The organism is Ferdinandcohnia salidurans (assembly GCF_042680725.1).
GTDB classification, from domain to species: domain Bacteria; phylum Bacillota; class Bacilli; order Bacillales; family Bacillaceae_L; genus Ferdinandcohnia; species Ferdinandcohnia salidurans.
In genome coordinates this window covers 1-57,671 of the sequence record NZ_JBHUEK010000018.1, presented here as the reverse complement: position 1 = coordinate 57,671, position 57,671 = coordinate 1, and the positions used below count along the sequence as shown (strand labels likewise).

General features: G+C 38.3%; 48 protein-coding genes and 1 riboswitch (1 of these 49 running past the window's edge). Of the genes, 5 read left to right on the top strand and 43 right to left on the bottom strand.

From position 1 onward, the window contains the following. From ACFSFW_RS11440 to ACFSFW_RS11420, 5 genes are all read right to left on the bottom strand, one after another. Positions 1-504: the beginning of a UxaA family hydrolase gene (locus tag ACFSFW_RS11440; RefSeq protein ID WP_304215442.1), read on the bottom strand. It extends 645 nt beyond the left edge of the window; the window shows 504 of its 1,149 coding nt (coding positions 1-504); the start codon lies at positions 502-504; its stop codon lies beyond the left edge, outside the window. 13 nt (positions 505-517) lie between these two features. After that, positions 518-817 carry a UxaA family hydrolase gene (locus ACFSFW_RS11435; RefSeq protein ID WP_304214985.1) on the bottom strand — a complete coding sequence of 100 codons (300 nt, stop codon included), beginning with the start codon at positions 815-817 and terminating at the stop codon, positions 518-520. Between the two features lie 48 nt (positions 818-865). Next, on the bottom strand, positions 866-2,134 hold the full coding sequence (gene larA / locus ACFSFW_RS11430) for a nickel-dependent lactate racemase (protein ID WP_304214987.1): 1,269 nt from the start codon (positions 2,132-2,134) through the stop codon (positions 866-868). A 79-nt stretch (positions 2,135-2,213) separates the two neighbouring features. Further along, positions 2,214-3,323: a 2-keto-3-deoxygluconate permease gene (locus tag ACFSFW_RS11425; RefSeq protein WP_304214989.1), complete on the bottom strand. Its 1,110-nt coding sequence runs from the start codon at positions 3,321-3,323 to the stop codon at positions 2,214-2,216. Next, positions 3,301-4,470 (bottom strand): glycerate kinase, encoded by a 1,170-nt coding sequence (locus ACFSFW_RS11420; RefSeq protein WP_304215444.1) that lies wholly within the window; start codon positions 4,468-4,470, stop codon positions 3,301-3,303. Before ACFSFW_RS11420 ends, ACFSFW_RS11425 begins: the two co-directional genes overlap by 23 nt. Positions 4,471-4,618: 148 nt before the next feature. Between ACFSFW_RS11420 and ACFSFW_RS11415 the strand changes: the two genes are divergently transcribed. The 3 genes from ACFSFW_RS11415 to ACFSFW_RS11405 all read left to right on the top strand — a co-directional run bounded on the left by ACFSFW_RS11415 (position 4,619) and on the right by ACFSFW_RS11405 (position 8,390). Continuing rightward, positions 4,619-5,725 carry a CdaR family transcriptional regulator gene (locus tag ACFSFW_RS11415; RefSeq protein WP_304214991.1) on the top strand — a complete coding sequence of 369 codons (1,107 nt, stop codon included), beginning with the start codon at positions 4,619-4,621 and terminating at the stop codon, positions 5,723-5,725. A gap of 114 nt (positions 5,726-5,839) precedes the next feature. Further along, positions 5,840-7,231 carry a branched-chain amino acid transporter BcaP gene (gene bcaP, locus ACFSFW_RS11410; protein ID WP_304214993.1) on the top strand — a complete coding sequence of 464 codons (1,392 nt, stop codon included), beginning with the start codon at positions 5,840-5,842 and terminating at the stop codon, positions 7,229-7,231. A gap of 265 nt (positions 7,232-7,496) precedes the next feature. After that, a complete protein-coding gene (locus ACFSFW_RS11405) occupies positions 7,497-8,390 on the top strand; it encodes a cation diffusion facilitator family transporter (RefSeq protein ID WP_388038286.1) in 894 nt (297 codons plus the stop codon). A 75-nt stretch (positions 8,391-8,465) separates the two neighbouring features. On the opposite strand, the gene ACFSFW_RS11400 is transcribed toward ACFSFW_RS11405, so the two are convergent. Next, the gene (locus ACFSFW_RS11400) at positions 8,466-10,223 is read right to left on the bottom strand and encodes a putative bifunctional diguanylate cyclase/phosphodiesterase (protein ID WP_388038284.1); all 1,758 of its coding nucleotides are present in this window, start codon (positions 10,221-10,223) and stop codon (positions 8,466-8,468) included. 298 nt (positions 10,224-10,521) lie between these two features. Beyond that, positions 10,522-12,801: an ATP-binding cassette domain-containing protein gene (locus tag ACFSFW_RS11395; RefSeq protein WP_388038282.1), complete on the bottom strand. Its 2,280-nt coding sequence runs from the start codon at positions 12,799-12,801 to the stop codon at positions 10,522-10,524. Between the two features lie 606 nt (positions 12,802-13,407). Here ACFSFW_RS11395 and ACFSFW_RS11390 point away from each other — a divergent pair. Next, positions 13,408-13,923 (top strand): gamma carbonic anhydrase family protein, encoded by a 516-nt coding sequence (locus ACFSFW_RS11390; protein ID WP_388038279.1) that lies wholly within the window; start codon positions 13,408-13,410, stop codon positions 13,921-13,923. A 56-nt stretch (positions 13,924-13,979) separates the two neighbouring features. Here ACFSFW_RS11390 and ACFSFW_RS11385 read toward each other — a convergent pair whose 3' ends face one another. From ACFSFW_RS11385 to ACFSFW_RS11240, 30 genes are all read right to left on the bottom strand, one after another. Further along, positions 13,980-15,104: an aldo/keto reductase gene (locus tag ACFSFW_RS11385; RefSeq protein ID WP_388038277.1), complete on the bottom strand. Its 1,125-nt coding sequence runs from the start codon at positions 15,102-15,104 to the stop codon at positions 13,980-13,982. Between the two features lie 100 nt (positions 15,105-15,204). Then, positions 15,205-16,590: an LLM class flavin-dependent oxidoreductase gene (locus ACFSFW_RS11380; protein WP_388038274.1), complete on the bottom strand. Its 1,386-nt coding sequence runs from the start codon at positions 16,588-16,590 to the stop codon at positions 15,205-15,207. A gap of 58 nt (positions 16,591-16,648) precedes the next feature. Then, a complete protein-coding gene (locus ACFSFW_RS11375; RefSeq protein WP_388038271.1) occupies positions 16,649-17,524 on the bottom strand; it encodes a MetQ/NlpA family ABC transporter substrate-binding protein in 876 nt (291 codons plus the stop codon). A 24-nt stretch (positions 17,525-17,548) separates the two neighbouring features. Beyond that, on the bottom strand, positions 17,549-18,211 hold the full coding sequence (locus ACFSFW_RS11370) for a methionine ABC transporter permease (protein WP_099364428.1): 663 nt from the start codon (positions 18,209-18,211) through the stop codon (positions 17,549-17,551). Then, positions 18,201-19,226, bottom strand: coding sequence for a methionine ABC transporter ATP-binding protein (locus ACFSFW_RS11365; RefSeq protein ID WP_388038268.1), 1,026 nt, complete (start codon positions 19,224-19,226; stop codon positions 18,201-18,203). The genes ACFSFW_RS11370 and ACFSFW_RS11365 overlap by 11 nt, the downstream gene beginning before the upstream one ends. A 227-nt stretch (positions 19,227-19,453) precedes the next feature. After that, positions 19,454-19,555, bottom strand: a riboswitch (SAM riboswitch). Between the two features lie 143 nt (positions 19,556-19,698). Then, positions 19,699-21,024: a 6-phospho-alpha-glucosidase gene (locus tag ACFSFW_RS11360; RefSeq protein WP_388038265.1), complete on the bottom strand. Its 1,326-nt coding sequence runs from the start codon at positions 21,022-21,024 to the stop codon at positions 19,699-19,701. Between the two features lie 47 nt (positions 21,025-21,071). After that, positions 21,072-22,673 carry a PTS transporter subunit EIIC gene (locus ACFSFW_RS11355; RefSeq protein ID WP_099364431.1) on the bottom strand — a complete coding sequence of 534 codons (1,602 nt, stop codon included), beginning with the start codon at positions 22,671-22,673 and terminating at the stop codon, positions 21,072-21,074. Between the two features lie 119 nt (positions 22,674-22,792). After that, positions 22,793-23,566 (bottom strand): MurR/RpiR family transcriptional regulator, encoded by a 774-nt coding sequence (locus ACFSFW_RS11350; protein ID WP_388038261.1) that lies wholly within the window; start codon positions 23,564-23,566, stop codon positions 22,793-22,795. Positions 23,567-23,763: 197 nt separating this feature from the next. Continuing rightward, the gene (locus tag ACFSFW_RS11345) at positions 23,764-24,732 is read right to left on the bottom strand and encodes an agmatinase family protein (protein ID WP_388038259.1); all 969 of its coding nucleotides are present in this window, start codon (positions 24,730-24,732) and stop codon (positions 23,764-23,766) included. Between the two features lies 1 nt (position 24,733). Further along, positions 24,734-25,993 (bottom strand): imidazolonepropionase, encoded by a 1,260-nt coding sequence (hutI, locus tag ACFSFW_RS11340; RefSeq protein WP_388038256.1) that lies wholly within the window; start codon positions 25,991-25,993, stop codon positions 24,734-24,736. Then, a complete protein-coding gene (gene hutU / locus ACFSFW_RS11335) occupies positions 25,990-27,672 on the bottom strand; it encodes a urocanate hydratase (protein ID WP_388038253.1) in 1,683 nt (560 codons plus the stop codon). The genes hutI and hutU overlap by 4 nt, the downstream gene beginning before the upstream one ends. 82 nt (positions 27,673-27,754) lie before the next feature. Further along, entirely contained in the window at positions 27,755-29,275 is a 1,521-nt protein-coding gene (gene hutH, locus ACFSFW_RS11330; protein WP_388038250.1) for a histidine ammonia-lyase, read from the bottom strand. A 283-nt stretch (positions 29,276-29,558) separates the two neighbouring features. Further along, positions 29,559-29,966: a hypothetical protein gene (locus ACFSFW_RS11325; protein WP_388038247.1), complete on the bottom strand. Its 408-nt coding sequence runs from the start codon at positions 29,964-29,966 to the stop codon at positions 29,559-29,561. Between the two features lie 3 nt (positions 29,967-29,969). Beyond that, positions 29,970-31,367 carry a HAMP domain-containing sensor histidine kinase gene (locus ACFSFW_RS11320; RefSeq protein WP_388038244.1) on the bottom strand — a complete coding sequence of 466 codons (1,398 nt, stop codon included), beginning with the start codon at positions 31,365-31,367 and terminating at the stop codon, positions 29,970-29,972. Then, a complete protein-coding gene (locus ACFSFW_RS11315) occupies positions 31,364-32,035 on the bottom strand; it encodes a response regulator transcription factor (protein ID WP_304215025.1) in 672 nt (223 codons plus the stop codon). The genes ACFSFW_RS11320 and ACFSFW_RS11315 overlap by 4 nt, the downstream gene beginning before the upstream one ends. 53 nt (positions 32,036-32,088) lie before the next feature. Continuing rightward, positions 32,089-34,209 carry an MMPL family transporter gene (locus ACFSFW_RS11310; RefSeq protein WP_388038241.1) on the bottom strand — a complete coding sequence of 707 codons (2,121 nt, stop codon included), beginning with the start codon at positions 34,207-34,209 and terminating at the stop codon, positions 32,089-32,091. A 699-nt stretch (positions 34,210-34,908) separates the two neighbouring features. Then, entirely contained in the window at positions 34,909-36,288 is a 1,380-nt protein-coding gene (locus ACFSFW_RS11305; protein WP_388038238.1) for a dihydrolipoamide acetyltransferase family protein, read from the bottom strand. Positions 36,289-36,313: 25 nt separating this feature from the next. Next, positions 36,314-37,333 carry an alpha-ketoacid dehydrogenase subunit beta gene (locus tag ACFSFW_RS11300; protein ID WP_388038872.1) on the bottom strand — a complete coding sequence of 340 codons (1,020 nt, stop codon included), beginning with the start codon at positions 37,331-37,333 and terminating at the stop codon, positions 36,314-36,316. A gap of 27 nt (positions 37,334-37,360) precedes the next feature. Beyond that, on the bottom strand, positions 37,361-38,347 hold the full coding sequence (locus ACFSFW_RS11295) for a thiamine pyrophosphate-dependent dehydrogenase E1 component subunit alpha (protein WP_388038235.1): 987 nt from the start codon (positions 38,345-38,347) through the stop codon (positions 37,361-37,363). A 224-nt stretch (positions 38,348-38,571) separates the two neighbouring features. Beyond that, positions 38,572-40,497, bottom strand: coding sequence for a sigma-54-dependent Fis family transcriptional regulator (locus ACFSFW_RS11290; RefSeq protein ID WP_388038233.1), 1,926 nt, complete (start codon positions 40,495-40,497; stop codon positions 38,572-38,574). Positions 40,498-40,652: 155 nt separating this feature from the next. Next, positions 40,653-41,432 carry an aspartate dehydrogenase gene (gene nadX / locus ACFSFW_RS11285; RefSeq protein ID WP_388038230.1) on the bottom strand — a complete coding sequence of 260 codons (780 nt, stop codon included), beginning with the start codon at positions 41,430-41,432 and terminating at the stop codon, positions 40,653-40,655. A gap of 219 nt (positions 41,433-41,651) precedes the next feature. Further along, on the bottom strand, positions 41,652-42,620 hold the full coding sequence (locus tag ACFSFW_RS11280) for a tRNA dihydrouridine synthase (protein ID WP_388038869.1): 969 nt from the start codon (positions 42,618-42,620) through the stop codon (positions 41,652-41,654). Between the two features lie 364 nt (positions 42,621-42,984). Continuing rightward, positions 42,985-43,404 (bottom strand): arsenate reductase (thioredoxin), encoded by a 420-nt coding sequence (arsC, locus tag ACFSFW_RS11275; protein WP_388038227.1) that lies wholly within the window; start codon positions 43,402-43,404, stop codon positions 42,985-42,987. Between the two features lie 21 nt (positions 43,405-43,425). Then, positions 43,426-44,724, bottom strand: coding sequence for an arsenic transporter (locus ACFSFW_RS11270; RefSeq protein WP_304215040.1), 1,299 nt, complete (start codon positions 44,722-44,724; stop codon positions 43,426-43,428). 56 nt (positions 44,725-44,780) lie between these two features. Beyond that, positions 44,781-45,077, bottom strand: a complete 297-nt coding sequence (locus tag ACFSFW_RS11265) for an ArsR/SmtB family transcription factor (RefSeq protein WP_304215041.1) — start codon at positions 45,075-45,077, stop codon at positions 44,781-44,783. Between the two features lie 170 nt (positions 45,078-45,247). Then, positions 45,248-45,745 carry an arsinothricin resistance N-acetyltransferase ArsN1 family A gene (locus ACFSFW_RS11260; RefSeq protein WP_388038223.1) on the bottom strand — a complete coding sequence of 166 codons (498 nt, stop codon included), beginning with the start codon at positions 45,743-45,745 and terminating at the stop codon, positions 45,248-45,250. Between the two features lie 186 nt (positions 45,746-45,931). Further along, positions 45,932-46,777 carry a creatininase family protein gene (locus tag ACFSFW_RS11255; protein ID WP_388038220.1) on the bottom strand — a complete coding sequence of 282 codons (846 nt, stop codon included), beginning with the start codon at positions 46,775-46,777 and terminating at the stop codon, positions 45,932-45,934. A gap of 47 nt (positions 46,778-46,824) precedes the next feature. Further along, complete coding sequence (locus tag ACFSFW_RS11250; RefSeq protein WP_388038217.1) at positions 46,825-48,207, bottom strand: MFS transporter; 1,383 nt, start codon at positions 48,205-48,207, stop codon at positions 46,825-46,827. Positions 48,208-48,415: 208 nt separating this feature from the next. Beyond that, entirely contained in the window at positions 48,416-49,174 is a 759-nt protein-coding gene (locus ACFSFW_RS11245) for a helix-turn-helix domain-containing protein (protein WP_388038214.1), read from the bottom strand. 66 nt (positions 49,175-49,240) lie between these two features. After that, positions 49,241-50,506, bottom strand: coding sequence for an amidohydrolase family protein (locus tag ACFSFW_RS11240; protein WP_388038211.1), 1,266 nt, complete (start codon positions 50,504-50,506; stop codon positions 49,241-49,243). A 359-nt stretch (positions 50,507-50,865) separates the two neighbouring features. On the opposite strand from ACFSFW_RS11240, the gene ACFSFW_RS11235 reads away from it, so the two are divergent. Further along, positions 50,866-51,219 (top strand): hypothetical protein, encoded by a 354-nt coding sequence (locus tag ACFSFW_RS11235; protein ID WP_388038209.1) that lies wholly within the window; start codon positions 50,866-50,868, stop codon positions 51,217-51,219. A 135-nt stretch (positions 51,220-51,354) separates the two neighbouring features. Here ACFSFW_RS11235 and speG read toward each other — a convergent pair whose 3' ends face one another. From speG to ACFSFW_RS11205, 6 genes are all read right to left on the bottom strand, one after another. Further along, complete coding sequence (speG, locus tag ACFSFW_RS11230; protein ID WP_121446981.1) at positions 51,355-51,870, bottom strand: spermidine N1-acetyltransferase; 516 nt, start codon at positions 51,868-51,870, stop codon at positions 51,355-51,357. Between the two features lie 281 nt (positions 51,871-52,151). Then, on the bottom strand, positions 52,152-53,006 hold the full coding sequence (locus tag ACFSFW_RS11225; protein ID WP_388038206.1) for a malate synthase: 855 nt from the start codon (positions 53,004-53,006) through the stop codon (positions 52,152-52,154). A gap of 363 nt (positions 53,007-53,369) precedes the next feature. After that, positions 53,370-53,870, bottom strand: coding sequence for a YehS family protein (locus ACFSFW_RS11220; protein ID WP_388038203.1), 501 nt, complete (start codon positions 53,868-53,870; stop codon positions 53,370-53,372). An 18-nt stretch (positions 53,871-53,888) separates the two neighbouring features. After that, positions 53,889-54,821, bottom strand: coding sequence for a Gfo/Idh/MocA family protein (locus ACFSFW_RS11215; RefSeq protein ID WP_388038200.1), 933 nt, complete (start codon positions 54,819-54,821; stop codon positions 53,889-53,891). A 293-nt stretch (positions 54,822-55,114) separates the two neighbouring features. After that, complete coding sequence (locus ACFSFW_RS11210) at positions 55,115-56,335, bottom strand: amidohydrolase (protein ID WP_388038197.1); 1,221 nt, start codon at positions 56,333-56,335, stop codon at positions 55,115-55,117. A gap of 31 nt (positions 56,336-56,366) precedes the next feature. Beyond that, positions 56,367-57,587: an amidohydrolase family protein gene (locus ACFSFW_RS11205; protein WP_388038194.1), complete on the bottom strand. Its 1,221-nt coding sequence runs from the start codon at positions 57,585-57,587 to the stop codon at positions 56,367-56,369. Between the last annotated feature and the right edge of the window lie 84 nt (positions 57,588-57,671).

Sequence of the window (57,671 nt, the reverse complement as noted above, 5' to 3'; positions counted from 1 at the left end):
ATCACTCACATGGCCAACTGCTGGGTTTGCAGATAGACCTGAGCATGCATCTGAACCACCGCATTCCGTTCCAATGATCAATTCACTGACATGACAAGGCTCTCTCATAATTGCAGAGGCATCCTGAACCATCTGTGCAGCAATTTTGGCTGCGTTAGCGATTGTTTGCAAGGTACCTCCATTTTCTTGTATGGAAACAGTCTCAACCGGCTTTCCACTTTTAGCAATCTCTTCTGCGACACTTCTTGCTTGATGTGTTTCACAGCCTAAACCTAACACGACTACACCATACACATTTGGATTAAGGCCTACACCTACATAGGTTCGGAAGGTTTGATCATAATCCACTCCAACCTGTGTACAGCCATGTTGATGAATAAAACTAACTGTCCCATGCACAAGCTGGGTAACTTGGTATGCAGCTTGTGTCGCACAGGTGATAGTTGGAAGAATCAATACATGATTACGAACCCCAACTTTTCCATCTGGACGTCTATACCCCATAAAATATTCTTGATTATCCACTTATATCCCCCCTACCACGTGTTCCTTCAAGATTGTGTACATGGACATGCTCTCCTATCTCAATATCACATGAAGCAACACCTATGATTTCACCATATTTATAAATCTTTTCACCCTTTTTAATAGAATCAACGGCAAATTTGTGCCCAAAGGGAATTGAGTGTAAGAGTTTTACATCAATTTTCCTATCACCATACGAAGCAGTAACAATGATTTTAGCCTCTAAATCTACTAAAACGGTCGCAACATTATCTCTCTCATTCATTAATACAGCTGAAAAACTTTGAGACATGACTCAGCCCTCCTCTATTTTGAAAGGTGTTAAATCGCATTAGGTTTTTTAATCCTCAGAATCGACATACGGAATCGTTAATGGCCCTAACGGTAGTACCGCTATAGACATGTCTTCTCCATACTTCTCTTTAAGCTGTTCTAACGTTTGTTCAATATTATGTGTTGGCTTCAACATTGCCTGTGTCACTTGTTCATCTGTAAGTAGTGAATACACATACACATCCGCCCATACTTGAATAACAGCCTGCTTTTGCACTTGCCACTGGTCAAATGTTTTAAACTCTGGGTCATTGATCATGTCTAGGATTTCTTGTGGAGACTTGGCCATTTTTAAGATATCTCCGTAATTCCCATGGCTTGGAAGCCCATCTGAACATTCTGAAGCGACAATGATCGCTCCCCCTTTTTTCACAATTTTATGAGCAGCACTCATACCTTTTACAGCCTGGTACAGATTCTGATCGAGTGGATAACCAGAATTTGAAGTTATGACGACATCAAAGCGCTGTTCACATTTCGTCATTGCGTGTTCTTTTGCATACTCACAACCTTTGTCATGGGCGGCAATTAATTCCCCAGCAAACACATTTGTAATCTGCTTATCACGATTCAAAGTGACATTCAGCATAAAATGCGGTTTACACATCATGTTAATTTCCCTTGTCATCTCCTGAAGAGGGTTATTCACCATATTTCCCCATGTTGCTAGCGGATCACCAATCATCCGTGCATTATGAAAAGTCATGATGGTTTCAATCCCTGCAATCCCTGGCATGATTCCTTTTGGTCCACCTGAAAAGCCAGCAAAAAAGTGAGGCTCGATAAAACCGGTTACGATTCGAAAATCTGCTTCAACATATTCTTTATTTAAATAAACGTCACAACCAAATTTACTATGCCCTACTTTGACAAGTGTTTCCTTATCATGACAACGATTATTAATAATCCGAACGTTGTCAACAACCCATTGCCCTAGCATTTGAACGAACTCTTCCTCCGTTTGATCACGATGCGTTCCCGTTCCATTAATAATCACAAAGTTTTCAAGCGGAACATGGTTTAATTCCTTAATTAAAGCCGGAACAAGTTTTTCATTAGGCGTTGGCCGTGTAATGTCACTAATGACGATAGCAACTTTATCGGTTGCTTTCACCATTTCTGCTAGAGGAGGTGATCCAATTGGATTTTTGAGAGCCTCTTGTAATGCTCCCATTTCATCCTCAAGACCTGAGGGGTTTTGTGGTTCTAAAATAAGAGCATCATCCGGTACATTAATTGTTAAATTGTCTTTTCCGTAAAGTAATGTTGTTTGCATGTTTTTCTCCTTTTTAACTCATGATGTATTTAATAAATAACCACCCCTAGCCTCAATTGGCCAGGGGTGGAGCTTGTTTTTATACTGGGACTCCAGGATCTTTTGGCGCTCCGGGATTTTCCAGTTTTGCATCAATGCCTTTACTTCTTTGGTATTTATCCATTAGTATAACAGCGATTGGACACAGAATGGCTGTCGTTAATGTAGAAATTGAAATTTGCATCGTAGCCACGTTCGCAATATCCTGATAGGCCTGGGCTTCAGCAGCGGTCATCATACCAGCACCAGATGCAACAACAGCTGCAGCTGCAATAGCTGCCGGTGTTCCTACAGCATTACCCGCTGTAGACGCTTCAGCCACTGGGGCAATTTGACTTTTTTCTTTAAACAACTTAAACACGAGAATACCCGTAAATGCTGTTAATACGGTCGTCATAATTCCTAGCAGCAATCCAGCGCCAACAACGCTAGGGTTGAAGAATGTCATAAAGTTCATTCCTGCACCAAGTGCAAATGCAAAGAATGGAACTGGTAAGATTTCTCCTGGTGCCAAAAATTCACGAATCTCTGGGTCAAGATTTCCAAGAATCATTCCTAAAGCGATTGGTAATAAAACAGCGATAAAAGCAATAATCGGGAATTTAGAACCTAATAGACCTAATGACATTAATGTGAAAAACGGTCCATCATTCAATGATAAGACAGATACTGCACCAACATCAGACCTGTTTCCATATTGACCTGTCAAGGCAGCGTACATACCGCCATTTCCATTAGTCATAGCCGCAATAATTGCCAATGTCGATAAACCAAGAAAACCATTCATTGGATCAAAAAAGAATCCAAACAATAATCCAACAGCAAGCCCAGTTAAATATTTTGATGTTGTCAGCAATACACCTTTTTTCAAGGCAATCCCACCGACTCGAAGATTCATCTGGCTACCTGCGCAAAAAAGGAATAATGCAATTAATGTTAATGCACCATTTTTAAATAATTGTTCAGAGAATCCGCCAATACGTAGAAACTCATAATAACCATCAGCAGTTGGAGCAACTCCTAAAGATTTTAAAGCACTCATAACTGCTGGGATGTGCATTTGATCGACTGTATTAAATAACGCCCCTAACATTAAAGGTACAACCATCAATCCACCTGGTACTTTCTCAATTGTTTGCTTGATTTTCATTCCCATTTACCCCCTCTTTATTGAAAAAATAAGTTCGGCTTACTTGCTCAGCTGTAAGTTCTAACAATTTTTTTGATTCTTTCATCGCTTCGTCTAAGTTTATTGGACGATTTATTATGCTAAATACCCCTATAATTCCGTATTGATATAATGTTTGAATTCTTTCACCAATGGAACCCGCGATAATGATCGTTGGAATATTAAGCTTCTTTGCTGTTTGGGCAACCCCCATGGGAGTTTTTCCATAAGCTGTTTGAAAATCTACCTGCCCTTCCCCTGTAATGACAAGGTCAGCCCCTTTAAGATGTTCTTCGAGCTTGGAGTATTCAATAACGACATCTACCCCTCTTTTCATAGTGGATGGGAAAAATGCTTGAAAGGCTCCGCCTATTCCTCCTGCAGCCCCAGCTCCCGGTCTTTCATGCAACCGGATCCCCGTTACTTGTTCCACTACATTGCCCCAATGAGTAAGATTTTCGTCTAGAACTCTAACCATCTCATCTGTAGCTCCTTTTTGTGGTCCAAACACATGAGAAGCTCCCTTTTCACCCACGAGTGGATTTTCCACATCAGAGGCAATTAAAAAATGACTTTCTTGGATCCGTTTATCAAATTGATCTATAAGTACTTCATGAATTTGATTTAATGCACCTCCACCAAAGTCAATTTCCTTTCCTGACTTGTCTAGAATTTGCATACCAAGAGCCTGTAGCATCCCAACACCACCATCATTTGTGGCAGACCCACCAATGGCTAAGACAAAATTTCGATACCCATCATCAAGCGCTTTCTTAATTAATTCCCCTGTACCAAACGTCGTTGCAGTAAGAGGGTCACGCTCAGAACGACTAATTAAATCCAAACCAGATGCACTAGCCATTTCTATAATGCATGTCTCGTTATCACCTAGCACCCCGAAAGATGCTTCGATTGGTTTACCAAGGGGACCTGTTACAGTCACTGAAACTTTATGTCCTTTCGTCGAAGAAACGAGATTCTCCATCGTTCCTTCTCCCCCATCCGCCACAGGTATTAACTTTGTTTCTGCATTCGGATAGGCATTTTTTATTCCCTTTTCAATTGATAAGGCCGCTTCCATTGCAGTTACACTGCCCTTAAAGGAATCTGGCGCAATTATGATCTTTATCTTATATCCCTCCCCTTTAGGAAACGCTTACAATATTCTGTTTATTTAATTATAATGTACTTGCTTCAATTCTTCTTTATATGTAGAATACAAATAATTATATAAATTCGAATGATTTTTTGTTTTCAATAACCAAAAGGAGAATTAAATGATTACTAGGGAAATTGCTGAGATGTTAGTAAAAGAAACTTCGAAGGTCATGAACCTGAATATTAATATCATGAATGAAGAAGGAGTTATTATTGCAACGAGTGACCCCTCTCGTCTAGATTGGATCCACGAAGGTGCATTAGAAGTTGTTAAAACTGGAAAGGCACTTGAAATTACATCTGAAAATCAAGGCCAACTTCGTGGAACACAGCAAGGAACTAACTTACCCATTCATTTTCATGATGAGGTTGTCGGAGTCATCGGAATTACGGGGGAGCCCCACATAATAGGAGACCGTGGAGGCCTTGTTAAAATGATGGCCGAATTAATGATTAAGCAAGCTTACATGGCTTCCCAAACGGAATGGCGCCAAAAAACAAAAGAAACAATTATCGAAGAACTTTTGAAGGAGAAACCGAACACAATTAATATTGAACGCTGGCTTAGCCTACTTAATATGAAGCTTACTGGTCCTTTCGTCGTTAGCTTAATTGAGATATTTGATTATTCTCTTTCGAGTCACTTGCTTATTAAAAACACAGAAGAAGTGGTTGAAAAAGGAGAGGTGTTGGCAGGATTTGTTCATGGAAATAAATTACTGGTGCTATTAACTGGGGTAACACACGAAGGTGCAAAAAAGAAATTAACATCCCTTTGTAAAGAATTTGAAAAAATGAAGGTTCACGTTCGATTAGCATTTTCTCCACTCATTCACGACCTTCTACACATTAATCAGGGTTATCATGAATGTGAAATTGCCTTAGCCATCAGTAAACCTGAACAAAAGATCATTTCCTATACCGACATTGAACCGAAGGCACTCGTTCACCAAATTAATCCAAAGCTAGCAAAACAGTTTTCCGATAGAATACTAGAAAGTAAGGGTGACCTTATTAATCATTTAGAAACGCTTCAGGCATTCTTTGACTCTAATTTAAATATAAAGGAAACTGCGAAAAAACTTTACATTCATCGCAACACTCTCATTTACCGTCTCAACAAAATAAAAACAGAAAGCGGCTATGACCCACAAAACTTTCATGATGCCTTTCTATTGCAAATGGTCATTTGGCTACATAATGGAACTAGCTCTCCCCCGCAGTGAAAGGTGGAGAGCTTTTATAATTCGACAAAAATATTGGTAATTCGACAAAAACGATTGACCTTTTATTCATATACATATAGAATTTGTACATATTTTCAAAAAATGAGGGTTAGCATGAAAGATATATTATTCAGGAAAAAAGATCTCGGAGAGTTATTGAAAAAAAACGGAGATATCCAGCTACCGCAAACATTAGGTGCCTTTGATTTAATGCTTCTTGGAGTGGGTGCCATTGTAGGAACTGGTATATTCATTCTTCCTGGGACAGTTGCCGCGGGGCACGCAGGACCAGGTATCGTTTTTTCATTTATTATTGCTGCGATAGTCTGCGCATTGGCAGCTTTGTGCTATTCAGAATTTTCCTCATCCGTACCAGTAACGGGTAGTGCATATACGTATGTTTACGTTGTATTTGGAGAAGTAGTCGCTTGGTTAGTTGGATGGGCTTTACTATTAGAATATGGCTTGGCCGTTGCAGCAGTTGCAACTGGTTGGTCTGCCTATTTAAGTGCTTTATTAGAAGGTTTTAATATTACCATTCCAAAGGCCATTTCTGGTTCTTTTAATCCAGCAGATGGAACCTATATAAATATACCGGCTATAGTCATTATATTTGCCACTGCTTATTTATTAACACTCGGAATAAGAGAATCTACAAAGATTAATATGATTATGGTATTTATTAAAGTAGGTGTTATTCTCTTATTTATTGGAGTAGGTATTTTTTATGTAGAGCCTGCTAATTGGCAACCATTCTTGCCCTTCGGAATGAATGGCGTGATAAGTGGGGCAGCCCTTGTTTTCTTTGCTTATCTTGGGTTCGATGCTGTTTCGTCAGCTGCTGAAGAGGTAAAGAACCCACAACGTAATATGCCAATAGGAATTATTGGTTCATTATTTATTTGTACAATTCTTTATGGAGCTGTTTCCCTTGTTTTGACTGGGATGGTTTCTTACACAAAGCTAAATGTAAGTGATCCAGTTAGCTACGTGATGCAAATCGTTCATCAAGATTGGGTGGCTGGTGTTATTTCACTCGGGGCTGTTGTCGGGATGATGACAGTGATACTCGTTATGTCATACGGAGGAACTAGACTTCTTTACGCGTTTGGCCGTGATGGATTGCTGCCGAAAAGTATGTATGAACTTAGTAAAAAACATAAAACACCCGTTAAAAACACATGGGTATTTGCATCAATTGTAGCTTTTTGTGCTGGCTTCATTCCGTTATCTAAGCTAGCAGAACTAGTAAATATGGGAACATTACTTGCATTTACAGTTGTCTCAATTGGTATTCTTTACTTAAGAAAAAATAAGAGTCTCCCATCCAATGGGTTTAAAGTACCGTTCTATCCAATCTTACCGATTCTTTCATTCTTATTGTGTTTATTCTTAATGACCCAGCTCTCTGTCTTTACTTGGATTGCATGTGGTGTTTGGTTTGTATTTGGATTACTTTTCTATTTTGTCTATGGTAAAAAGCATAGCGTAATGAATAAAGAATAAGAAATACAAGAAGAGAGCATAAGTTGTCATAACGTATGCTCTTTTTTTGTTGTAAAAATTCGTTCCTAAGCATTATACAAAAGGAACAAATTAATAGGTGAATATATTATACTGATATATCAATCATTTCACCACAAAAGTTTCCCTCTCTCAAAACTTTTGCCTAACCTGTATTTTATTGTTTTCGCACAAAAACGTTGCCGTAGACTAACTCGAAACCCCTTTGGTACAATAAATTTCAATGCTAATTATCGGAGGAAGATAAATGGAACAGAGGTATCAAGATTTAAAGTTAGGGGAACGTGGTGCAATTTTAAGTATTGCCGTTTACATACTTTTATCATGTTTAAAACTAGTCGTTGGTTATATAGCAGGTTCAGAAGCGCTGAAAGCCGATGGTTTAAATAATACAACTGACATAATTGCCTCTATTGCCGTATTAATTGGATTAAGACTTTCTCAAAAACCAGCAGATGAAGATCACCCCTATGGCCATTGGAAGGCTGAATCTGTTGCATCGTTAATCGCCGCCATCATAATGATAGCTGTAGGTCTTCAGGTTTTATACGGTGCAGCTACTTCTGTATTTAATGGCAAAGCTGAATCGCCTGATATGATAGCAGCTTGGACAGGATTTTTTTCCGCAATTATTATGATCTTTGTCTACCGCTATAATAAAAATTTAGCGACAAAAGTAAAAAGTCATGCCGTTATGGCTGCAGCTAAAGACAACCTCTCGGATGCATGGGTTAGTATAGGGACGGCAATTGGTATTTTAGCTTCTCAATTCGGCATACCCTGGCTCGATCCAGTGGCAGCATTAGTTGTTGGATTATTGATATGTAAGACAGGGTGGGATATTTTTAGAGAATCCTCACATTACTTAACGGATGGCTTCGATATACATGCGTTAGAAGAGTATAAACAGACAATCTTGAATGTAAAGGGAGTATTAGAAGTAAAAGATATTAAAGGAAGAACATATGGAAATAGCAATACTGTAGATGTTGTAATCTCTGTTCCAAATAATTTAGATATTACCGAGGCACATGAAATAGCTTCTAATGTGGAGGTAATGTTGATGAACCAATATAATGTTCACGATGTTCATGTCCATGTGGAGCCAATTGGAAATGACAAGTTAATGATGATTGAATAAGATACTTTTAAAGAAAAGAAGTAAATTCATTTTGAATTTACTTCTTTTCTTAGTGTCGTGGAACAGTGAATCACGTTACATGTTTAGTCCTTTTAATAGGTACTCTTCAAATGCTTGACTATTCAATGGTTTGCTAAAGTAAAAACCTTGTCCAAATAATAAACCATCTTTGTTGAGTTCATTGACGTGTTCCTGTATTTCGATTCCTTCTGCAATTACATTTAAACCTAAAGTTGTTGCCAACGTTAAAACGGATTTCACAATTGCCCTGCTTTCTTCATTCACATGGATATCTTTAATGAATGAAGCGTCCACCTTTAAAGTATCAATTGGAAGGTGCTTAAGGTAACTGAGCGAACTATATCCAGTTCCGAAATCATCAATTGAAATTTGAATTCCCAACTGGCGGATTTCCTCAAGGATGGACGCAGCATCATTAACATCCATAAAAACACTTTCTGTTACTTCCATTTCGAGCCATTTTGGGTCTAAATCTGTTTCCTTCAATATTTTCTTGACCGAATTGATAAAATTAACATCCTCAAGCTGTCGGATGGATACATTAACTGAAATAACCAATGAATGATACCCTTTTTCTTGCCATTTTTTCATTTGCCTACAGCTTTCCCGCAAGATCCATTCCCCTAATGGCACAATTAAACCAGTTTCTTCAGCCAAAGATATAAATTTACCAGGTGGAATGGTACCTAACTCAGGATGTTTCCATCTAACTAAAGCCTCCATCCCAATTAATGTTCGGGTAGAGAGATTTAGTTTTGGTTGGTATTCCAGATAAAACTGTTCTTCTTTTATAGCCATTCTCAATGCATTTTCTAGCAACCTACGTTCTAATGATTCATTTTTAATTTTACTATTAAAGAGTAAATAATGATTTTTCCCTTTACTTTTAACATTATAAAGGGCATCATCTGCATTCTTAATCAGTTCCCTCGATGTATCACCGTCGTTTGGATAAGTAGCGACTCCAATGCTGCATGTCATGATATACTCCTGCCCTGAAATTGAGAGTGGAGAGTTAAATTTCGTTAGAATTCGAGTAACATATTTTTTTAAATCCTCTTCATCTTTAATATCCCTTAACAATACAATAAATTCATCCCCGCCAACACGACCTACTAGATCGCTTGGACGTATCGCGTCCTTTATATTTCTTGCAGCTTCAATTAATACTTGATCACCTACATCATGGCCCCACTGATCGTTAATCGATTTAAAATTATCTAGATCAATAAATAGGACGGACATTTTAGTCGACACGGCTCTATGTTTCCTGTCAAGAATTTCCCTATTTAACTCATTCATAAAAGAACGTCGATTCGGCAGATTTGTTAATGAGTCATGAAAAGCCAAATGATATATTTTTTGTTCGAATATCTTTCTGAATCGAATATCACGCATGACCACAAGAATTAAATCATTTTTTGAAAATGATGATTTATCAATGACACTAAAACTGGCCTCTATATCAATATAATCCCCTTTGTGATCACGGATACGAATTTCTATATGTCTAACTGTTTTTTTCCTCTTGCAAAAGATCCTTATTTCCTTGTTAACCATCGCTTGATCATCTGGATGAATCATATCAAATAGATTAAGATGTCGGATGGAAGATAAGTCATATTTTAATATAGCTTCAAAGGATGGAGATGCGTATTGGAAAGTACCGTCTACTTCAATGAGACTAATTAAATCAGTTGTATTTTCAGCTATCAATCTATATTTTTCGTTTTGTTCCTCTTCTATTTGTTTTGCTAATTTAGAGCTTATGGATTTATCAGAGTAATCTAGAGTATGATGTATGTTTTCCATTTTTTTAAACTCCTTTAAGTTTACAATTACAATTTTTAATACCTAGCAGTAGTAAAGGCTAAATATGTAAGTGTGAACTTTCTTGAATAATTTTATATTAGCATCCACACAGGTTTTGCGTCAATTTAAAGATTCTTGAATTCGAGATATTTTACAATCGAATGAATATAGAAAACTTAATATCGTTAACAAGAGTGAACCTTAAAAGGCTCACTCTTTCTCAAACGAAATTTCTAAATTTTTTTAGACGATAAAATAGTTTTCTAGATCTGGCGAATATTGAGGTCAGTACCCTTTTTTAAGTGTTATGTGCGATAACTCCATGCTTTAACCATTTCGCTGTTAATGTTTCTGCTCGTAACATTTTTTCTGGTGTGCCTTCAAAAATAAGATGTCCTCCTTTTTTTCCTCCCCCTGGACCTAACTCAATTACCCAGTCGCTCGCCGCTATAAAGTTTAGATTGTGTTCGATTATGATGACAGAATTACCTCTGTTTACGAGATTTTGAAATACGTCTAATAGTTTTTCATTGTCTTCTGTGTGTAGCCCTAAAGATGGCTCGTCTAAAAGATAGATTTGTCCTTCTTTTTGTAAGTGGCTTGCGAGCTTTAGACGTTGGATTTCCCCTCCGCTTAGAGAACTTGTCGTCTGGCCTAAAGTCAAATACCCTAAACCTACTTCTTTAAGTGTACGCACTCTTTTTATGATTTTGGGTATATTAAAATAATGAACAGCCTCATCCGTAGTTAAATTTAATATCTCTACTATATTTTTATTCTGATATTTGTAGGACAGCGCTTCATCTGAATATCTCGAACCACCACATGTTTCACAAGGTATTGTTACCGGATCTGCAAATGCTACATCTGGGGTTATTACTCCTTTTCCATTGCAGATAGGGCATGCTCCTAAGGAGTTAAAGCTGAATAAACCCGCTGGTTGTCCTGTTTCTTTTGAAAATGTCGCACGAATATCGTCCATGATCCCCATATATGTAGCCAGGGTCGAACGATTGGAGATTCCTATGCTACCTTGGCCTACCATTAAGGTCTCAGGATATTCTTTCGCAAATGCTTCCAACATTAGTGAGCTTTTACCTGAACCTGACACTCCACAAACCGAGACTAAGGCATTTTTAGGAATGTGTACGCTTATATTCTTCAGGTTATTGGTAGCTGCTTTTCTGATTCTAAAATAACTTTTTATATCCCTTTGACTTCTATTTATGTTTAATCTATGGTTTAAAGCTGTTGCGGTGGGAGAGTTCTTTAGGCCTTCTATCTTTCCTTGATAGAGAACCTCTCCTCCATTTACACCTGCTCCTGGTCCCATTTCAATTATTTCATCTGCTACTTTTATGACTGATAGATTGTGTTCAATTACAATTACTGTATTGTGTTGGTCTTTTATCCTTTTTAGCATATGTATTAACATATCCACTTCTTCTGGATGGAGCCCTGCACTTGGTTCGTCGAAAATGTATGTAATATTGTTTAAACTGCTCCCTAAATGACGAGCAATTTTTACCCTTTGAGCTTCGCCACTTGACAGAGTGCCCATTTTTCTTGATAGACTCAAATATCCTAATCCCATATCGACTAGTTGTGTCACATGTGGGATTATTTGTTGTGCAATTGATTCTCCCATCGGATCTTTGATATTCTTTAGTTCTTCTATTATGTCTGGAAGCTCTAATTGATTGTAGTCTGCGATGTTCAAGTTATTTATTCTACATTCTAATACCTTTGGATTCATGCCAGAGCCTTGGCAGGTTGGGCATAATGAATGTGTAGAAACGGCCAATACATCATCTTGGGATACTTCTTTTAGCTTTGTGATATCTCTGTTTATATAAAGTCGCGTAAATCGAGGCAATAGCCCATCCCACTCATGATCCTGTGGTCCATTTTTCGTATGAAACGGCGCATAGACTTTTTCACCTTCTCGAGGACCATATAATAGCAACTGGAGTTCTTCTTTTGAGTAGTCCTTTATAGACTTATCTGGATCGAATAAACCACCAGTCATCATCCATCTGCCTTGCCAGCCAGATGGCGACAACGGCTTAAATTTCACTGCGTATCCTCGAAGTGTTTGATTGAAATCGATTATTTTATTTAAGTCCGGCGTAATGACCTCCCCAAATCCACCACATTCTGGACATCTCCCAAAGGAACTTTGACTCGAAAAATCGGTGGCAGAACCTATGGATGGTTTTCCTATCCTTGAGAATAAAAGTCTAATCAATGGATCGATATCCATATAGGTGCCTACTGTTGAGCGAGAATTCCCCCCTATCGGCCTTTGTTCTACAACAATAACAGGGCTTAAGTTTTGCATAAGATCCGCGTGGGGTCTTTCATACCTTGGCATTTGATTTCTGACATAGAGAGGATAGTTCATTGTCATTTGTCTTCTGCTTTCTGTTGCTAATGTATCAAAAACAACTGAACTCTTTCCAGAGCCTGAAAGACCAGTAAATACGATGATTTTTTCTTTTGGTATAGTTAAATCTATATTTTTTAGATTATGTTCTTTTAATCCTCTTAAAATAATTTCATCTTTTATATCAGACATGTTACCATCCTTTCTATATTAATCTACTATGTTTTTATCAGTTCGTTACAAGTTTAGCCACCCCTACCAGGAGGAATACCTTTCCTTATCGAAGATTGTTCTAATAAGAACAAGCGAGTCTCATGCAAAGTCCTTCATCGCGGTTATGAAGTCCCGAACGAACAAGCGAGTCTCGTGCAAAGTCCTTCATCGGCGTTATGAAGTCCCGAACGAACATGTCAGTCTCGTGCAAAGTCCTTCATCGGCGTTATGAAGTCCCGAACGAGCATGTCAGTCTCGTGCATAGTCCTTCATCGGCGTTATGAAGTCCCGAACGAGCATGTCAATCTCGTGCAAAGTCCTTCATCACGGTTATGAAGTCCCGAACGAACATGCGAGTCTCGTGCAAAGTCCTTCATCGGCGTTATGAAGTCCCGAACGAACAAGCGAGTCTCGTACAAAGTCCTTCATCGGCGTTATGAAGTCCCGAACGAGCTTGTCAGTCCCATGCAAAGTCCTTCATCGGCGTTATGAAGTCCCGAACGAGCAAGTCCAATCCAAATCCCATCTTATCACGAATGATAAATATGTTATAATATTATGAAAAATTGAAAAGGAGATTTCATAATGCTTATTCCCTTTAAAGACAAAAAACCGAACGTACATGAGACTGTCTTCTTGGCTCCAGGTTCATATGTAATTGGTGATGTTCAGGTTGGTAAAGAGACCTCTATTTGGTTTAATGCCGTTCTGCGTGGTGATGAAGACGCTATCATTATTGGGGATCGATGCAGTATCCAGGATAATGCAACCATTCATTTATTTGAAGGCTCACCGGTAGTAGTGGAAGATGAAGTAACTGTTGGTCATAATGTGATTCTGCATGGTTGTACGATTAAAAAAAGATGTATCATCGGAATGGGCTCAACCATTTTAGATGGTGCCGTCATCGGTGAAGAGTGTATCATTGGTGCCAATACACTAATTCCGTCTAATAAAATAATCCCACCTCGTTCCCTTGTCCTAGGCTCACCTGGAAAGGTGGTTCGGGAACTAACCAATAAGGATTTTGAACTAATTCAACTTTCAATTGATACGTACGTTGAAAAAAGTTACATATACAATGACATATTAAATAAATAGTTCCATAGAAAAAAGAAAAAACTGTAGGACGGCATGCACCTACAGTTTTTCTTATCTTATCTACTCTTAACTATTCCTTCTTCCGCACTGTGGTCTGTTGCTAACGGGGGTGTAATAGATAAGGATGCAATTTCTTCCCACTGATTCTTATCTAACGAGATATGAATAGAATCAAGCGCTGGCTCCAACTGCTCTAGGTTTCTAGCACCTATGATAGGCGCTGTAATACTCGGGTTACTCTTTACCCAAGCGACCGCTAGAGAAACCGGATCATACCCATTTTCATTTGCATATTGTGTGAAACGACTAGCAATTTCATAATAATCCTTTTGAGCATATCTAAGTTGATAGTTATGTTGTTCTACCAGCCTACCTTGTTTGGGCTTCTTAGCTTCCCCATATTTTCCTGTTAAGAGTCCTCCACCTAACGGGCTATAGCTAATGACTCCAAGCCCTTCCGCTTGAGCTAGTGGTAATATCTCTACTTCGGCTTGTCTTTTTACTAGATTATACATTGGTTGAATTAGTTTAAATTTAGCCAACGCTTTTCGTTCTGATATACCAAGAGCTTTCGCAATTTGCCAGGCTGCCCAATTACTAACCGCAGGATATAGGATCTTCCCTTGTCTTTGCAGATCATCTAACGCAATGAGCGTTTCCTCGATATCGGTTGTCTCATCAAACCGATGGAGGAAATAAAATTCAATTCGATCTGTTCCCAAACGCTTTAGGGTTTTCTCAATTGAAAGGAAAATATGTCTTCTAGAAGTGCCACCTTCATTTTTACCAACTCCAGAAGGAAGACCGACCTTTGATGTTAATACAATATCATCCCGGCAATCAGCTATACATTTACCAAGTATTTCTTCCGACCTTCCACTGTTATAAATATTAGCTGTATCAAAGAAATTGATCCCAACTTCCCTACACCGGTTAAACATTGCCATAGACGTTTTTTCGTCTGCTATCCCACCAAAAGACATTGTACCGAAACACAACTCTGATACGTAAATGCCAGTATCTCCGATTGTTTTATATTCCATAAATAACTCCCTTTCCATTTTTTCAAAGGCCTGTTTTCGCTTTTTTACACCGTTGATATCCGCTGCAGGCGGACGCTTTCCGCGGGCGTGGCTTGAGCCTCCTCGTCGCTCTCGCTCCTGCGGGGTCTCAAGTCTCACGCTTTTCCCGCAGGAGTCGCCGCCTTCCGCTTCTATCAACTTAGTGAGCACTTATATAAAAACACCATTTGTTTAGCAAGGCCTTTAATAAATATAATTGTTACTTCCCTTCTAATATAGCAGTTTTTCGATACTGACTTCCCGTATGATCACTAGGTAATAAACTACTTCCGTGATTAAATAATTTTTCTCTGAAGGACCCCTGTTCATATTCTGTTTTGTAAATTCCGCGTTTCTGTAATTCAGGAATGACCAAATCAATGAATTCCTCTAGGCTTTCTGGTGTGACAAGATGAGCCAAGTTAAAGCCATCTACACCGCTCTCTTCGAATTGAAATTGAATTGCATCAGCCACTTCACTAGGATTTCCTACTAGCACATGATTCCGATCAATTATTTCAAAACGGTTTAATACCTCTCTGACTGTTAATTTTTTTGGTGCATCTTTTGTAAGTGAAGCAGCTCTTGATTGCCCATGTTCGGTATGTTTATATTCAAAAGGACTATCTAAGTCTGTATACTGTGATAAATCATACCCGCTAGAACCGCCATATTGGGCTTTTGCTGCTTCAGCACTCCAATACCTAGCTAATTCCTGATACTTTTCTTCTGCCTGTTCTGAAGTCTCTCCCACAATTACATTTAAAAAAGTAAATGCCTTTATATTCTCAGGGTTTCGTCCATACTTTTGCGCTCTTTGTCGGATATCTTGAATAGCCGATTTTATTTTTTCTGCTGACCCTCCAACAAATACACATTCTGCATGTTTGGCCGCAAACTCCTTGCCACGTTCAGACGTACCTGCTTGATATATAACTGGGGTACGCTGTATGGAAGGCTCACTTAAATGAGGACCTTCTACCGAAAAATACTCACCTTTATGATTAATCTCATGTACCTTCGATGGGTCTATTAGAATCTCCTGGGAGGCGTCAGCAATGACAGCATTGTCCTCCCAACTCCCTTCCCATAGCTTATAAGAGACTTCCAAAAACTCATCTGCCAAATCATAACGTGCATCATGTTTGAGCATTTCTGGTAGACCAAAGTTACGTGCAGCATTTGGAAGATAGGAAGTAACGATATTCCAAGCGATTCTCCCTTTTGTAAGATGGTCTAAGGTAGAAAATCTTCTTGCATGGCCGAATGGATGCTCATATGTAGTACTAACTGTCACGGCGAAAGATAGATGTTCTGTTACACTCGCCATCGCTGGTACAACAAAAGCTGGATCATTTAATGGCACCTGAACCCCGTCACGAATAGATGGCTGTTTACTTTGTTTATAAACATCATATATCCCCAGCACATCCGCAAAAAATACAGCATCAAACTTTCCTCGTTCCAATAATTTCGCTAACTCTATCCAATAATCTAAATCTTTATATTGAGTATGTCTCTCACTATTTGGATGCTTCCAAAGCCCGTGTGAATTATGCATAGCACTCGTCATATCGAAAACATTTAAGCGTATTTGTTTAGCCAATTGTCTCACCTTTTCATAGATTATTTAATTACCATTTTAAGTATTTAGCTTACATTCTCTATTTTCTATTCTTAATGCTTTCTTCTAATTGGTTTAAAGTCTCCTCAAGATCTTCAGCAGGGATATCAACAACAATACTTCCACCCTTTGTATCTTCTATTACAGCTTCTTTCACATCCGCTTCCTGATATAGCTTTGCAATTGTTTTGTATGTTTCATTGTCTTTATCCTCTTCACGAACGGCAAATACATTAATATATGGTCTTGCTTCTTCACTCTCTGGATCGTCATATAACAACGCATCCTTAAAGTTCAACCCCGCTTGACCTGCGATTCCATTATTTATCAGAGACGCAGCAACATCTTTAAGTGCCTGTGCAGTTTGTTGAGAAACAACTGGAACAATTTCTAAATTCTTTGGGTTCTTAGCAATATCATCTAAGGTTCCGTATATACCCACTCCATCTTTTAGCTCAATTAATCCAGCCTTTTCTAATAAAGTTAAACCTCGGCCAAGGTTTGCAGGGTCGTTTGAAATCGCGATTTGCGAACCCTCTGGTATGTCTGCTAAATCATCATATTTTTCAGAGTAAATTCCTGTTGGGTTAATAGTTGTTGAAGCAATCGGAACAATCTTAAAGCCATTCTCAACATTTGCAGGACCTAGAAAAGCAATATGTTGGAAAGAATTCATATCAATCTCTCCATTTGCAAGAGCATTATTAGGCTGAATGTAATCGGAAAACTCCACTAACTCAATTGTGATTCCTTTTGCCTTTGCTTTTTCTTCAATAAGCTTCCAATACGGTCCATCCGCACCTGTTACACCAATCTTTACGACCTCATTGGATTTTCCAGAAGTACTATTCGTACACGCTGCCAGTATTGAAATAACAAACGCCATTGATAATAAAATAATTAATCGCTTTTTCATTTTGAAATCTCTCCTTTTTTTAGGTTATCTTCGTAAAAAGAATCTAGATAAAAAGTTCCCTGAAAACTGTGCTATTTGAACGAGTAGAATTAATATCACAACTGTCACAATCATGACCGATGTATCAAATCTCTGGTAACCATAGGTCATGGCAAGGTCACCTAATCCACCGCCACCTACCGTTCCAGCCATAGCTGAGAAATCGACAAGTCCAACCGTAACAAAAGTAAGACCGAGAATAAGAGGTCCTAACGCTTCAGGTATAAGTACGCCAAATATGATTCGTACGGGGCTTGCACCCATAGCCTGTGCAGCTTCAATAATTCCCGGATCAATCGAGACAAGGTTACTCTCTACGATCCTAGCAACCGCAAAGCATGCCGCTATCGTCATAGGAAAAATAGCTGCTGCCGTTCCAATCGTAGTACCCATAACTGCCCGAGTTAAGGGACTCAATGCAACTAGCAAAATAATAAATGGAATGGGACGAACGATGTTCACTAACAAATTAAGTACGAGAAAGATATACTTATTTTCTAATATGTTCCCTTTGCGGGTGACAAAAAAGAGTACCCCCATCGCTATACCAATCATGCTTGAGAAAATTAATGTAAAGATAACCATTAAAATGGTTTCTCCAGTCGCTTCAATAATACGAGGCCAAAACGTAGTCCAATCAACTCTCATGATTAATCACCTCCCTTACTTCAACAATTTGTTTAAGTTCATTGATAACTTGCCGAATTAGAGGATCAGGACCCTGAAACTCAACAATTAAACTACCAAACAATTGATCCTGTAACTCGTTAATACTTCCGTATATAATATTGAAATCAATCCCATGCTTTCTCGTTACTCGTGATAGGATTGGTTGACTTGAAGCCCCTCCTGTAAAAATCACGCGATACAAGTTTCCATAATGGTTATTGCGCAATTTCTCTAAGAGTTTGCTAGAAAGCTTATCGTTTAGCACGGAACTAATAAAATTTTTAGTCGTTTTGGATTGTGGGTTTGAAAAAATATCATACACATTTCCTTCTTCAATCACTGACCCGTTTTCCATCACAGCCACTCGATGACAAATACTACGGATTACATGCATCTCATGTGTAATAAGTAAAATGGTAATATTGTACTCCTCATTCACTTTACGTAATAGCTGAAGGATTTCTCCTGTTGTTTCAGGGTCTAACGCAGAGGTTGCTTCATCACAAATCAGAATGTCTGGTGATGTGGCAAGCGCTCTTGCAATACCTACTCTTTGCTTTTGTCCGCCGGAAAGCTGTTCCGGATACTGATCTGACTTATCTTGTAAACCAACAAATTGAAGTAATTCTTTAACACGGTGATCAATTTCATCCTTTGGCAACTTTGCAAGTTTGAGAGGATAAGCGATATTTCCATATACAGTGCGAGAGTTAAATAGGTTAAATGACTGAAAGATCATACCGATTTTCCTTCGTAACTTACGTAGCTCAGCTTGAGAGAGACTGGATATTTCTCGGTCGTTAACCACCACCTTCCCTGATGTTGGGCGTTCAAGTAAATTAACGAGTCGGAGCAATGTACTTTTACCAGCCCCACTAAATCCAACCACTCCAAAGATTTCTCCTTTTGATATGGTTAAAGAAACATCCTTTAACGCTTGCACCTTCTTTCCTTCCAAACCAAATACTTTATTTACTTCCTCAAACTTAATCAACGATAATCCTCCTTTTCGAAATCAAACAAAAAAGGCACCTCTATCCAACACCATGTAAAGATGTATTGGATAAAGATACCTTTAGTTGTCTAATCGGCATACTTTTTCATTTTATATAAATTTAGTTTTTGAGAATTGATTATAGGTAATAAAGACCTCTTTTAAATCAAAAAAATAAAACCCCCTTCATGACAGAAGAGGGTTTAAATGGTAAATTTAATCGTCTCTTCTCATCTTTCAAGCTCTTTGCTTGCTGGATTTGGCACAGTACCTTGTAGTCTGTTGCCGAGGCTTCAAAGGGCCAGTCCCTCCACCTCTCTTGATAAGAATTCATTAATTATTGAATTGTAATTAATAATTTACATGGAATGTCTTGAACTGTCAATAAGATTTTTGAAAAATCTTATTATTGTTCTTTTTAGGTTACTAGTATACTTATGCTACAGGTTACCCTTAGTATTCTACTTTTCTATTAGTGTAACTCCGGCCAATAACCTTTATTAGCTTCGATTAATTCATCCAAGATGTCTTTGGCTACTTTTGCACTTGGTACTGTTTTTGAAAGTGTTAATGCCTGCCAGAGCTTTTGGTAGCTGCCTTCAATATAGGCTTGAACCACTAATTTTTCAACTGTTACTTGCTGATACATTAACGCTCTTTGGAATTCAGGAATTTTCCCTTGGCTTAATGGCTCTGGACCGTCGCTACCAACAATACATGGAACTTCAACCATAGCATCATCATCAAAGTTAGCAATGGCTCCATTGTTTTCAACAATTAATAACATTCTTTCATGTGTGTTAAAGGCAATCGCACGGGCTAAATCAACAACGAAAGTGGCATGTGCCCCCATTTCAAACTCGCAGCCTTCTGCAGTTCCTCTTTCAATGATCGTTCTTGCTGTTGAGAAAACGGTCTTTTCTCTACCAGCGATTACTTCATTTGCCCTTGTGTATTCTGGATTAGACGTTTTTACCACATAATCAGGGTATAAATAGTATTTTAAATACGTATTTGGCAAGAATCTAGGATCAACCGCTAGTAAATCTTTTGCTTTCTTGTGTGTTTCTTGCCAGCTAGCATCAGTATGCTGGGTATCTACTTCTTTTTGAGTAAGATATCCGTTTTCAGCAACATAATCACGAATTTGAGGAAGATATTCATTTCCCTCTTTATCTTTTACACTTGTCCACCAGCCAAAGTGGTTTAATCCGAAATAACGTACTTCTAAATCCTGTGGCTCTTTGCCGATGATATGAGAAATTCTACGTAGTGTGCCTACAGGCATATCACAAATATTCAATACTTTTGAATTTGGACGAAGAACGCGACAAGCTTCCGCTACAATGGCTGCAGGATTAGAATAGTTTAACATCCATGCATCTGGTGAATATTTTTCCATTATATCGATTAACTCAACCATATCCCCGATGCTTCTCATTCCATAAGCAATTCCGCCAGGTCCGCAAGTTTCTTGGCCGACTACACCATATTTCAATGGAATTTTTTCATCTTTTTCGCGCATTTCATATTTCCCCGTACGAATATGAGCAAAGCAGAAATCGATATCAGTAAAAGCCTCCTCTGGATCGGTTGTGAAGCAATATTCAATATCCGGCGCATTTTCTTTTAATACGATCTCAATTGCTTCTCCTAAAACAGCTTGTCTTTCAGCATCATTATCATATAATTTTAACTTTCGAAGTGGGAAACGGTCCAGATTGTCTAATAACATCATAACAATCCCTGGTGTATAGGTACTTCCTCCACCTGCAATAACGACTGAGAACTTTTTCATTTTCTCCATTCCCTTCTAGAAATCTTTGTTGTTGTTTTATTCCGAGTCTATTCGTTTGTTGTTAATCCTAAATAACTGTCAACAGCTTTTCTAATCGTTGTAACCTGTAAGCCGTAAACAACTTGAACATTTTTATCTTTAATCACGACTCCACTAGCACCTGTTTCTTTCTTCAACACTTCTTCGTTGACCATTTCAGGATTATCTAGTGTTAAACGAAGTCTTGTATAACAATTGGTAACGGTATGAATGTTACTTGCTCCACCTAAGGCATCAACAATTACTGGGGCAATTCCGTCATTTCCCTGTGATTCAGAAGTTCCAGTTTTTCCTTGTTTTTGCTTTTCTTTTAAATCTTTCTTCGTATATAACTTTGTTTCTTGTCCACCTTCTTCTCTTCCGACGGTCTTGAAGTTAAGCTTCACGATTAAGAAGCGGAATAGTAAGTAGTAGATCACAAAGAAGATCAAACCGATTAAAATGTACATTGGCCAGTGTGTCTTCTCAATTCCGAGCGGTAAATTGAACAATAGGAAGTCAATCATTCCGTTTGGTCCAATTGCTCTGACATCTAAGAGACTAAACGTTACCATTGCTAAACCACTTAAAGCAGCGTGAACCACAAATAGTAGTGGAGCAACAAACATGAATGAGAATTCAATTGGTTCAGTAACACCCGCAATAAAAGAAGTCACAGCAGCAGGAATCAAGATTGCTTTTACCTTCGCCTTGTTCTCAGGCTTTGCTGTATGATACATCGCTAAGCAAGCGCCGAGTAAACCAAACATTTTTGAAATTCCTCGCGCATCCCAAACGACAGATGAAGAAAGTTCTTTTACAGTTGGATCTGCAATCTCAGCGTAGTAAATATTTCTTGCACCTTCAAAAATTTGTCCGCCAACTTCTGCTACACCGCCCAATGATGTATATAAGAATGGTGTATAGATTAAGTGATGCAGCCCAGTAGGAATTAATAAGCGCTCTAACATTCCGTATAAGAATATTCCGAAGTTCCCACTGTGATTAATAAGAGATCCAAGATTGTTAATACCATTTTGGAAAAACGGCCAAATATACGTAAGAGCAATTGATAATAGGACAACTACTGGTATAAGTACGATAAAGACAAAACGTGATCCACCGTATATTTGAAAAGCACCGTTAAATTCTATATCAACAAATTTGTTATGAACAAAAGCGGTTACAATCCCGAGAATAATTCCGAGGAAAACACCCATATCAAGTATTTGAACACCTAAAACAAGCGTTTGTCCTGTTCCTTGCAGGGAGTCGCCTTGAAACAGTACTCCGGTAAGGTCCATAAATTTATTCATCGCATTAACAAATACTAAATAACCTAATAAAGCAGTAAAACCAGCAACAGCTTTCTCTTTATTAGCCAAGCCTACCGTGATACCGACACAGAAAATCAATCCTAGGTTACCGAGAATCGAAACTAATGATCCAGTTAAAATGGATCCGAAACCTGTCGTAATCGGATTATCTAAAAATGGAATGACTTCCAATAATCTAGCATTCGTAAATAAGTTACCGAGGGCAATCAAAATACCAGCAATCGGCAATATAAGTACTGGAATGAACATTGCTTTTGAAAAGCGTTGCATACCTTCCATCATTTTGGCTTTCATTGAGCCGCACCTCCAATATTCACTTAATTTCTTTCGACACGTTTAGAATACAATGCAAGCGTTTTATAGTCGATAGTTTCAACATGATTAAAAACGTGTTTCACAGATTGAAACACGTTTCACTCTTCCCTATTCTTTTTCGCGCCTAAATTCTCAACATACTGCTTAAGGATAAACTCAAACAGCAGAAGCAATTTAGGAAAGAAACGATTTGGTAGCATATTTCGGTCATCTAGCTTATTGTAATCCATAATTTTAAAGTTTAAATCAGACAGCTTCGCAATGCGATTATCCGTTTCCTTTGTAAATGAAGCTGTAAACACATGATGCTCTTTTGCCGCATGCAGTTTATCAATCACAGTCTGTGTTTCTCCTGATTTTGAGATAACGACTAATGCCCCGATATCCTCCAGATTATTTTCAAAGATACCAACGGAGTCCGTTGCACTGGCAAATATCGTTTTCCGACCTAATACTAATAGTTTTTTATGAAAGTACTCTGCAGCAATGGCTGAAAAGCCAGTTGCATAAATAAATATATATTTTTGATCTAGATTTAACACTTTGCTAATAAACGTTTCAATCTCTTCCATCGAATTAAGGGTTAAAAAATCCGTTTGGCTTACCTGCAAAAAGTCCTCTATATCACCACTTTGCGGTACTTCAACTTTCCTAATCATTGGCAGGAGTTGATAATACATATCCACAAAACCGGTATAGCCTAACTTTTTGGATAAGCGAATAACTGTCGCGGGGGAAGTGAAATTTTCTTTAGCAATTTCACGCACTCCTTTTTGCAAAACCGTATCAATATTCGTAATGATATATCGAATAATTTGTACATCTAATTCTGTTAAATTTCTCCCTTGAATAATTTTGCTAATATCAATCAAATCTAATCACTCTCATTCTTATGTATGCCACTTTTTATCATCTACTATTATACCTCAACTCTAGCCGTTCAAACGAATAGCAGGAAGATGTCTTGGTTATGTAGTACCTGGAAAAAGAAAAAAACTGCAGGTTAGCAAACACCTACAGTTTTTCTTATTTTATCTACTCTTAACTATTCTTTTCTCAGCACTAGTGCCTATCGTAAGACTAGACCTGTAATAAATTGCAGCCACGCATAGGTTCCTACCTTAACTGTTTCAGAAACGGCCGAATCCTTACTTGGATCTAGGCAGACATAATCAATATGTCTAACAGCAGGATGCTTGCCGATTTCTAGCAAACTATCAAATAGTTCAATTGCTGATAACCCGCCTGGTGTTGATGCCGGGACTCCAGGGGCAACCGAAATATCCAATACATCCATATCAACTGTTACGTAAATACGATCAACCTTTGCTGATAATTGCTCTAATGCACGTTGAACCGTGTTGATTAGCCCTTGTTTTCGAGCTTGCTTTAAGGTTACCATCTGAATCTTGTGATCATTTGCGTAATCTATTAATGGTTTTGCATTGTAGTATCCATGCAGTCCAATATTAATCACGTTTTCCCCGTTCACGACCTGGCCATCAATTAATTGGCGGATTGGTGTTCCGTTTGCTGGCCCGAGTTCTTTTGGATCCCTTACATCAAGATGTGTATCAAGCTGTAAAATTCCAATCGTCTCACTAGGGAAAGCATCCTTAATACCTCGTACAGCACAAGCCGTTGTTGAATGATCACCGCCAATCATACATGTTGGCGTGTTTGGATAGTGTGCGGCAAGATAGGCTGTTGTCTTTTGTATTCGTTGATGTGACAAAAGAATATCCGTCGTATGCATTGCCACATCGCCTGCATCCGCTACTTGAAAGGAACATAAATCTACATTTTCGTCCAAATTATATGTGGCAAATCCTTTCCACATCCTCCGAAATTCAGTTGGATATAAAGAAGCTCCAGAAACACTAATCGAAGACCTCGAGATTGGTGCTCCGTACAGGATGAGATCAGGTGTACGTTCTAGCACATTCAATGGTTTAACCCATTGATGGACATAGGTTGGTTCCTCTATTGCCGTCTGATTCCATGACCATTCAGGTACCTGAAGAAAATGTTCACTCATCTTAGTTCACGACCTTTACACCTTTTTTCCATACCGCTTTTACATGGTTAACGCCAAATAAATATTGTAATTCTTGATAATTTTTCACATTCCATAAAACGATATCTGCTTGTTTACCGACCTCAAGTGACCCAACTTGGTCTTGTCGGTTAATGGCATGGGCTGCATTATAGGTTGCCGCCGTTAATGCTTCTGCAGGCGTTAAACGCATTAAAATACAAGCTAAATTCATAACAAGTGGCATCGAGGTTGTTGGAGAAGATCCTGGATTACAATCCGTTGAAATCGCCACAGCCACACCCTCGTCGATCATTTTTCTACCAGCAGCTGCTACTTCACGCAAATACAGGGCTGTTGCTGGAAGTAAACAAGCGATTGTACCGGACTTTGCCATCGCTTTAATTCCTTCATCTGATGCTTTCAATAAATGCTCTGCTGAAATGGCTCCTACTTTCGCAGCTAATTCCGCTCCTCCATAAGGTACAATTTCATCGGCATGGATTTTTGGGATTAATCCCAAGCGTTTTCCAGCTTCTAATATCCGCTCCGACTGCTCTGGTGTATAAACCCCTTTTTCACAAAATACATCATTAAATTCTGCCAATTTTTCCTTAGCTACTACTGGCAGCATGTCATGGATTAAATGATCAATAAACTCATCTTCACGACCTTTATACTCTGGCGGTACTGCATGTGCCCCCATAAAAGTTGGAACAAGATCAATCGGATGTTGATTTTGAAGCTTTTTCATCACTCGCAACTGCTTTAACTCGGTTTCCAAATCCATACCATACCCGCTTTTTCCTTCCACAGTCGTTACACCATGAGCCAAAAATGAATCAAGGCGACGTGTTGTTTGTTCAATTAGCGCATCCTCTGTAGCTTCTCTAGTCATACGGGTGGTCGCATGAATTCCTCCACCTGCGTTCATAATGTCCATATATGTTGCACCCTCGAGGCGCATTTCAAATTCACGCTCGCGGCTTCCCCCGTACACAACATGTGTATGCGGATCCACCAGTCCTGGAGTAACTAGATGACTCGTGGCATCAACAATTTCTGCCTCGTGGAGCTTATCCGCATATCGGGCTTCAAGCTCTTTTGTTGTTCCTACTGCCTGGATCACGCCATCTTCAATCCACAAACTGCCGTCTTCAATTAGCCCCAGCTCAGACATTGCTTCTTTTGAGCGCGGACCTTTTACATCAGAAGCGAGCGTTGCTAATTGAGCAGCATGTTTAATCCAGATTGGCTTTGTCATTCTTGATCAGCCCCTTTATCAAGCATTGGCATCTTGATTCCTTTTTCACGCGCTGTTTTCTTGGCAAGCTCGTATCCAGCATCAGCATGACGTACAACACCCATTCCTGGATCTGTTGTTAATACTCGCTCAATGCGTGCTTCTGCATCTTTCGTACCATCCGCAACAATTACTACCCCTGCATGTAAGGAGTAGCCCATTCCTACACCGCCACCGTGATGAACAGATACCCAAGTTGCGCCTCCAACAGCGTTTACCATCGCATTTAAAATCGGCCAATCTGCCACAACATCAGATCCATCTTTCATTGCTTCTGTTTCTCGATTTGGTGATGCAACTGAACCTGAATCCAAATGGTCACGACCAATGACAATTGGTGCTTTTAGTTCTCCGCTGGCCACCATATCATTCAAGATTTTACCGAAACGAGCACGCTCTCCATAGCCCAACCAGCAAATTCGAGATGGAAGACCTTGGAATTGGATTTTATCCCTTGCCATCCGAATCCAATTACATAAATGCTTATTGTCACTAAATTCACGTAAAATGGCTTCGTCTGTTTTATAGATATCCTCCGGGTCTCCAGATAGTGCCACCCATCGGAAAGGCCCTTTTCCTTCACAAAATTGTGGGCGAATATAAGCCGGAACGAAGCCGGGGAAGTCAAATGCATTTTCCACGCCTTCATCTTTGGCAACCTGACGAATATTATTACCATAGTCAAATGTAATTGCACCCTTTTCCATCATTTCAAGCATCGCTTCAACATGCTTTGCCATTGACGCTTTTGAAAGGTTTACATACTCTTTAGGGTTGGACTCTCTTAATTTTGATGCTTCTTCAAGTGACATCCCTGAAGGTACATACCCGTTAAGTGGATCATGTGCTGATGTTTGGTCTGTTAAGGCATCAGGGATAAAGTTTCGTGCAATCATCTCAGGAAGAAGATCAGATGCGTTACCTAACAATCCAATCGATAATGCCTTCCCTTCTCTTTTCGCTTCTTCTGCCAACTGGATTGCTTCATCCAATGTGTACGCTTTCACATCTGTATAACGTGTTTCAATCCGGCGATCAATTCTAGTCTCATCCACTTCAATCGCGATACATACGCCACCATTCATCGTTACGGCAAGTGGCTGTGCACCACCCATTCCTCCAAGGCCAGCTGTCACAGTTATCGTACTTCTTAATGTACCGTTAAAGTGCTGCTTCGCTAACTCCGCAAACGTTTCATACGTACCTTGGACAATTCCTTGAGAACCAATATAAATCCAGCTGCCTGCCGTCATTTGCCCATACATCATTAAGCCTTTTTTATCGAGTTCATGGAAGGTTTCCCAATTTGCAAAAGCTGGAACAATATTCGAATTCGCAATCAAAACACGTGGAGCATCTTTATGTGTTTTAAAAACAACCACCGGCTTTCCTGATTGCACAAGCAATGTTTCGTCACTTTCTAGTTCTTTCAGTGAGTCGACAATCGCGTCAAATGATTCCCAGTTCCGTGCCGCTTTCCCAATCCCCCCATATACAACAAGATCTTCTGGTCTTTCGGCTACATCTGCATCTAAATTATTCATTAACATCCGAAGCACTGCCTCTTGCTGCCAACCTTTCGTATTTAATTGTGTCCCTACATAACGGATAATTTTGTTGTGGTTTGTTGTACTTTTCATTTTATTCCCTCCAAGTTGTGTTACTTATATTTTATTAATAAAAAGAACGCCTAGAATCCGATCATTTAACTTCGAGCCTCTGTTAATTAGTAGAGTTTTTTGTTGCCTTTTGGTTAAAATTAAAAATTCCAGTCTTTAACCAGTGATCCATTGCTTCGATATCCTTAGAAAATACGCGGTCTGCAGAAATATACGGCACGACTTTTCTACCATTTTCTAAAAATGAGCTTGTTGCTGTTGCCATTTTTTCTTTTCCGCGAATTTCAGCTGCCTGCATGCTACAAATGGCCTCAATTGCTAAGACACGACGCGTATTTGTGATAACTTGATATGCATGTCTTGATCCAATGGTCCCCATGCTCACGTGATCCTCCTGGTTTGCGGATGAGGGAATCGAATCTACACTCGCTGGATGCGCTAATGTTTTGTTTTCGGATACAAGTGATGCTGCGACATATTGCATGATCATCGCTCCTGATTGTAAGCCTGGTTCAGGACTTAAAAATGGTGGTAGGTCGTTCAGTTGAGGATTAACTAAACGCTCAATACGACGCTCTGAAATATTGGCGAGTTCCGCCACTGCAATCGCTAAGAAGTCCATGGCAAAAGCGATCGGTTGGCCGTGGAAGTTCCCCCCTGATAAGACCTTCTCACCATTATCAAAAATTAACGGATTATCAGTAGCAGCATTCATTTCAATTTCCAATTTTTCTTTTACATAGTTTAATGTTTGCCATGTCGCTCCGTGCACTTGAGGGATACAACGGATTGAGTATGCATCCTGAACGCGGATTTCTCCTTGTCTTGTTGTTAAGGAGCTATCAGAAAGATGTGCACGAATACGTTCAGCTACTTCAATTTGCTCTCGATAGCCACGTGCAAGCTGAATATCTTCATCAAATGCATCAATAATTCCACGTAATGCTTCGATTGTTACAGAGGCAATCAATTCTGTTTGATAAGCTAATTTTTCCGCTTCCAAGTATGCAACTGCCCCCATCGCTGTCATTGCCTGTGTTCCATTGATAAGCGCTAATCCTTCTTTTGCTGTTAATGTTATCGGGAAAATAGATTCCTTCGTTAACGCATGAATCGCAGATGTTTTCTCTCCTTTATAAAAGACCTCACCCTCCCCGATTAAAACAAGAGCCAAATGTGAGAGTGGCGCTAAGTCCCCACTTGCACCGAGTGATCCTTGTTGTGGAATAACCGGATGGATGCCAGCATTTAGTAAGTCAAGCAATCTATCAATCACGACCGGACGTACACCTGAAAATCCCTTCAACAATGCATTTGCTCGAAGAAGTAGCATCGCACGTGATACAACCTCTGGAAAGGGTTCACCAATTCCGCAAGCATGAGAACGAATTAAATTTAATTGCAGTGCCTCTACATCTTCTTTATCGATAAACACATCACTAAATTTTCCAAATCCTGTTGTAATGCCATAAATAATTCGTTCTTCAGCCACAATTTTTTCAACTGCTTTTCGACTTTCTTGGACCTTTCTCATGCTCTCTTGTGAATAATTAACTTTTTCCCCCTCGTATAAAACCCTTTGTACCTCTTGAAATGTTAGTGTTTGACCAGTTAAGGTAACCATCTGCTTGTCTCCCTTCAAATTCGCTTTAGTACGGTAAAGAGCCAATAAAAAAGGGAGCTACATGATGAAAGTCACGAAAAAAATGACTTCATCATATAGCCCCCTATTAACTAAAATACTATGGGCGTATTATATGTGATTAATTCCATTCAAAAATACAACAATTCTTTCCCTTGCCTAGATATCTTTTAAACTCTAAAGTCTAATAACTAATTTTAGTATATGTGCTTTTATTTCCAGCGTCAACCATCACTTTCAAAGTTTGGTAAAAGTTTTATAAGAATTAGAAGTTCTTATTTTGCTGCTGTTTATCAATGAGAAAAGTGATTGGCACGAATAGTAAAAAGGCAAGTAAAAGTAAGCTTCCGCCCACGATAAAGAACACCATGACAAAGGTCTCATTAAGATTAAAAGGGTTTATATTGTACATCCACATTCCTACAGTCAACCCCAGAGCACCTAACATTCCCAGGATACTGTGAATAGGTACAAGTTTTTTGTATTTAATACTATATACCTTATAAAAAATTCCCCAAGCAAACACCGATAACCAGCCTACTAATAGAATATGAGCATGAATAGGTCTCAACGAATAATCCATATTTCCAGACATATGAGAGCCTAGAAAAGTACCAATTATACCGAATATAGCTGAAAATCGAATGAGCCGTATACTCCAAGTTTGTTCCATTATTTATTCCTCCAATTCCCCAATCATGTTAGGAAGTATAATTGTGAAGGTTGTTCCCTCAGCAACCTTACTGTCAACCTTGATTTCTCCTCCATGCAGGTCAATTATTTGTTTAACGATCGATAAACCAAGTCCTGTTCCGTCCCTTTTTCTAGATGAATCCACCCGATAAAAACGTTCAAAAATTTGAGTGACGGCTTCCTTCGACATACCGATTCCTGTATCTTTCACAATGACCTTAATGAAAAACTCGCTTCTAGATAAGCTAATCCAAATATTTCCTCCATGTGTATTATACTTTATCGCATTTGTTAGTAAGTTGTCCCACACGTTGCTCATAAGTTCTGCATCAACTTTTGTCCGAATAAATGGCAGTTTATAGGAGACTTCTATTTCCTTTTCCTGTAGTCGCCACTGATACCTGCGGATGGTTTGTTTAATTTGTTCATCCAATTGGACCTCTGAAATCTTCATCGGATATGCTTGTTGATCAAGAGATGTTAACAGCAATAGCTGCTTTGTTAGATTTGAAAGCCGCTTTGATTCATGATCAATAACCTGTAAGTATTCTTTAGCATCTCGTTCATTTACATTTTGAGACAGTAAAAGCTCCGCATATCCCTGAATATTCATAAGTGGAGACTGAAAGTCATGTGACACATTATTGATAAAGGATTTACGCGCTTCATCATTATGCTGTAACTGCGTCTGCATCGTGTTAAAGCTTTCTACTAATTGTCCAATTTCATCATTACGATCAATCGTTAGTGGATAATGAAAATTCTCCCGTGTAATCTCTTTGGTCGCTTCCGTTAACTTAGTAATCGGCTGGATCAGATGCTTTGCAAACAGGATTACCCCACTAATACTAACAACCGTTACTGCTACAAAAAACCACGCTAAAATCATATGAATATCCGAAAAGAGTAGTTTATTATTTGGACGGATAAATAAGCCGTATTGTTCCCCATTCATTGTGAATGGGACACCTACCGTATTCTCTACAGCATTTGAGAAATGTCCCATCATTAAAAACTTATGGGAAAATGCATTCATACCATGGTAAATTTCCTTCTCTGAAAGAACCTTCTCGGCTTCTTGTGGAAGAGCTGTCTTTGTAAATGGCTTACCAAAATAAGCTTCTTTACCGGATTCGTTTACCACATATATCTGATACCCCAGGTTTCCAATCGATTCCAAGAATGGTTCAAAGGATGAGCTATCCGAATGCATACTCTCAAGAGTTAATGTAATTCTTTGTGCAATCTCCACATTCTGCTGATCAATCTTCTGTTTTGTTGATGTCATGTAAATAAAATTTGCGATGATTATTCCGACAATGACACTTATCATTAAAATCAATAGCGTAGCTACAATGAATTTCCGATATAAAGTCTTCATTTTATTTCCTCTAGCTTATAGCCAATTCCGCGAACGGTTTGAATTTCCACCGATGCATCGTATTTTTTTAAACGCTCACGGATACGATTTATATGAGTATTTAGCGTTTGTTCTCCACCTTCATAATCAACACCCCATACTTGTTCCACCAGAACAGCTCTAGGCGTAACCTTATTGACACGTGAAGCTAATAAGCTTAACACTTCAAATTCCTTTAATGGTGGAAGGACTGTCTCATGATTAATATTTAATTCAAAATTTTTTCGATCAATCATGAGATTTCCTACTTTTATTACCGTTTCCATGGCGCGTTCGACACGCCGTAACACAACGGCAACACGGAATAGGAGTTCCTTCACCTCAAAAGGCTTAACAATATAATCCTCAGATCCAGATAAGAAGCCTTGTTCCTTATCATCGATTTGACCTTTGGCAGTAAGCAGTATAACGGGGATATCATAGTCGTTCGACAAAATCTTGGTCAATTCAAATCCATCCATTTTGGGCATCATCACATCGACAATCGCTAAATCAACTGTTTTTTCTTCCAACAAGTCTAATGCTTCTTCGGCATGATTAGCTCTATATACTTGGTAGCCTTCTCGGCTCAAGTGAATCGATACTAGCTGTTGAATATAGACATCATCATCTACAACAAGGATCTTCATAATGTGAAACCTCCTAAAAAGCAAAATACGAAGGAAGCCCTTTGTATTTTATTTTACTGTCTATTATGCGATGCTTGCTTGTCTTTTTCAAATAGCAGTATCAAAGCTGGCAATAGCATTCCGCGTACTAGGAAAGTATCTATTAAGATTCCAATCGCGACCATGAATCCAAATACGAATAAATCGGCAATTGGCATCGTTGTTAGAGCTGCAAAAGTTGCAGCTAGAATAATACCAGCAGATGAAATGACTCCACCCGTATTACGGATCGCAACTTCAAGTGCATCTTTAACTCGATGAGTCTTCCTCTCTTCTATAAATCGTGAGGCAAGGATGATGTTATAATCGATACCTAGTGCCACAAGGAAGATAAAAGCATATACCGGAACTCGGGTACTTAATGCATCATAGCCAAACAAGATATCGACAAGGAAGATACCAAGACCCAAAGCAGATACATAGGAAAGTAAAATGGTTGCCATCATATAAATTGGCATTTTCATTGAACGAGTTAGGGCAAATAAAAGGATCAGTATGAGTAATGTTTCAAGTATCACAATTGTAAAGATATCTCTCGTATTTACATCAAGTTCATCTACTAGCTTTGCAGTCACTCCGCTATAATATGCTTCACCTGATATAGAAAGGTCCTTCAATAGATTTGGTGTATCTTCACGTAAATCTTTCATAATCGTCATAGATTCTGTAGAATATGGATTCGTTGCTAACACAACACTCAACTTTAATGCCTTAGAATCTTCAGATTGAGCAGTTAATCGAACAGACGCAATATCATCATATTCTTGTAGTTTTTCTGTAAAAGTGGTCACTTTCTCTGGGTCTATTGCTTCATCACTTTCAATTAATAATGTTGTAGGTGCTAGCTCCCCTTTATCATATCTTGTCTCTACAACCTCATAACCTACTCGAGAAGGTAAATCCTCAGGGAACTTTTTGACAGTATCAAACTCAAAATCAAGATTAAATATATTTAATGCGGTGATAAGTAGGAAAACACCAACAAGGCCTCCAGATAATCCTGGTTTATTCACCACAAACTTAGCAATTGGCCCCCAAATTCCGTGTTTTATTTCTTTTTCTTGGCCATGCTTTGGAACTTTCGGCCAAAACGCTTTCCGACCAAAGAGTGTAAATAAAGCTGGAACCAATGTGATCGATGCTAACATAATAAAGAACATTGCAAGCCCAAAAATGGGAGCAAAGTTTTGATAGTCACGGAAATTGGCAAAGAATAAGATTAGCATTGCTGCTAACACCGTTCCTCCAGCAAAAAATACAGGTTCCCCAGTTGCTCGCATTGCTAGTTTCATAGCTTCATATTTACTTTCTACTTTGTTTAGTTCCTCACGGTAACGAGAGAATACAAATAGTGAATAGTCAATCACTGCAGCAAAAAGCAAAATGCTCATAATTGAGGTTGTGGAGTTATTAATTTCTAACCCGCCCGCTCCTAGTAATGCAACACTTTGATTCACGACCTGATAAACAATCCCTGTTGCTAATAAAGGTATGAATGCAAGTAATGGTGATCGGTAAATGGCAATAAGTAATACTAGAATAATTCCTATCGTTGCAAGTAATAACACTACGTCCGCTTGCTCAAATAACTTGAGTGTGTCCCCAGCTATTCCTGCGGGACCAGTGATATAAAAGGACATACTTTCAAACTGATCCGCAATCTTATTTCCTATCTCGGAAGCCTTGTCATTAATTTCGGCAAATTCACTATTTCCAAGACCTTGTTCTAATTCCATCGGCACAATCATGGTTGTACCATCTTCAGAAATAAAGCCTGCTAACGCTTGAGGTGGAAGTGCGCTAATATCAAGGATGGTCTCAATTCCTTTAATATCTTCTGCTTCAATTCCATTTAGTATTTGTGTAACCTCATCGGTACGAATGTCTCCATTTTCATTATGGAATACAAGGATTCCTGGTGTCCCTTGCTCATTTGGAAATAGCTCTTCTGTCTTTTTCTCAGCTATTATCGATTGTGCTTCATCAGGAAGCGATTGAAAATTACTTACTTTATAATCGCTAAGCTTTGGTCCCGCACTTAATCCGACCATTAAGACTAGCCAAGCAATAATCGTAATCCACATCCCACGTTTACTTGAAACCCAATCTGTAATTGAATGTAACAGTTTTCTCAAAATGTAAAACCTCCTTTAATTCCTTTCGATTACGATCTTACTAAGCGAATATAAATTTAATATCAACTTTTGTTTACATTTGTCGAGAAACTGGGTGATGCCGGCGCGGGGGTGTTGAAGCTGGGGTAGCTTCGGACATGGGATTGCAAATCTGGGCGGGGGTGTCTCAAGCTTAGGTAACTTCAGACAGTCGGTTGAAGGGGATTCAGCCACTTTTCATCGGCTCTTTTCCTCTTCATACGCTCGATGAAGAGGATTCAGCAACTTTTCATCAGCCCTTTTCCTCTTCATACGCTCGATGAAGGGGATTCAGCCACTTTTCATTAGCCCTTTTCCTCTTCATACGCTCGATGAAGAGGATTCAGCAACTTTTCATCAGCCCTTTTCCTCTTCATACGCTCGATGAAGGGGATTCAGCCACTTTTCATCGACTCTTTTCCTCTTCATACGCTCGATGAAGTGAAGGCAATGCCGGCGCGGTGGTGTTGAAGCTGGGGTAGCTTCGGACATGGGTAGGCGCAATCAGCGTAGGGGTGTCCGAAGTTGAATTAGCTCGGACTATGTTAAGGGTTCGAAATTACCAAATATAAAATACAACGATTCCAAAAGATTTTTAAGACAAAATTTCACAACAAAGAAAAACCGCCCTTAAACTTATATAGTTTTTGAAGGCAGTTTTCTTTTGATTTCTCTATTAAATTAATAGGCTAATAATAAATCAGGTTCGTGAACCAATTTTTTAAATTCATTTACAGCCTTCTGAGCTGTAGCCCCATCAATTAAGCGGTGATCATAGCTTAGAGACAAGGTCATAACAGGCCTAATTTCAATTGCATCATCGATGACAACTACTTTTTTCTCAATACGACCAAATCCTAGAATACAGGATTGTGGTGCATTAATAATAGGGGTAAACCAAGCTCCTCGCTCAGAACCTATATTTGAAATTGTGCAAGTTCCACTAGACATTTCATCTGCTTTAATTGAGCCATCCCTTGCCTTTTTAGAAAGTTCTTGTATCTCTTTGGCAATATCAAAAAGTGACTTTTGATCAGCATTTTTAATAACGGGAACCACTAATCCACGTTCTGTGTCGACCGCAATTCCCATATTATATTGCTTATGAAGAATAATTTGGTCTTTTTGATCATCCAGCGAAGCGTTTAACATTGGATACTTTTTAAGAACTTTTGTTAAGGCTTTAACAATATAAGCAAGGTATGTGAGTTTAACGTCTTCCTCACTAAAATATGCTTTCGTCTTTTGTCTATGGTCAACTAAAAGAGAGACCTCTGCTTCATCGAAATGTGTAACATGTGGAATCGTTGTTTTGGAATGAACCATTGCATTTGAGATTACTTTGCGAATACCTGTAAATGGAATAATTTCATTATCTGTTAATGGAGATTTCGATACTTCTACATTTGCTTGGAGTGCGCGATCCACATCAATTTTTGTTACTCTTCCATTTGGATTCAATGCTTCAATTTCTTCTAAATTAATATTATGTTCCCGTGCATATTTACGGACAGAAGGTGCAGCAATAACGGTTCGCATTTTCTTCTCAGCTTGTTCCACGGGTTGGTTAACCACTTTTTCAGGAGTTGCCTCTTTTACAACTGGCTGATTTAATGCACCTGCTGCTTCTCGAATATCTTCTAAAGTAAGTTTTCCGTCAGGGCGAGTTGGCGTTACCTTTTGCCAGTCCACGCCAAGTTGGGTAGCAAGTCGTTTCACTCTCGGTGTTGCTTTGACCTCAACCACTGGTTTTACTTCTTGAGGTTTTTCTAATTCTTCAACAGTTATAGCAGTCTCTAATTCTGCATCCGATTCAGCCGAAGTATTTGTATCAAGGACAACGAGGACTTCATCAACTTTCACTGTATCTCCTCTTAGTTTTTTAATTTCCTTAATATAACTCGACTCAGGTGCTTCTATTTCAGATATAGCCTTGGCAGTTTGAACTTCTACTAATGTCTGCCCCTTTTCGATATAGTCTCCTTCTGAAACATGCCAGAAGGTGATTAAGCTTTCATCGTTGTCTTCAGATTGACGAGGTAGTTTTACTTCGATTGCCATGATGTGATCTCCTTTCCGTCAGTTTTTATTCATTAACTAGTTCCCTAGCAGCTTTATAGATTTTTTCTGCATTTGGCAAAACATATTGTTCTAATGGACGACTGTATGGGATTGGAACATCAGGGATTGCCATTCTTTTCACTGGTGCATCCAAGTCATAGAGGCCATGTTCTGCAGCTAAAGCAGCAATTTCAGCAGTTAATCCGTAAGATAGATAATCCTCATCAACAACCATTAAACGATGTGTCTTTTTAATAGAGTTTAAGATTGTTTCCTTATCTAGTGGAACGAGTGAGCGAATATCAATAACTTCTGCACTAATTCCGTCTTCTTCTAGCCTTTTCGCTGCTTCAAGTGCTTGGACAGTTGTCATTTGGATGCCTACAATTGTTACATCAGATCCTTCACGAACCACTTTTGCTTTATCAAGTGGAACTGTATATGCTTCTTCTGGAACATGTCCCAAGGAAGCATCGATTTGATCCATCCAGCCTAAACCTTGAAGTGTTTTATGGAACATAAAAACAACTGGGTTCTCATCACGAATCGCTGAGATCATCATACCTTTTAAATCATAAGGTGTAGTTGGAGCTACAACTTTCATTCCTGGCATATGGGCAAATGTTGCATATAAAGTTTGAGAGTGTTGGGCTGCATCATTGTAACCACCGCCAACACCGGTCATAAGAACCATTGGAAGTTTTACATTACCACCCGACATGTAAGGGATTTTTGCCATTTGGTTGTAAATTTGATCCATACAAACACCAAAGAAGTCAACAAACATTAATTCTACGATTGGACGCATTCCTTGTGATGCTGCTCCTACCGCCGCTCCGATAAAAGCCGTTTCAGATATAGGAGTGTCCATTATTCTTTCCGGGCCGAATTTATCATACAAACCTTCTGTTGAGCCAAAGATCCCCCCATATTTGCCGACATCTTCACCCAAAACAAAAATTTCTTGATCTTTTTCCATTTCCAAACGAATCGCCTCAGAAAGCGCTTTATTTCCGGTTAATAAGCGTTTTTTTGTTTGTAACATCATAGTCACCTCTCCTGTTATTTTTCTTTAAATATATAAATCTTCTAACGCTGCTTCTGGTTGAGGATATGCACTTTCTCTAGCAAACTGATAAGCTTCGTCAACTACCTCTGTTGCCTTCTTTTCAAGTGCAATTACATCCTCTTCCGTTATGTTATATTCAGAAACGAGTAGGTTACGTAATTTTACAATTGGGTCTTTTGCTTTTAGTTCTGGTACTTCTTTTTTCTCACGATACAATTCTGGGTCGCCTTGGAAGTGTCCGAGGAAACGATAGGTTTCTATTTCAATGATCGAAGGACCTTCACCATTACGAGCACGTTCGACAGCGTCTTTTGATGCTTCATACATCGCAATTGGATCATTGTCTTTTACATAATAGCCTTTAGCACCATATGCTGACGCACGAAGATCATTTGACGCAATGGAGGTTGAATCTTCTTTCGCTACAGAAATACCGTAATTATTATTTTCAACTACAACGATTAATGGGAGATTCCAAAGTGCAGCTAAATTCAAAGATTCATGGAATGCGCCTTGGTTTGCTGCGCCTTCACCTATGAATGCAACCGCTACGTCATTTGTTTTTCTCTTCTTCGAAACTAATGCAGCACCAAGTGCATGAGGAATATTAGCTCCTACTATACCTCCACATGAAAAGTTAACCTCTGGATCAAAGATGTGCATATGGCCACCTTTTCCTTTACTTAAACCTGTTACTTTACCAAACATTTCTGCAGTCATCTTTTTCAAATGAACACCTTTTGCAATGGCATGGTGATGTGGGCGGTGTGGAGATGATACCGTGTCTTCTTTTCTTAAATGTGCACATATACCCACAGCAGCTGGCTCTTGACCATTGGATAAATGCATTTCGCCAGGTACAGGACCTAGTCCAATATTAAAAACAGGATTTTTTCCTTCAGCATAAGCATCCATCATTGTTTCTTCGTAATAACGAATCTTGTACATTGTTTCATACATCCATTTAAGTTGATCAATAGAAATAGTCAATTTTATTTCCTCCTTTGCTTACTCTAATGAATAGTTACATTAATCAATAATGCAAAAAGCGTGCCAACTTTTTAAATCCACTGGAATTATTTTCTTGACCTTGTTTAAGAGGGCCTTCACGTATAGGTAAATATTTAATTCTCCATAAAAAAAGAGAACTGTCCCAATTTGAGACACTTCTCTACTATGTAAGCGCTACACTTCACTACAGAATGCTACACCAATTATTGGATATTGAATTTTTTCATTTGCCGATATAGTGTACTTCTTGCGATTCCTAAATATTTTGCTGCATGTAGAATGTTGCCTTTAGATCTTTCCAAAGCGTGGATAATGGCTTGCTTTTTTAATTGATTACGATCTAGGACAATCGTATTTTCATTTTTATGCTGCTCTTTCTTTTCAAAGATTTCACTCGGTAAATCTTGAGAAGTTAGATGATCTTTTAAACTTTTGTTCATTGTTCTCTCTAAAATATTTTGTAATTCTCGGATATTGCCGGGCCAACTATACTGCATTAATGCATGAATAAATCCTGGTTCAATAATAGGCATTGAGCGGTTAAGGTTATGACTAAACTGACGGATGAAAAATTCTACTAAAAGGGGGATATCCGCTAATCTGTTTCGAAGTGGAGGCAGTTCTATAGGCATCACATTTAAACGGAAAAATAAGTCTTCCCTAAAACTACCTTTTTCTACTTCTTTACGCAGATTACGATTGGTTGCTGCTATTATTCGTACATCTACAGAAATAACGTTTTGCCCGCCAATTCGTACTACTTCCCTGTCTTGTAGAACACGTAATAAAAGCACTTGCATCTCCAATGACATTTCCCCTATTTCATCTAAAAATAGAGTCCCTCCATCAGCCAGTTCAAATTTCCCTTGCCTGCCCCCTTTTTTCGCTCCTGTAAAGGCACCTTCCTCATACCCGAAGAGTTCACTACCTAATAAATCACGTGGTATACCCCCACAGTTAATCGAGATAAAAGGCTTGTTTTTCCGGTCACTTGCATTGTGAATAGCTTGTGCAATCATATCCTTACCTGTCCCACTTTCTCCTAAAATAAGGACAGTAGAACTTGTATTGGCCGCTAGTTTTGCTTCTTGGACTTTATTTACAAATGTATGAGATTCACCAATAATTTCGCTAAACGAGATTTTAGCTCGATGGTCTGTTAAATGGTTAACAAGGTGACGAACCTTCTTCATCTCCTTTAATGTAATCATCGAACCGAGCCAACTGTTTTCTTGGTAAATCGGTATTTTACTAACGATACAGTGGATACTTGGTTGCAAGTCTTGACGTTTTATATGTATTTCTTTATCCAAAAAACGCTCTTTATTTGTGGATGTTAATAGTTGGTTAATGAAAATAGTACTTAACTTTTTATTTTCCTGCTGACTCTTATTAAGATCAAATAGCCTTGTAAACTGCTCGTTTGAAATGATAATTTTTCCTTGAGTATCTGTAATTACTATAGCGTCATCGATATTATTTGTAGCTGCTTCAAGAAATTTTTGCATCATTAAAATCTTTTGCATGTTTTCATTTAATTTTAGTTGATATTCGATGGCTTTAACCGTTGACACAACCATCCCTAAGGTATGCGAATGGACTTTGTCCCTTGGGCCAGATATATTCAGAACACCTATAATCTTTCCATTACTATCATGAATCGGCGCTGCTGAACATGTCCAAGATTGACAAATCTTTGCAAAATGTTCCTCTGCAACGATTTGAAGTGGAGAATCGACTACAATCGACGTACCGATAGCATTGGTACCCATTTCTGCCTCGCTCCAATCAGCTCCTTCAATGAAACCCATCCTCTTTGCATGATTCAATGGATCTGTATCGCCAATTACCTTTAATAGTTGCCCTTGTTCATTACAAATAATGACCATAAATCCGGAGCCCTCAACAATCGAATAAAGACCTTCCGTTAATGGTGTTGCAATGTTAATTAACTCCTTATATTTTTCATAATCAAATGGTTTTATTTTTCCATAAGTACGAAAAGGATCGATCCCCATCCTTTTTGAACGAAGCCATGAAAGCTTAACAATTGGATTGATGTTTGGTTTTATATAATCCTCAAAAATGAACTGTTCCCAATTTTCCTTATAGTCCTTTAAACTTTTCATGCGACCCTCCAAAAAAATTTTTATTTATTCTAAGATGGATGATTGCGGTTTCAATATACTACTCTATTGTATCATCAAAATCTTTTAAAAATAGTGAAAAAAGAGCGAACCTTATGGCTCGCTCCATCAAAAATTGGATAATTTGTAACGATGAATCACCCACCAATTCTTAGTTTTCCATTCATTCTTTTTAATGACCCCAGAATACTCATAGCGGCTAAATAGCTCGTCTTTGGGTTTTCCGGAAATGGATGATTGGTGATAGAAAATGTTGCTTCACCAAACTCACCTGATATGTCCACTTGATGTATGTTCTTTTCAATATGTGGATCAGCGACAAGGCATACTCTCGTCTTCTCAATCCCCACCCCAGCTAGAGACAGGACAATGGAGATGTTCATGTTTTTCGGAAATTGCTTAATTGCATCAATCGCTTTCCCTTCAAAAACAACCTTTGCTTCATGGATGTCTTCATCAATGAGCGAGCTGGCAGGTTTCCGAGTTGTCAACGATACGCTATAAACCTTACCTAGGGCGTTTGCATTTTGCAGTAAATCCAAACCGCCAATCGCACCAGACGGTAAATGAACGGTATACTTATACTCTTTTACAAGATTACTAATTTCATTCAGCAGTGCTTCATCTGCAAATGCACCAACACTAATTACCACTACATCCTTTTTCTTAATAACCGTTGGCAACAAAGTCTTCACTGCATGTATATTTGCTGCCTCCACTACAATATCGATTTCTGAATTAAGAAATGAGTTGAGGTCAGTAAACAATTTCACACCGAATTTTGACTCCAACAATCGATATTTTTCTGTATTCCGTACCAAAATGCTTTTAATTTGTAGTTCTTCAAGTTGATTTTGATTGATCTCTTTCAATAAAAAAGTAGCAACTGCTCCCGCCCCAATTACACCGATATTCATTGTTGGCCTCCTTATGTCTTTAATAGATACCAGGAAAGACTATTAACTTCTCACTCTATCATAGGCAGTTAATGGATCATTTTCCAAGATAACGCCTTTCCATTGGATTGCCCTCAATGAAAATATCTTTGGTTTGACAAAAGATACAGCTACATAGCTCCTTATAAACAAAGTAAAGCTTGTAAAGAACCAATTTCTTTACAAGCTTTTTCGATTTCATTACATATCATTCTCTAACGCAAAGTTATCAAGCAGTGCACGCACTTCATCAGTTGACTTTGCACTCATCAATTGGTTTCTTAACTCGCTCGCCCCTCGAAATCCCTTAACATAAATCTTAAAAAAGCGACGAAGCTGTCCCAAAGAACGTGCTTGTAAATAAGAATACTCGTCGAACAGATCGAGATGCAATCTTAGAAGATCAAGAAATTCCTTACTGCTATGCTCTTTCGGTTCTTTTTCAAAGGCAAACGGGTTTTTAAAAATACCGCGTCCAATCATTATCCCATCAATACCGTATTGAGTAGCAAGCTTCATGCCAGTTTCATGGTCAGGAATATCCCCATTAATCGTTAAAAGTGTATCTGGTGCCACCTCGTCACGGAGTTTCTTGATTTCCGGAATCAACTCCCAATGCGCATCGACTTTGCTCATTTCCTCTCTTGTACGCAAATGAATGGATAAATTAACAATGTCTTGTTTCAAAATGTGTGTTAGCCAGTCGCGCCATTCATCTACTTCCATGAAACCAAGCCTTGTTTTCACGCTAACAGGCAGTCCTCCTGCTTTTGCTGCTTGAATGATTTCAGCTGCAACTTCCGGACGACGGATGAGACCGCATCCCTTTCCATCCTCAATCACATTGTCTACCGGACAGCCCATATTGATATCAATACCCCGGAATCCTTGTTCAGCCATACCGATACTCATTTTTCGAAAGTGTTCAGGCTTATCTCCCCAAATATGAGCCACAATGGGTTGTTCATCTTCTGTAAACGTCAAACGCCCGCGCACACTTTGCTGCCCCTCAGGGTGACAGTAACTATCCGTGTTCGTAAACTCTGTAAAAAACACATCAGGTCTGCCTGCTTTACTCACTACATGGCGGAAAACAACATCCGTCACATCTTCCATGGGTGCAAGTATAAAAAACGGTCGTGGTAGTTCACGCCAGAAATTATCTTTCATAATCAAACTCAAATCCTCTCTATACCGACACGAGTACAAACTCTCATCCGAAAGTTAAACCCAGAAATGTTCATGCTTCTTTTATGGCTATACCATGCATGAATCCTTTTTATCAAACTATAATAACTTTAAAAATTATAAACTTTACTATATCAAATTTAAAGCGTAAAGAAAATCGGGTAAAAAAAGGGAGGTTTTGATAAAGGGGAGGTACGTGTTTGCGGATACTGAAAGGTTAATTACATGAATAAATTAAGGATATGAATGCATAGAATGACTGGTTAATAGCCATTAAATATGCGTTCATATCCATCCCATCCTTCAATTACTAACGAGAAATGTGGTAGCTCCTATCATAGTTCTATTATTCACCAGTTTCAGCAAATCGTTGAATTCTTTCACCAATTTGGTCACGTACCTGTTGGAACACTGCCCATTTTTCTTCTTCCGTTCCTTGAGCTTTCGCAGGATCATCGAATCCCCAATGGTCACGTTTCACATGTGGTGGTGTCATTGGACACTTATCAGCAGCATCTCCACATAAAGTTACGACAAAATCTGCATTGTTTAGGATTTCAGGGTCAATAATATCTGAAGTTTGATTGGAAATATCAACGCCAACTTCATTCATCGCTTTTACGGCATTAGGATTTAAGCCATGTGCTTCAATACCGGCACTTAGTACGTTCCACTCTTCTCCTAAATACTTTTTCCCCCACCCTTCAGCCATTTGGCTTCTGCAAGAGTTACCTGTACATAAAAAGTAAATTGTTTTTTTTGACATAATCGAAATCTCCTTTTTTGTTTAATGAATAATAAGCAGCCAAATATATAATCCAACTAGTGTGATGAACAATGTTGGAATGGTTAGTATAATACCAGTCTTAAAGTAGGTTCCCCATGAAATTTTAACTCCCTTTTGTGAAAGAACATGTAACCATAAAAGGGTTGCAAGAGAACCAATTGGTGTAATTTTTGGACCTAAATCTGAACCAATAACATTCGCATAGATAAGAGCTTCTCTTATTACACCGCTTGTATTTGTATCTGCAATTGCTAGAGCATCAATCATGACAGTCGGCATGTTATTCATAACAGATGACAGGATTGCTGCTATGAATCCCATTCCAATTGTTGCCGCAAATAAGCCTTGATCAGCAGATAACTGAATGAGATTTGCTAGGATATCTGTAAGCCCAACATTTCTTAACCCATATACAACTACATACATTCCTATTGAGAAAAATACGATAGCCCACGGAGCACCTTTTATAACTGTCCGCGTATTTACGGCTGAACTTCTCCTAGCCATGAAGAGGAAGAAGATTGCCACAATACTTGCGATAATGGATACCGGAATTCCTGTAAATTCACTTGCAAAGTATCCAATAAGTAGTATCCCTAACACAACCCAAGATAATCTGAACATCTTCAGGTCACGAATCGCTTCTGCTGGCTTTTTCAGTTGAGTCATATCATAATTCTTTGGAATGCTCTTACGGAAAAATAGATATAAGACCAAAATACTTGCTGCTAACGAAAAGAGATTGGGAACAATCATTCTTGATGCAAACTCTGCAAAACCAATTCCAAAAAAGTCTGCTGAAACAATGTTTACTAAGTTACTGACGACAAGTGGCAGAGATGTCGTATCTGCAATAAATCCACTTGCCATGATAAATGGAAATACCATTTTTTCATTGAAGTTAAGGTTCCGAACCATCGCTAATACGATTGGAGTTAAAATTAACGCTGCTCCATCGTTTGCAAAGAAAGCTGCAACTAGTGCTCCTAATATCGAAACATACACAAACATTCGAATTCCATTTCCTTTTGCGGTTCTTGCCATGTGAAGTGCTGACCACTCAAAGAAACCAATCTCATCTAGTATTAACGAAATGATAATAATAGCCACAAACGTCAACGTTGCATTCCAAACAATGGATGTCACATCGATTACATCTTTAAAATCCACGACTCCAACGATTAGAGCTAAGACAGCCCCACCACAAGCAGACCAACCAATCGATAAACCCTTAGGTTGCCAAATAACCAAGACAAGGGTAATTAAGAAAATAACTGAAGCTAAAATTACTGATATCAATAGATAACCTCCTACTACTTACTTAGATGTATTAGAATCTTCCTGATGCTGCATATTTAACAATTGCATTTAATGATTGAGATTTCTTGCAATTGATCAATAATAGACTGAATATATGGAGGTAATTCATCATTTAGTCGATAATGTTTCCAAGTACCCGAGGGTCTTTCCAGAACAATTCCAGCATCCTTCAACTTTTTCAATTGTTGACTAACCGCTGGTTGAGAAATATTTAAAACATCGACAAAATCACAAACACATACTTCCCCTTTTTTAAGGCATGATAATAGCTTTAATCGGTTGGGGTCACTTACAGCTTTTAACTGCTTAGCCATTAATTCAATGTTCTCCAAATCAGTCTTCTCCTTCCTACATAAAGATTCGCCTATATAACCTTTTGCTTATATAATATTCTACTTATATAAAAATCGCAACCTTTTTTAGCCTTATTGCTTTAAGGTGAAAATGACCAATCTAATACATTTCAGACCGGTCATAACACATAAATTACTTTCTTATCCTCCTAAACTAACAGTTTCTCCATTGCCATAACATCAATAAATTGATCATCGATTTTCCCCTGATTCTTAAATACGCCTACTTCCCGAAATCCACTTTTTTTATAAAGGCCTTGTCCAAGTTTATTAAACGGAAAAGTAAATAAGACAATTTTGTGGAATGCGTTTTCCTTTGCCAGCTTCTCGATTGTGGAAAGTAATTTTCCTCCTATACCTCTTCCACGATCATCTCTTCTAACATAAACAGATAAATCAGCAACCCCATCATATGCAGATCGACTATTATACTGATTTAGACTTGCCCATCCAACAATTTCTCCCTCAACTTCGGCTATTATCACCTTAAAACGTCCAGTATGTCGATGAAACCAGGCAAGCATAAAATCCTTATCTTTTATTGAGGTTTCCAAGGTTGCAATTCGATCTTCGATACCCTCATTATAAATTGAAAGAATATCATCAATATCGTGAATAGAAGCGATGCGGATATTGATATTTCTCATAGAAAGTTTCCTCCCCTACAGCTCCGTTTTTCATATTGAATATACCTTATACACTGGTAATTTCAAACTACAATTTTGTATATTTCTTTTCACACCAGAAAAATAAAACAAAACTACGTATGGGATATAAACTACTCATAAATTTCCAAAAAAAAACGAGAAATTAAATTCTCGTTTTTTCATAAATTACAACCATTCACCGTATTTTGGTAGACTGTCGTTTTGTGTGTATTCATCTGTTTTTCGTAAAAGATCAACAATTGTTGGCATATCCATTTTTTCAATAAACTCTTCAATTGCAAGAACACCTGAATCTGCTAATTCTTCACGATGTTCTTCAGATGTAATAAGTGGTGTTACTAGATGATCCGACGCTTGATCAAAGTATGAACCAATTGCGCCTGATTGCAGTGCATATTTTCCAAGTGCATTACCAGGGTTTTTACTCATGCCGTTTATCATACTCTGCACATCATAGGTTACCGAGTTAGACTCTGGAACATTCATCGGAACGTCTTCCAATCTTCCGAGTATTTTGTATGCCCCAATGCTAATATCATTGAATTTTTCCATAAACGAAAAACTTAGATCTTTAACACTATCAGTTGCTTTAATCATGTCCATATAAAGGATTGGAACTTTCGTTTCCTCAAAGAAATCTCGAACCATTCCGCTTAATGTAATGTGAGCCGGACCATGACAAGTAACATATACCTGTCTTCTAAAACCTTGTTTTAACAGTGATTTAGCTATTGCCTCTAAATATCTCATACCCTCTTTAACGCTTATATTAACGGTACCGCGAGCCATCGCTGTACCACCCGCAAAGAAATATGGCAGGTTGTGAAGAACGAGGCCATTTGTTGCCTCTGCCATTTTTAACGCAAGTGCTTCAGCAATGACCGTTTCTGAATCAAGCGGTAAAGCTCCGTGCGTTTCTGTTACACCAACGGGTACAAAAATCAGATCGTTTTGTTGCAGGTAATCTTCAACTTCCCCGTTTGTGCATTTAGATAGAAACCGAGTTCTCATCGAATTACATCTCCTTTAAAAATTTTTAAATGTATATATTGAATAGATTAGTTTTGTGCTCTTCTTTCCTTCAATGTAGCGTACATTTCTTGAGCTTTCGTACTATTCAAGTTGAAAATTAACGCAATACCGATAATCATTAAAAGAAAAGATAAGATAGGTAATCCGTTATACATTCGTAAAACACCCTCTGCTACTTCTTGGGTTTGAGAAGTTTGTCCAGAAACAAATCCTACCCAACCTAAAGCATAACTACCAAGTGCAGAACCAACACCCATACCTACTTTACGTGAGAATGAATAAATAGAGTAGAGTGTTCCATCATACCGTTTGCCAGTTTGAAGCTCTGTAAAATCTAAACAATCTGTAACAAGCGCCCATACGATCATAACAAAAACCATATTTGCGATGGTTGCGATATTATAAGCTACTATATACACGTAAACGTTCTCAATAATAAAAATAGTTAGGAGTGAAGAAGCAATTAAACTAAAGCTTGCCGTACTAATGACCATATTACGTTTACCAAACTTCTTAACGAGAGTAGGGACAAAAAGAAACAATACCAGTGTAACTCCCATTTGTAAGAATGAGTTAATCGCAAATGCACCAGGATTTTTATAGTATTCTGAGAACACAATTGCAGCTAATTGTGTAACACCATTAATCATAATTAATGAACCAACACTTGCTACCATCATCCCTAATAACTGTCGATTCTTTAAGGCAGCTTTTAGAGCATCTGTAAATTTGTAATCAGGTTTAGTACCCACTGGTCTATCATCACGAATACGTTCTGTTGTTAATTTAACAAGTCCTGTATAAGCTAATACGGAAAGAATACTGAACACGATAGAAATGTAGAAAAACATTTCAGGCACTAGATTCCCAGATTTATCATAGATAAACATAGGGACAAACGATAAAAACCCGATTCCAACAACCATACCACCAATAGAACGTGCGCGTGATAATTTTGTACGTTCAATTGGATCATCAGTAATAACAGCTGCTAATGAACCATAAGGAATTGAATCAGCTGTGTATGCGATTCCATAGAATAGATAAACAAATACGACCCACACATGAGTAGCCGTTGATGACCAACTTGAGACATCAGCAAATGAAATTAAGATGGATGCTGCTAGTAACCATTTTGATATATTGATATATGGTAAAAATTTATCGCCGCTTTTTCCTAATCTCCATCTATCAGGAATACTTCCCATCAAAACATCTGTAAATGCATCAAATATCCGTGCAACTAAGAACAATGTTCCCATGAAATAAGGACTTACTCCAAGTACGGAGGTGGTGAATAAAAGGAAAAACGAACCGATGTAAAGGTTTGCAAAACCACCACCAACATCCCCTAGCATGTATCCAAATTGATCACGGAAGCCAAATTTTCTAACCTGTTTCTTTTCCATGTTGTAACCCCCAATGTAAATAAAATAGATTTATAACTTTTTAAAATAATTCTAAATCCCGCCATAATGAAAGCGTTTAAAATACTAATATATTAGAATTTTAACTCAAAACTTCGAATTACTTTTGCAATAAAATTGCATCCTTTTACACTATAATTGCATAAAATAAAAAAAGCCTTTCATCAATTTTTTCAGATGATTAAAGGCTTTACTTACTATTTTTTTGTTTATATTCTTTTGGAGTTACGCCTTCTTCCTCTTTAAAAACACGAGAAAAGTATTGTTGATTTTTAAAACCTACAATAAAGGTGATTTCTATCAATGAAAGATTAGAATTGATTAATAATTCCTTCGCTTCCTTAATCCTTACCAAATTTCGATAATGACTGATTGTCATCCCTTTTTCTTTTTTGAAAGTACGCATTAAGTGGGAAGAATGCACATGTAACTTTCGGGATATGTCCTCAATCGATATATCCTCAGAAAAGTTCATCTTAATAAAATGCTCCGCTTTCTCGGCAATTGTTGCTTTCTCAAATTCGATAAAACGAATTGAAGGGTCTGCGTACTCCTCTAGCATTTTTTTATGAATCTCTTCTAGTTCAGGTGTAAACTTGGCGTTCTCAATCATAATTGCGTATTTTTCAGAAAGGTAATGACATTGCCATGCACTCAAGCCACCTTTTTCCGCTGAATAGCTGTAGAGGGTATTATGAGATAATAATATGTTTTTTAATGCACGTAATTCATTCGTTGGAACTCTTTTAATAATATCTAAAGTGTCTGTTTCAACTCTTAGAAACTCATTAAATCTATTGATATATTGAGCAACAGATTTCTGATCTCCTTTTCGAATGGATTGTAATAGTTCCTCCCGAAATTTGTGTCCTGATTCGATTATTTCATGCTTAGTTTTATTCTTATTGAACTCATTGTTTATTTGATCTTCTAGGTCTTCCCTTTCCATTTTCCCATCACCTCACTTCAAATGGGCTAGTTACCTTCTTTTAGAAGGAGCACTCATTGTGTACTATTACTTTTTTTGTAAAGAACCTGAAGAAAATGCTCCTTTATGCAGAACAGCAGCACGCTTTGGCAACCTTGCTACAGCTTCTGCTGAACAACTGGCAGTTACGAGGACAGCAGTAGCTTCATCTCCAACCTTGGGCCAGATTTGATTTCCCTCTTTATCTAAAGGTGTAATGCCTCTAGTGGCTAGGGATAAAGCACGTGATAAGTCATATTCATTGCTCCAACCATATAATTGTGCTGCAAGATGTGCTTTCTGAAGGATATCTCCAATCCCAAACGGTGACCAATGATCTGTAATACTGTCATTTCCAAGTAGGACTTCTACTCCCTTCTTTTGAAGGAGTGGAATTGGCATAACCGTTTTACCAATTGGAACCGTTGAGGCAATTGAAATACCTAATGAAGCTAATCGGTTTGCAAGCTCGATACCAGATTCTTCTGACAATGAAGCTAGTGAGAACGCATGGCTGATTGTTACTTTTCCATTTAGTCCAGCCTCATCGGTAAAATCAGCCAACCTATTAATGGCTTTAATCCCTGTCTCCCCACCCTCATGAAGATGAATATCAATGCCTTTGTTATAGTCCACTGCGATTTGTACCATTGTTTCCAAAGACTTCTCCATATTTCCGTCAACAACGGTTGGATCAAGACCTCCTACATGTGTTACGCCAAGCTCCATAGCCTCTCGTAATAACCCTTCTACATTAGAGCGAAGCAATCCATGTTGAGGAAAAGCTACGATCTCATGTGAAATTTCATCTGAATAATTCTCAAGGGCAGCCTTTAATTTTTCGAGATTTTTTAGCCCGACAGTCTGATCAATATTACAATGACTTCGAACATTTGTTGAACCGTAGCTCAGTATTAGCTGAATTAATTTTTCCGCACGCTCTTGTGCCGTTGTCAGTAGCTTTGGCAGTATTTCCTCCTCTAATTCAATCATGTCAAAAATACTTTTTCGATTTGCTCCTGCCTTCCAGGGACCCCCATAGTAGGTTTTATCTAAATGGATATGCATGTCCTTAAATGCTGGGAGGAGAAGCATTCCCATCGCATCGTAGCAATCTATTTCACTTCTATATGGTAGATGAGTATCTTGTATTTTCTTAATAATACCGTTTTCTATTTCAATATGACGTAATTCTGTTTCAGTGGCGACAACCTGCCCATCTTCATATTTAAAGCCACTTTCTAATCGAACATTTAACAGCATATAGGAGATCTTTTTATGTAAATTTTTTTTGAACGTACTTCTAGCTTCCATTCGTGTATTCTCCTTTGTAAAATCTATTTGATTTCTAATAGTTCGAGAGACTGTTTTTTGTGCAAATGGTACAAAGGTTTGTAGGATCATGTTTGATTGCATTTTCAATTGCATGGGTCCCTCAATAGCTTACTTGATTTCTTTCATATATTGACTTCATTTTTCTTCTGCATGTTGAAGTATTTATTCTAATTCTTAAAATCTTCTAGATTTTATCACATTCTCTTGCTCAGTCAATAACAGATATGGTGTGAATACCTAAACAATTATTTATTTGGATTAATATGAGGCATATGCCCAAGCCAAATAGGCTATTTAGCATATCCTTTAGTGTAATAAATAAACAGGAGGGATTTGCTTTGACTAATGGTTATTCATATATCGGTTTCCAGGAACCTTTTAATCAAGAAATAATTGATGTCAATGATCAACGAATACGCCCCGGATTTGGATTTGGTAGACCTGGATTTGGTTTTGGTAGACCAGGCTTTGGATTCGGCAGACCTGGTTTTGGTTTTGGTAGACCGGGCTTTGGATTCGGTAGACCTGGTTTTGGCTTAGGCTTTTTAGGAGGTCTAGCTACTGGTGCACTACTGGCTCCAGGTCCAGGATTTGGTTATTATTACCCACCATATTACCCGCCGTATCCACCATACTACGCATACCCATACTCATACTATCCAAATTATAATATTCCATTCTCTCCTTACTAAAACGTACAAAGATAACAGAAAAAAACGGAGTGTCCATTCATCGGCACTCCGTTTTCCTTGAACTGATGTGTATTTTCCTGAATATGAGTTGTGTTTTCCCAACCTCTTACATGTTTTTTAACATTGGCCGTGCCCTCAAGAACCCCTATTAAAATATTGATGTTGAAACATACACATTCTTATTGCATTATGATATTCACCGTCTACAAAAAACTCATCAATTAATTCTCCTTCAAACTGAAAACCAAGTTTTTGATAAATGTGAATCGCTTTTTCATTCGTTTTATCCACGATTAAATATAATTTATACATATTCAATACAGAAAACGCATAGTCCATTGCGAGATACGTTGCAGACTTAGCATATCCATGCCCTTGATGATTGGGATCAATAATAATTTGGAATTCAACCCTGCGATGAATATAATCAATCTCTACTAATTCAACTAGCCCCACCATTTCATCGCCTTTTTGTACAATAAATCGTCTTTCACCCTGATCATGAATATGCTTATCATATAAATCCTGCAATTCAACAAACGACTCGTATGGCTCCTCAAACCAATAGGACATGATGTTTGCATTAATATTTAATTTATGGACAAATCCTAAGTCAACTCGTTCTAATGGCCTTAATTTTACATCACTCATTACTATTCATCCTCCGAAACCTGCATTCAATCCTCTTAAAATAAAGTCTTTCCTTTTCTCCCGCTTTTTGACCATTTTTTCTAAAAATATCTAGTGTTTTTTCACGCTAACAGGCAGTCCCGCCTTTTGCTTGCTTAAACTACAAAAAAGCAGATGGTATAGAGTTTTCTATATCAACTGCTTTTCTATTCTATGAGTTCCAACCACGTAACAGCTACACAATAGCTTGGCACTGATCGCAAATAGTGATGGTGGGGAAATTGTGTCAGTATAGCAAACGACTAATCACGCATTAATGCGCCATTAGGCTTTTGTAACTCTTGCTCAGTGAGTTGATTCATTTTACAAAAATGTTCAAAGAATTGTTGGGCAAGCTCTCGTTCCTTTGGATCACTTTTCAACGAAACGATATCAAGCAATATTTGAGCCATCCATAAATTATTAAAATAGCGGTATTTCCCCGTATTCCATGTCATTTTGTGAGGGTGCTTTTCATTGACGTAATATTTCCAGAAAAGCATCTGCTCCGATTCCTGTTCTGTCAGTTGGATTCTGTATGTGGAATGAGCTGGAATATATCCATCTTCACAAAGCTTACCGATAAAACCTTCCTTTACCATATAAACACCTAAGATACGTCTGTCTTTTTCAGGCTTGCTGTCATCTATTTCAGTTAACAGGACAGCACTATTTTGGTGCAAGCGGATAGGTTTATTTGGCTTCCCCTTGTTCGTACCACTTTTTATTTCGCCTGAAAAAACCTTCCACTCTGATAAAGAACGATTCTGTTCTTCTGGATCACACCAAAAAACCATTTGTGATTCTGGATGAAGTTTATGATTTTTCATAAGTTTTTCATATTCCAAGCGAAGTTCCTGTTTTTTTCGATGTAGTTTTCTTTCTTCTTCTTTCTTCGATTCTTCCTCTTTACGTTCCATTTCCTTTTCTTGTATCATTTTTTCAAGTGAATTTGCAATACTTTTATCATGCATTTTTAGATGTTTTTCAAATACATCGGGAAAAACAAACTTTTTATTTTCCGACTCAAAATGGATTTCAATACTAGACTCATTATGTTCAACTATACTACCCATGCCAAAACGTTTGTGTGTAACTTTCTTATTAATAAGATTCATTATTCTAGTCCTCCTTGTAGAATAAAAAAACCCGGTTACTAATAGATAGTAAATTGATCATTTTATTCAACTTGTTTCTTTAAATCCCACATAACTGATTGATTTGTTCATCTCTTTTATAAACTAGATATAAAAAAACAATTGTAAGATTATTGTAACATTTTTTTGAAAGTTTTTCAAATTTTCTTGTTGACAATATATTTTATCGTGAGGTAAAATTAAATTTTATTCCCCGTAATCACTTGATATAGCTATAAAAAAAGGCTTCCCAAAAGTCATAAAACTTTTAGGAAACCTCTATAAACAATCATCTTTTTTAGCGGAATGATATAATAGAACTTCTTTTAATTAATGGCGATAGCACTACCCTCTGTATTTGATCGTTAGCCCTTTTAAAAAGTTTCTGGCGAAATTATCTCCGCATTCTTTATAATTCTTATGTCCTTCTTTTCGTAATAAAGCCCCTAGTTCTCCTTTTGTTACCCTTAACCCTACATTATCAAAAATATCTAGCATATCCTCAGTCGTTAAAGCTAGTGCAATTTTGACTTTCTTTAATAGAAGATTATTCACGTTCCCACTTGTCTTTAGAGTAGGTTCTGGTGGATTCGGCTGTCCTGGTTTTGGTTCCTGCTTCCCTCTTTTGTAAATAATAAGTCCATTTAAAAATGAGTCTAACATACTGTGGGTACACTTTATTTGATCTTCATTCTCATAATCATCTTCATCATATGTCTTAGTGAGAATCTTTACAACGTCTGGTACTGGCACGTCCATGCCACCAAGTTTAAAAATCTCTGCCATTTCTTTATTTTTTAATTCCAATGCATATCTCAATCGGATTAAAATATCGTTATTATCCATCAGTTAAGCTCCCTTTTTTTAAATAGTAGTACCTGTTACTTCCTTCTTTTCCGCTAGTTTCGTAAGAATAATTTCACAAATTTCGTGGGTTTTCAGTGCATCCCGGGCTGAAATTAAGGTTTCCGAATTTGTGCTGACAGCGTGAATAAAATCTTTCACCATTTGCTCAAACCCTCTTTTAAACAAGGTTGGCTCCCAATCGCTGCTCCGAACCTCACTATTTTCCATACCTTTTGAAATGACCAAGTTGGATACATTCGTGACTGTCCGCTTCTCGAACGGGCCCATAACCTGAGCGATTTCCTCGGTGGTCCCATTATCCCTGTTCATAATGCCGATTGCCGTGCCGCCTTTAGAAATAAACTGAATCACTACGTGGAATAAGGAACCATTCTCCATACGACCATTCACGACCATGTTTTCGATCGGTTGCGGAAATAAATACCTCATCGTATCCACTACATGGATAAAATCATCAAAAATAAACGTCCTCGGTTCACCAGGTAGATTATTACGGTTTTTCTGGACCACAACCATATTTGGCTGAGATACTTCCTTCAAACTTTTATACGAAGGGGCAAATCTGCGATTAAATCCGGTCATAAGAATAAGGCCTCGCTCTTCCGCCAATTCAACAAGTCTTTTAGCACCTTCATAATTGTCCGTAATGGGTTTGTCCACAAACACATGGATCCCGTGTTGTAGAAGCAGCTTAACTATTTCTTCATGAGAGGATGTCGACGAATGGATAAATGCTCCCGTAATACCACTTTCCATTAGGGATTTGAGGTCGGAGTGAATATGTTCAAACCGATACTGGCTGGCAATTGTTCGTAACTTTTCTTGGTTTCTTGTGTAAAAATGAAACTCAATCTCCTTTAATCCGCTATAAACTGGCAGATACGCTTTTTGTGCAATGTCTCCTAGTCCAATAACCCCAATTTTGATCACTACAATACCCCTCCGAAAACTTTTTGATTATGTTTGTGAAACAGCAAACGATAAACAAGATTATACCATTTAAGAAAGCTGGAGACCTAATCGCGGATTCGTCACAGTGACGACCCGAAAATTCTTGTTTCACAAAAAGTTCCACGGTAAGTGGGCGGGCCTGCCCCCCCAGTGATATCATCCAGATGAAGAGGACGCTTAAAAACATTTAAGACCGTGAATTCGCCAAAGAGTCTCTTAGGAAATTCACGGTCTTTTATTTTAAATATTTCATTATTTACCAATTGTGTATATTAAATTTGTCCTGAAACTAATTTACCTTTAAAAATTACAGCGTCTCTCTTAGATGTTCTCGCAACTACTTCTGCTGAACAGGAAGCATTAACAAGAACAAGGCTAGCCTCATCACCTATTAGTGGCCATGCCACTTCACCATCATGCTTTAATGAGGTTGGTCCACCCGTTGCATATTTCAATGATCGAGCAAGTGAAAGTTCATCACTCTTCCGGTGAAGTTCACAATATTTAGTTACTTTTTCTAAAACATCTCCTGTTCCATGTGGAGACCAAGAGTCATAGAAGCCGTCACAGCCTAAATAAACCTTTACTCCATAACGATCTAATCGTTCAATTGGAGGAATTACTCTATTAATCGGAATTGTTGACATGATGGACATTCCTACTTGCCCTAACTTTGCAGCAATCTCTTCTTGTTGGGGAATAGGTACATCTCCAAGACAAAAGGCGTGACTGACTGCCACACGATTATGCCATTTTGCATCTTCGACTAATTCTACCAGCTTATCAACAGTATAATACCCGACATGTCCGCCATCATGAAGGTGAATATCGACATCTGAATTGAATTCTGTGGCAAGATTCATAACCTCATATAGTGATTTTTCAATATTTTTATCAATACCAGCAGGATCAAGCCCACCTACAAGATGAGCACCCGATCTCATGGCTTCCTTCATTAATGGGATGACATTTTCGCGCAACAAACCATGCTGAGGAAAGGCTACGATTTCATAGGTTAGTTTATCGGAATAATCCTCAAGTGCAGCTTTTACCCCTTCTAGGTTTTTAAGTCCGATATAGGGATCGATATTAACATGCGTACGAATATGTGTTGAACCATGGGAAAGTAGCAATTCAATCATTTTACTAGCACGTTGCTTCGCGGTTGAAGCGAGCTCTTCAAGCTCCATTGCTTCTAACCGAAGGCGCTCCTCCAGATTTTTAACAGGTGTACACGCTTTCCAATCCAATGAAAGGTAGGTTTTATCTAAATGATTGTGCATTTCCTTAAATGTTGGTATAGCTAAGTAGCCCTTACCATCAACGTTTTTTTCCTCAGCTGGAACTTTAAAACTTGAATTCTTCTTCTCTACAATTTTTCCATCTTGTATTTTCAAATGAAAGAGGTCTGTTTTCGTTTCATAGACTCCCTTTTCATCTTGTATATAACCAGTTTCTAATCGAATATTCTTTAACCAATATGGAGCTGACATCCTTCTTCCCCCTAACATATTATGCATGTACTCAATTTACTCGCTTACTTTCTACCTTTTTCCCGTTAAAGTACAGGGATTCTACTGTCGCCCTTCTTGCTATTGCTTCGGCAGAGCATGAAGCATTAACGAGCATCATCGTTGCATCATCGCCAACCTTTGGCCATACACGTTCACCTTGATCATTTAATGGTGTTACACCACCAGTTCCATATTTTAAAGCTCGTGAAAGTGAATATTCATCAATCATTCGGAAACGCTCTGCTAGAATGCTTAGTTTTTTTATTGTGTTTCCTGTTCCAAAAGGTGACCAGTGGTCCGTAATACTATCATGTCCAAGTGATACAGGTACCCCTAATTTATCAAGAGTTGGAATTGGTATGGTAGGACGGTTGATTGGAACAGTTGATGTGACATCTATTTCTTGCTCTTTTAGAAGGGCTGCCATTTCGGTCAAAGCATCTCCATGAAGATCACCAAGAGCTATCCCATGACTTATTGTCGCTCTTCCCTTTAAGCCCGCTTCCTTTGTATAACTTGCCATTCTTTCAAATGTGAAGGCACCTAAAGTATTAGGGTCATGAAGATGAATATCCACACCTTTATTGTTTTCAACTGCTATCTCAAAAATAGTAGATAGCGATTTTTCGATATTTCGATCAACCGTTGCCGGATCAACACCACCAACCAAAGTTGCCCCATTCTTCATCGCATCTCGAATTAATTGTACAGAATCACTTTTGAGTAACCCATGCTGAGGAAAAGCAACAATCTCATAGGTAAGTACATCTTCATATTTTGATAAGGCATTTACAGTTGCCTCTAAGTTTTTTAACCCAATGACAGGATCCACATTACAATGTGTTCGAATATGGGTATGCCCATTTTCAAGATACATTTCTATCATTTTTTCTGCTCGATCTTGTGCTGTTGGCAACAGCTTTGGTAGCAGCTCTTTTTCTTCTTCTAATCTCGTAAAAATTCCGTTCGTAATCGGTGTACAAGCCTTCCATGGTCCCCCATAATACGTTTTGTCGATATGAATGTGCATATCCCGTAAAGACGGAAGCAATAATTGCTCTTTCGCATCAATTTGTTCTTCGTCGTGCCCTGGTGCTACGCGGCTTATCTCGGTAATTTTTCCTGCCTCTATTTTTAAATGGCAAATCTCCGTATCCGTTCCGGCAACTTGTTCATTGTCGTAACGGAATCCCTTTTCTAAACGGACATTCGTTAACCAAAAAGTAGTCATTACAAAACCTCCAGCTTGAAGTAAGTATCCGCCCGTAGAACGGGCGGTTTTGATTTCGCCCTATAAGGGCACTTTACCAACGAA

Excerpts from the sequence above, each read along its gene's own strand:
- ACFSFW_RS11435 (WP_304214985.1), bottom strand. The coding sequence starts at position 817 with ATGTCTCAAAGTTTTTCAGCTGTATTAATGAATGAGAGAGATAATGTT.
- larA (WP_304214987.1), bottom strand. The coding sequence starts at position 2,134 with ATGCAAACAACATTACTTTACGGAAAAGACAATTTAACAATTAATGTA.
- ACFSFW_RS11425 (WP_304214989.1), bottom strand. The coding sequence starts at position 3,323 with ATGAAAATCAAGCAAACAATTGAGAAAGTACCAGGTGGATTGATGGTT.
- ACFSFW_RS11415 (WP_304214991.1), top strand. The coding sequence starts at position 4,619 with ATGATTACTAGGGAAATTGCTGAGATGTTAGTAAAAGAAACTTCGAAG.
- bcaP (WP_304214993.1), top strand. The coding sequence starts at position 5,840 with ATGAAAGATATATTATTCAGGAAAAAAGATCTCGGAGAGTTATTGAAA.
- ACFSFW_RS11405 (WP_388038286.1), top strand. The coding sequence starts at position 7,497 with ATGGAACAGAGGTATCAAGATTTAAAGTTAGGGGAACGTGGTGCAATT.
- ACFSFW_RS11400 (WP_388038284.1), bottom strand. The coding sequence starts at position 10,223 with ATGGAAAACATACATCATACTCTAGATTACTCTGATAAATCCATAAGC.
- ACFSFW_RS11395 (WP_388038282.1), bottom strand. The coding sequence starts at position 12,801 with ATGTCTGATATAAAAGATGAAATTATTTTAAGAGGATTAAAAGAACAT.
- ACFSFW_RS11390 (WP_388038279.1), top strand. The coding sequence starts at position 13,408 with ATGCTTATTCCCTTTAAAGACAAAAAACCGAACGTACATGAGACTGTC.
- ACFSFW_RS11375 (WP_388038271.1), bottom strand. The coding sequence starts at position 17,524 with ATGAAAAAGCGATTAATTATTTTATTATCAATGGCGTTTGTTATTTCA.
- ACFSFW_RS11370 (WP_099364428.1), bottom strand. The coding sequence starts at position 18,211 with ATGAGAGTTGATTGGACTACGTTTTGGCCTCGTATTATTGAAGCGACT.
- ACFSFW_RS11360 (WP_388038265.1), bottom strand. The coding sequence starts at position 21,024 with ATGAAAAAGTTCTCAGTCGTTATTGCAGGTGGAGGAAGTACCTATACA.
- ACFSFW_RS11355 (WP_099364431.1), bottom strand. The coding sequence starts at position 22,673 with ATGAAAGCCAAAATGATGGAAGGTATGCAACGCTTTTCAAAAGCAATG.
- ACFSFW_RS11345 (WP_388038259.1), bottom strand. The coding sequence starts at position 24,732 with ATGAGTGAACATTTTCTTCAGGTACCTGAATGGTCATGGAATCAGACG.
- hutI (WP_388038256.1), bottom strand. The coding sequence starts at position 25,993 with ATGACAAAGCCAATCTGGATTAAACATGCTGCTCAATTAGCAACGCTC.
- hutU (WP_388038253.1), bottom strand. The coding sequence starts at position 27,672 with ATGAAAAGTACAACAAACCACAACAAAATTATCCGTTATGTAGGGACA.
- hutH (WP_388038250.1), bottom strand. The coding sequence starts at position 29,275 with ATGGTTACCTTAACTGGTCAAACACTAACATTTCAAGAGGTACAAAGG.
- ACFSFW_RS11325 (WP_388038247.1), bottom strand. The coding sequence starts at position 29,966 with ATGGAACAAACTTGGAGTATACGGCTCATTCGATTTTCAGCTATATTC.
- ACFSFW_RS11320 (WP_388038244.1), bottom strand. The coding sequence starts at position 31,367 with ATGAAGACTTTATATCGGAAATTCATTGTAGCTACGCTATTGATTTTA.
- ACFSFW_RS11315 (WP_304215025.1), bottom strand. The coding sequence starts at position 32,035 with ATGAAGATCCTTGTTGTAGATGATGATGTCTATATTCAACAGCTAGTA.
- ACFSFW_RS11305 (WP_388038238.1), bottom strand. The coding sequence starts at position 36,288 with ATGGCAATCGAAGTAAAACTACCTCGTCAATCTGAAGACAACGATGAA.
- ACFSFW_RS11300 (WP_388038872.1), bottom strand. The coding sequence starts at position 37,333 with ATGTTACAAACAAAAAAACGCTTATTAACCGGAAATAAAGCGCTTTCT.
- ACFSFW_RS11290 (WP_388038233.1), bottom strand. The coding sequence starts at position 40,497 with ATGAAAAGTTTAAAGGACTATAAGGAAAATTGGGAACAGTTCATTTTT.
- nadX (WP_388038230.1), bottom strand. The coding sequence starts at position 41,432 with ATGAATATCGGTGTAATTGGGGCGGGAGCAGTTGCTACTTTTTTATTG.
- ACFSFW_RS11280 (WP_388038869.1), bottom strand. The coding sequence starts at position 42,620 with ATGAAAGATAATTTCTGGCGTGAACTACCACGACCGTTTTTTATACTT.
- arsC (WP_388038227.1), bottom strand. The coding sequence starts at position 43,404 with ATGTCAAAAAAAACAATTTACTTTTTATGTACAGGTAACTCTTGCAGA.
- ACFSFW_RS11260 (WP_388038223.1), bottom strand. The coding sequence starts at position 45,745 with ATGAGAAATATCAATATCCGCATCGCTTCTATTCACGATATTGATGAT.
- ACFSFW_RS11255 (WP_388038220.1), bottom strand. The coding sequence starts at position 46,777 with ATGAGAACTCGGTTTCTATCTAAATGCACAAACGGGGAAGTTGAAGAT.
- ACFSFW_RS11250 (WP_388038217.1), bottom strand. The coding sequence starts at position 48,207 with ATGGAAAAGAAACAGGTTAGAAAATTTGGCTTCCGTGATCAATTTGGA.
- ACFSFW_RS11245 (WP_388038214.1), bottom strand. The coding sequence starts at position 49,174 with ATGGAAAGGGAAGACCTAGAAGATCAAATAAACAATGAGTTCAATAAG.
- ACFSFW_RS11240 (WP_388038211.1), bottom strand. The coding sequence starts at position 50,506 with ATGGAAGCTAGAAGTACGTTCAAAAAAAATTTACATAAAAAGATCTCC.
- speG (WP_121446981.1), bottom strand. The coding sequence starts at position 51,870 with ATGAGTGATGTAAAATTAAGGCCATTAGAACGAGTTGACTTAGGATTT.
- ACFSFW_RS11225 (WP_388038206.1), bottom strand. The coding sequence starts at position 53,006 with ATGAATCTTATTAATAAGAAAGTTACACACAAACGTTTTGGCATGGGT.
- ACFSFW_RS11220 (WP_388038203.1), bottom strand. The coding sequence starts at position 53,870 with ATGGATAATAACGATATTTTAATCCGATTGAGATATGCATTGGAATTA.
- ACFSFW_RS11210 (WP_388038197.1), bottom strand. The coding sequence starts at position 56,335 with ATGTCAGCTCCATATTGGTTAAAGAATATTCGATTAGAAACTGGTTAT.
- ACFSFW_RS11205 (WP_388038194.1), bottom strand. The coding sequence starts at position 57,587 with ATGACTACTTTTTGGTTAACGAATGTCCGTTTAGAAAAGGGATTCCGT.